This window comes from Plantactinospora sp. BB1 (assembly GCF_003030385.1).
GTDB lineage: Bacteria > Actinomycetota > Actinomycetes > Mycobacteriales > Micromonosporaceae > Plantactinospora.
The window spans coordinates 2,923,944-2,981,614 of record NZ_CP028159.1 but is presented as its reverse complement, the minus strand read 5'-3'; the positions used below and the strand labels follow the sequence as shown (position 1 = coordinate 2,981,614).

The 57,671-nt window shown below is 72.9% G+C and carries 48 protein-coding genes (2 of these 48 cut by a window edge); 22 read left to right on the top strand and 26 right to left on the bottom strand.

Going from position 1 to position 57,671, the window contains the following annotated elements; genetic code table 11:
* Positions 1-452, bottom strand: the 5' end (the start) of a protein-coding gene (locus C6W10_RS12950; protein WP_107258288.1) for an ROK family transcriptional regulator. Its footprint begins 724 nt before the window's first position; only the first 452 of its 1,176 coding nucleotides appear in the window; it begins with the start codon at positions 450-452; its stop codon lies off the left edge, out of view.
* Between the two features lie 196 nt (positions 453-648).
* Here C6W10_RS12950 and C6W10_RS12945 point away from each other — a divergent pair, with 196 nt between their 5' ends.
* Both C6W10_RS12945 and C6W10_RS12940 read left to right on the top strand, forming a co-directional pair.
* Positions 649-2,100, top strand: coding sequence for a glycoside hydrolase family 3 N-terminal domain-containing protein (locus C6W10_RS12945; protein WP_107258287.1), 1,452 nt, complete (start codon positions 649-651; stop codon positions 2,098-2,100).
* 529 nt (positions 2,101-2,629) lie between these two features.
* On the top strand, positions 2,630-3,757 hold the full coding sequence (locus C6W10_RS12940; protein WP_107258286.1) for a polysaccharide lyase family 1 protein: 1,128 nt from the start codon (positions 2,630-2,632) through the stop codon (positions 3,755-3,757).
* A gap of 31 nt (positions 3,758-3,788) precedes the next feature.
* Here C6W10_RS12940 and C6W10_RS12935 read toward each other — a convergent pair whose 3' ends face one another.
* Positions 3,789-4,469, bottom strand: a complete 681-nt coding sequence (locus C6W10_RS12935) for a GNAT family N-acetyltransferase (protein WP_107258285.1) — start codon at positions 4,467-4,469, stop codon at positions 3,789-3,791.
* A 354-nt stretch (positions 4,470-4,823) separates the two neighbouring features.
* On the opposite strand from C6W10_RS12935, the gene C6W10_RS12930 reads away from it, so the two are divergent.
* The 4 genes from C6W10_RS12930 to C6W10_RS12915 are packed head-to-tail and all read left to right on the top strand — an operon-like array spanning position 4,824 to position 8,991.
* Positions 4,824-7,523: a sensor histidine kinase gene (locus tag C6W10_RS12930; RefSeq protein ID WP_107258284.1), complete on the top strand. Its 2,700-nt coding sequence runs from the start codon at positions 4,824-4,826 to the stop codon at positions 7,521-7,523.
* A gap of 51 nt (positions 7,524-7,574) precedes the next feature.
* Entirely contained in the window at positions 7,575-7,994 is a 420-nt protein-coding gene (locus C6W10_RS12925; RefSeq protein ID WP_199853082.1) for a roadblock/LC7 domain-containing protein, read from the top strand.
* A gap of 9 nt (positions 7,995-8,003) precedes the next feature.
* The gene (locus tag C6W10_RS12920) at positions 8,004-8,390 is read left to right on the top strand and encodes a DUF742 domain-containing protein (RefSeq protein ID WP_107258282.1); all 387 of its coding nucleotides are present in this window, start codon (positions 8,004-8,006) and stop codon (positions 8,388-8,390) included.
* Positions 8,371-8,991 (top strand): ATP/GTP-binding protein, encoded by a 621-nt coding sequence (locus C6W10_RS12915; RefSeq protein ID WP_107258281.1) that lies wholly within the window; start codon positions 8,371-8,373, stop codon positions 8,989-8,991. The genes C6W10_RS12920 and C6W10_RS12915 overlap by 20 nt, the downstream gene beginning before the upstream one ends.
* 117 nt (positions 8,992-9,108) lie before the next feature.
* On the opposite strand, the gene C6W10_RS12910 is transcribed toward C6W10_RS12915, so the two are convergent.
* Positions 9,109-9,603 (bottom strand): nucleoside-diphosphate kinase, encoded by a 495-nt coding sequence (locus tag C6W10_RS12910; RefSeq protein ID WP_107258280.1) that lies wholly within the window; start codon positions 9,601-9,603, stop codon positions 9,109-9,111.
* 138 nt (positions 9,604-9,741) lie between these two features.
* Positions 9,742-11,010 (bottom strand): DUF418 domain-containing protein, encoded by a 1,269-nt coding sequence (locus tag C6W10_RS12905; protein ID WP_199853923.1) that lies wholly within the window; start codon positions 11,008-11,010, stop codon positions 9,742-9,744.
* Between the two features lie 132 nt (positions 11,011-11,142).
* Between C6W10_RS12905 and C6W10_RS12900 the strand changes: the two genes are divergently transcribed.
* Positions 11,143-11,808: a TetR/AcrR family transcriptional regulator gene (locus tag C6W10_RS12900; protein ID WP_107258278.1), complete on the top strand. Its 666-nt coding sequence runs from the start codon at positions 11,143-11,145 to the stop codon at positions 11,806-11,808.
* Here C6W10_RS12900 and C6W10_RS12895 read toward each other — a convergent pair.
* Positions 11,783-12,655 carry an LLM class F420-dependent oxidoreductase gene (locus tag C6W10_RS12895; protein WP_107258277.1) on the bottom strand — a complete coding sequence of 291 codons (873 nt, stop codon included), beginning with the start codon at positions 12,653-12,655 and terminating at the stop codon, positions 11,783-11,785. The two genes, C6W10_RS12900 and C6W10_RS12895, sit on opposite strands and share 26 nt — an antisense overlap.
* A 364-nt stretch (positions 12,656-13,019) precedes the next feature.
* A complete protein-coding gene (locus tag C6W10_RS12890) occupies positions 13,020-13,352 on the bottom strand; it encodes a putative quinol monooxygenase (RefSeq protein WP_107258276.1) in 333 nt (110 codons plus the stop codon).
* A gap of 205 nt (positions 13,353-13,557) precedes the next feature.
* On the opposite strand from C6W10_RS12890, the gene C6W10_RS12885 reads away from it, so the two are divergent.
* Positions 13,558-14,775: a PP2C family protein-serine/threonine phosphatase gene (locus C6W10_RS12885; RefSeq protein ID WP_234361731.1), complete on the top strand. Its 1,218-nt coding sequence runs from the start codon at positions 13,558-13,560 to the stop codon at positions 14,773-14,775.
* A 134-nt stretch (positions 14,776-14,909) separates the two neighbouring features.
* Here the strand turns inward: C6W10_RS12885 and C6W10_RS12880 are convergent, their stop codons facing one another.
* Positions 14,910-16,019, bottom strand: a complete 1,110-nt coding sequence (locus tag C6W10_RS12880; RefSeq protein WP_234361730.1) for an aromatic acid exporter family protein — start codon at positions 16,017-16,019, stop codon at positions 14,910-14,912.
* A 258-nt stretch (positions 16,020-16,277) separates the two neighbouring features.
* Between C6W10_RS12880 and C6W10_RS12875 the strand changes: the two genes are divergently transcribed.
* Positions 16,278-16,826: an NUDIX domain-containing protein gene (locus tag C6W10_RS12875; protein ID WP_107258274.1), complete on the top strand. Its 549-nt coding sequence runs from the start codon at positions 16,278-16,280 to the stop codon at positions 16,824-16,826.
* A 131-nt stretch (positions 16,827-16,957) separates the two neighbouring features.
* Here C6W10_RS12875 and C6W10_RS12870 read toward each other — a convergent pair whose 3' ends face one another.
* Entirely contained in the window at positions 16,958-17,551 is a 594-nt protein-coding gene (locus tag C6W10_RS12870) for a TetR/AcrR family transcriptional regulator (RefSeq protein WP_107258273.1), read from the bottom strand.
* A gap of 56 nt (positions 17,552-17,607) precedes the next feature.
* On the opposite strand from C6W10_RS12870, the gene C6W10_RS12865 reads away from it, so the two are divergent.
* The 4 genes from C6W10_RS12865 (at position 17,608) to C6W10_RS12850 (ending at position 23,129) form a co-directional block, all read left to right on the top strand.
* Positions 17,608-18,729, top strand: a complete 1,122-nt coding sequence (locus C6W10_RS12865) for an NAD(P)/FAD-dependent oxidoreductase (protein ID WP_107258272.1) — start codon at positions 17,608-17,610, stop codon at positions 18,727-18,729.
* 187 nt (positions 18,730-18,916) lie between these two features.
* Positions 18,917-20,326 (top strand): hypothetical protein, encoded by a 1,410-nt coding sequence (locus tag C6W10_RS12860; RefSeq protein WP_107263901.1) that lies wholly within the window; start codon positions 18,917-18,919, stop codon positions 20,324-20,326.
* Positions 20,327-20,397: 71 nt separating this feature from the next.
* Positions 20,398-21,876 carry a MoxR family ATPase gene (locus tag C6W10_RS12855; protein ID WP_234361729.1) on the top strand — a complete coding sequence of 493 codons (1,479 nt, stop codon included), beginning with the start codon at positions 20,398-20,400 and terminating at the stop codon, positions 21,874-21,876.
* Positions 21,873-23,129, top strand: coding sequence for a VWA-like domain-containing protein (locus C6W10_RS12850; RefSeq protein WP_107258271.1), 1,257 nt, complete (start codon positions 21,873-21,875; stop codon positions 23,127-23,129). The genes C6W10_RS12855 and C6W10_RS12850 overlap by 4 nt, the downstream gene beginning before the upstream one ends.
* A 23-nt stretch (positions 23,130-23,152) precedes the next feature.
* Here the strand turns inward: C6W10_RS12850 and C6W10_RS12845 are convergent, their stop codons facing one another.
* Complete coding sequence (locus C6W10_RS12845) at positions 23,153-23,959, bottom strand: SDR family NAD(P)-dependent oxidoreductase (RefSeq protein ID WP_199853922.1); 807 nt, start codon at positions 23,957-23,959, stop codon at positions 23,153-23,155.
* A gap of 211 nt (positions 23,960-24,170) precedes the next feature.
* Here C6W10_RS12845 and C6W10_RS12840 point away from each other — a divergent pair, with 211 nt between their 5' ends.
* From C6W10_RS12840 to C6W10_RS12820, 5 genes are all read left to right on the top strand, one after another.
* On the top strand, positions 24,171-24,611 hold the full coding sequence (locus C6W10_RS12840) for an SgcJ/EcaC family oxidoreductase (protein WP_107258269.1): 441 nt from the start codon (positions 24,171-24,173) through the stop codon (positions 24,609-24,611).
* Positions 24,542-26,002, top strand: coding sequence for an NAD(P)/FAD-dependent oxidoreductase (locus C6W10_RS12835; RefSeq protein WP_234361728.1), 1,461 nt, complete (start codon positions 24,542-24,544; stop codon positions 26,000-26,002). The genes C6W10_RS12840 and C6W10_RS12835 overlap by 70 nt, the downstream gene beginning before the upstream one ends.
* Before the next feature lie 16 nt (positions 26,003-26,018).
* Positions 26,019-27,254 (top strand): cytochrome P450, encoded by a 1,236-nt coding sequence (locus tag C6W10_RS12830; protein WP_107258267.1) that lies wholly within the window; start codon positions 26,019-26,021, stop codon positions 27,252-27,254.
* A 153-nt stretch (positions 27,255-27,407) separates the two neighbouring features.
* Positions 27,408-28,382 carry an NADP-dependent oxidoreductase gene (locus tag C6W10_RS12825; RefSeq protein ID WP_107258266.1) on the top strand — a complete coding sequence of 325 codons (975 nt, stop codon included), beginning with the start codon at positions 27,408-27,410 and terminating at the stop codon, positions 28,380-28,382.
* A 40-nt stretch (positions 28,383-28,422) separates the two neighbouring features.
* The gene (locus tag C6W10_RS12820; protein ID WP_107258265.1) at positions 28,423-29,649 is read left to right on the top strand and encodes a glycosyltransferase; all 1,227 of its coding nucleotides are present in this window, start codon (positions 28,423-28,425) and stop codon (positions 29,647-29,649) included.
* 64 nt (positions 29,650-29,713) lie between these two features.
* On the opposite strand, the gene C6W10_RS12815 is transcribed toward C6W10_RS12820, so the two are convergent.
* From C6W10_RS12815 to C6W10_RS12795, 5 genes are all read right to left on the bottom strand, one after another.
* On the bottom strand, positions 29,714-30,898 hold the full coding sequence (locus C6W10_RS12815; protein ID WP_107258264.1) for an acyl-CoA dehydrogenase: 1,185 nt from the start codon (positions 30,896-30,898) through the stop codon (positions 29,714-29,716).
* Between the two features lie 107 nt (positions 30,899-31,005).
* Positions 31,006-32,256 (bottom strand): MFS transporter, encoded by a 1,251-nt coding sequence (locus tag C6W10_RS12810; RefSeq protein WP_107258263.1) that lies wholly within the window; start codon positions 32,254-32,256, stop codon positions 31,006-31,008.
* 16 nt (positions 32,257-32,272) lie between these two features.
* A complete protein-coding gene (locus C6W10_RS12805; protein ID WP_107258262.1) occupies positions 32,273-32,974 on the bottom strand; it encodes a DUF899 domain-containing protein in 702 nt (233 codons plus the stop codon).
* 95 nt (positions 32,975-33,069) lie between these two features.
* Positions 33,070-34,542 carry an MFS transporter gene (locus C6W10_RS12800; protein WP_107258261.1) on the bottom strand — a complete coding sequence of 491 codons (1,473 nt, stop codon included), beginning with the start codon at positions 34,540-34,542 and terminating at the stop codon, positions 33,070-33,072.
* 74 nt (positions 34,543-34,616) lie between these two features.
* Positions 34,617-35,966: an NAD(P)/FAD-dependent oxidoreductase gene (locus C6W10_RS12795; protein WP_107258260.1), complete on the bottom strand. Its 1,350-nt coding sequence runs from the start codon at positions 35,964-35,966 to the stop codon at positions 34,617-34,619.
* A gap of 173 nt (positions 35,967-36,139) precedes the next feature.
* On the opposite strand from C6W10_RS12795, the gene C6W10_RS12790 reads away from it, so the two are divergent.
* Positions 36,140-36,481 (top strand): YciI family protein, encoded by a 342-nt coding sequence (locus C6W10_RS12790; protein ID WP_234359010.1) that lies wholly within the window; start codon positions 36,140-36,142, stop codon positions 36,479-36,481.
* A 75-nt stretch (positions 36,482-36,556) separates the two neighbouring features.
* Here C6W10_RS12790 and C6W10_RS12785 read toward each other — a convergent pair whose 3' ends face one another.
* Positions 36,557-37,813 (bottom strand): RNA polymerase sigma factor, encoded by a 1,257-nt coding sequence (locus tag C6W10_RS12785; protein WP_107258259.1) that lies wholly within the window; start codon positions 37,811-37,813, stop codon positions 36,557-36,559.
* Positions 37,814-38,056: 243 nt separating this feature from the next.
* Between C6W10_RS12785 and C6W10_RS12780 the strand changes: the two genes are divergently transcribed.
* Both C6W10_RS12780 and C6W10_RS12775 read left to right on the top strand, forming a co-directional pair.
* Positions 38,057-39,295, top strand: coding sequence for a cytochrome P450 (locus C6W10_RS12780; RefSeq protein ID WP_199853084.1), 1,239 nt, complete (start codon positions 38,057-38,059; stop codon positions 39,293-39,295).
* Positions 39,292-40,452, top strand: a complete 1,161-nt coding sequence (locus tag C6W10_RS12775) for an epoxide hydrolase family protein (protein ID WP_107258257.1) — start codon at positions 39,292-39,294, stop codon at positions 40,450-40,452. Before C6W10_RS12780 ends, C6W10_RS12775 begins: the two co-directional genes overlap by 4 nt.
* Positions 40,453-40,613: 161 nt before the next feature.
* On the opposite strand, the gene C6W10_RS12770 is transcribed toward C6W10_RS12775, so the two are convergent.
* The 11 genes from C6W10_RS12770 to C6W10_RS12720 form a co-directional block, all read right to left on the bottom strand.
* A complete protein-coding gene (locus C6W10_RS12770) occupies positions 40,614-41,492 on the bottom strand; it encodes a maleylpyruvate isomerase N-terminal domain-containing protein (RefSeq protein ID WP_199853921.1) in 879 nt (292 codons plus the stop codon).
* Positions 41,489-42,523 (bottom strand): NAD-dependent epimerase/dehydratase family protein, encoded by a 1,035-nt coding sequence (locus C6W10_RS12765; RefSeq protein WP_107258256.1) that lies wholly within the window; start codon positions 42,521-42,523, stop codon positions 41,489-41,491. The genes C6W10_RS12770 and C6W10_RS12765 overlap by 4 nt, the downstream gene beginning before the upstream one ends.
* Positions 42,524-42,591: 68 nt before the next feature.
* Positions 42,592-43,947 carry a cytochrome P450 gene (locus C6W10_RS12760; protein ID WP_199853920.1) on the bottom strand — a complete coding sequence of 452 codons (1,356 nt, stop codon included), beginning with the start codon at positions 43,945-43,947 and terminating at the stop codon, positions 42,592-42,594.
* On the bottom strand, positions 43,938-44,489 hold the full coding sequence (locus tag C6W10_RS12755) for a flavin reductase family protein (RefSeq protein ID WP_107258255.1): 552 nt from the start codon (positions 44,487-44,489) through the stop codon (positions 43,938-43,940). Before C6W10_RS12755 ends, C6W10_RS12760 begins: the two co-directional genes overlap by 10 nt.
* Entirely contained in the window at positions 44,486-44,929 is a 444-nt protein-coding gene (locus C6W10_RS12750; protein ID WP_107263896.1) for a thioesterase family protein, read from the bottom strand. The genes C6W10_RS12755 and C6W10_RS12750 overlap by 4 nt, the downstream gene beginning before the upstream one ends.
* A 2-nt stretch (positions 44,930-44,931) precedes the next feature.
* Positions 44,932-50,703, bottom strand: a complete 5,772-nt coding sequence (locus C6W10_RS12745; RefSeq protein ID WP_107258254.1) for a type I polyketide synthase — start codon at positions 50,701-50,703, stop codon at positions 44,932-44,934.
* Positions 50,700-51,716 carry an enediyne biosynthesis protein gene (locus tag C6W10_RS12740; RefSeq protein ID WP_107258253.1) on the bottom strand — a complete coding sequence of 339 codons (1,017 nt, stop codon included), beginning with the start codon at positions 51,714-51,716 and terminating at the stop codon, positions 50,700-50,702. Before C6W10_RS12740 ends, C6W10_RS12745 begins: the two co-directional genes overlap by 4 nt.
* A 7-nt stretch (positions 51,717-51,723) precedes the next feature.
* Positions 51,724-53,796: a CRTAC1 family protein gene (locus C6W10_RS12735; protein ID WP_107258252.1), complete on the bottom strand. Its 2,073-nt coding sequence runs from the start codon at positions 53,794-53,796 to the stop codon at positions 51,724-51,726.
* A gap of 3 nt (positions 53,797-53,799) precedes the next feature.
* Positions 53,800-54,774, bottom strand: coding sequence for a DUF1702 family protein (locus C6W10_RS12730; RefSeq protein WP_107258251.1), 975 nt, complete (start codon positions 54,772-54,774; stop codon positions 53,800-53,802).
* Between the two features lie 175 nt (positions 54,775-54,949).
* The gene (locus tag C6W10_RS12725; RefSeq protein WP_107258250.1) at positions 54,950-56,017 is read right to left on the bottom strand and encodes a carboxymuconolactone decarboxylase family protein; all 1,068 of its coding nucleotides are present in this window, start codon (positions 56,015-56,017) and stop codon (positions 54,950-54,952) included.
* Positions 56,018-56,067: 50 nt separating this feature from the next.
* The gene (locus C6W10_RS12720) at positions 56,068-57,060 is read right to left on the bottom strand and encodes a hypothetical protein (protein ID WP_199853919.1); all 993 of its coding nucleotides are present in this window, start codon (positions 57,058-57,060) and stop codon (positions 56,068-56,070) included.
* A gap of 176 nt (positions 57,061-57,236) precedes the next feature.
* Between C6W10_RS12720 and C6W10_RS12715 the strand changes: the two genes are divergently transcribed.
* Positions 57,237-57,671, top strand: partial view of a hypothetical protein gene (locus C6W10_RS12715; RefSeq protein WP_107258248.1) — the 5' portion only. The gene runs 153 nt beyond the window's last position; 435 of the gene's 588 nt are visible here — the first part of the coding sequence; the start codon lies at positions 57,237-57,239; its stop codon lies beyond the right edge, outside the window.

Below are 57,671 nucleotides of genomic sequence, written 5' to 3'. Positions count from 1 at the left end.
GGCGTGCCGAGCACCACCCGGCGTACCGTCGAGAGTTGGGCCCCGGCGTCGCTGGCCGCCTGCACCACCGCGTTGTGCACCACGCCCACCGGGTCGTCGGTGTCCCGGGTGGACTGTTCCACCCGACCGATCACCTCGCCGGTGATGTCGGCACAGGCCGCCACCACCCGGTCCTGTTCCACGTCGACCCCGACCACGTGCGCGGTGCCCGGCCGTACGGCGTAGAGCTGCGCGTTCGGGCCGCGCCCGCCGGCCTGCTCGCCGACCCGGCTGACCAGCCCGCGCTCCTCCAGGCGTTCCACCAGTTGGGACGCGGTGACCTTGGACAACCCGGTCAGCTCGCCCAACTGGGCGCGGGTGAGCGGCCCCCGCGCGAGCAGCAGCTCCAGCGCCGCCCGGTCGTTGAGCGCGCGGAGCAGGCGGGGTGTGCCAGGTAGCCGGGTGCTCGCCATGCAGTGTCCCTCTTGTTGCGCTGTACCTCTTGTTTAAGAAGCTTTCCTAATAGCTAGGCTAACCTTCGTGGGAGTAGCCGTAGCGTAATGGTCCGGTGCGGCCGGAGTGTTAAGCCGATCCGGCAGCGCTTGGCCCCGAGATGGTCCACCCCGGTGCGACACTCGGAGCCGGGAAAAGGGCCGAAGGGGGAGGAACGTGCCGACCGATCCAGGAATCCGCCGGCTGGTGCTGGGTACGCTGCTCGCCGCCTTCCCCGGAACCAGCCCGCCCGGCTGGGCCCTCGACCTGCTCGCCGAGGGGCTGGCCGGGCACACCCTGTTCGGCCGGAACATCGACCACCCCGACCAGGTCGCCGCCACCACCGCCGCGCTGCGCCAGGCCCGCCCGGACGTGCTGATCGCGATCGACGAGGAGGGCGGCGACGTCACCCGGCTCGCGCACGCCACCGGCAGCCCCTATCCGGGCAACGCCGCGCTCGGCGCGGTGCACGACGTCGGGCTCACCGAGCGGGTCTACCACGCGATCGGCAACGACCTGGTGGCGGTCGGGGTCAACCTCGACCTCGCGCCCACCGTCGACGTCAACACCGCCGACGACAACCCGATCATCGGTACCCGGGCGTTCGGCGCCGACCCGGCCCGGGTCGCCACGCACGCCGCCGCCGCGGTCACCGGGCTCCAGTCCGCCGGGGTGGCCGCCTGCGCCAAGCACTTCCCCGGGCACGGCGCCACGGTCGCCGACTCGCACCTCGAACTGCCCACCGTGGACGTACCGGTGGAACTGCTCCGGGCCCGCGACCTGCCGCCCTTCGCGGCGGTGATCGACGCGGGCAGCAGGGCGATCATGACCGCCCACATCCGGGTGCCCGCGCTCACCGGGGACGACCCGGCCACCTTCAGCCCCGCCGTGCTGGGCGACCTGCTCCGGGGCGAATACGGCTTCACCGGGGTGGTGCTGACCGACGCGCTGGAGATGAGGGGTGCGGCGGTGGCCGCCGGTGGCGTCGGTCCGGGCGCGGTCCGGGCGCTGGCCGCCGGTGCGGACCTGCTCTGCATCGGCGCCCAGGTCGACGCCGAGCTGGTCGAGCTGGTGGTCGCGGAGATCGTCGCGGCCCTGGGCGACGGGCGCCTCGACCGGGCCCGGGTCGAGCAGGCCGCCGAGCGGACCGCCGCACTCGCCGCGTGGACCCGGGCCGTCGCGCCGGTCCGGGCCGCCGGAACAGATCTCGGGTACGCCGCCGCGCGCCGCGCCGTACGGGTCGAGGGGAGCCTCGACGGGCTGACCGCACCGCTGGTGGTGCAGCTCCTCGCCGCCTCCACCATCGCCGAGGGGCGGGTGCCGTGGGGGCTCGGGCCACACCTGAACGGCACCGAACAGCTCCGGGTCGTCGCCGCCGAGACCGACGCGGCCACGCTCCGGGACCGGGCCGCCGGACGCCCGATCGTGCTGGTCGGCCGGCACCTGCACCGGCTCCCCGGCGGACCCGAACTGGTCGAGGCGCTGGCCGGCAGCCATCCGGTGACCGTGGTGGAGATGGGTTGGCCCTCCGGCTGGCGCCCCGTGGGCGTACGCGCCTTCGTCACCACGTACGGCGCCAGCCACGCCAACGGTCGGGCCGCCGCCGAGGCCCTGCGCCTCGTTCCCTAGCCATATCTTGATCCATACCAGGTCAAATCCGCCGAACGGCCAGTTCGGACGAGGCCGCCGCAGGCTTGTCCGGGCTGGCACGCATACGTAGCGTTACCGGCACCGCCAACGGCGTCACCATCGGACCTCGGCCTGGGAGAGGACGCGGACCGTGGACCCCGGCGCGGGTCCACGGTTCGCGGATGACGCCCCCGGCGTGGGTCCACGTCCGCGAATGACGCCCCCGGCGCGGGTTCACGGTTCCGCGGATGACGCCGCCGGCGCGGGTTCACGGTTCCGCGGATGACGCCCCGGGCGCTCGCGTCCGGTGGACAGCACCCGGGCGGGGCCGCTTCGATCTCATTGACGAACGTCGGTGTGCGACCTATCGTGGATCGCAGGAAAGCGCTTTCCCGCCTCCGCCCGATCCGTACCGGCCACCCGGGCGGAGGCACCCCTCTCCGCCGAGCGCACCGCGCCCGCACCGCCCGTCCCCCGCCACGCCCGCGTCGCCCGGGTGGCGACGCGTACCGAGAAACCGAGAACCCAGATGACACCTCGACACCTCGGCGCCCCGCGCCCCGGACCCGTCGCCGGACCCGCCGCCCATCGGCCCCGTACCGCCCCGTCCCGTCCCGCCACCCGTCGCAGTCCGCTCGCCCGGCACCGGGGCCGGGTCGCCGCCGGCCTGGTCGGGGTACTCGGCCTGGCCCTGCCCGGTGCCGCCGGACCGGCCCAGGCCGGGGCGTACGACCGGACCGCCACGACGGGAAACGCGACGATCCTCTGTACGGACGCCCCGATCGGGTTCGCCTCGGTCAACGCCCTCGGCCTCAACGGCACCACCGGCGGCGCGGGCGGGCCGACGGTGACCGTGACCACCGCCGCCGCGCTGGAGGACTACGCCGGGCGGGCCGGGCCCTTCGTCATCCGGATCTCCGGTCGGATCCAGCTCGACGACATGGTGACCGTGGTGGCGAACAAGAGCATCCTCGGCGTCGGCAGCACCGCCGAGATCACCGGCGGCGGCCTCCAGATGGGCTCCACCACCCGGCCGGGCAACAACGTGATCATCCGGAACATCCGGTTCACCGGCGCCGAGGACGACTCGATCAGCGTCACCAACAAGGCCCACCACGTCTGGATCGACCACAACGACCTCTCCGACGGCTACGACGGGCTGCTCGACATCAAGCGGGAGTCGGACTACGTCACGGTCTCCTGGAACCGGTTCCACCAGCACAGCAAGTCGTCGCTGGTCGGGCACTCCGACACGTACACCGCCGACGTGGGGAAGCTGCGGGTGACGTACCACCACAACTTCTTCGACGGCACGGACCAGCGGCATCCCCGGGTGAGGTTCGCGGACCCGGTGCACGTCTTCAACAACTACTACCGGAACAACGCGCTCTACGGCATCGCCTCCACCGAGAACGCCGGCCTGATGGTCGAGGGCAACTACTTCGAGAACGTGGCCCACCCGATCTACGTCGGGTACGACAAGAGCGGCCCCGGCCGGGTCGTCGAGCGCAACAACCTCTACGTCAACTCGGGCGCCCCGCAGACCGCCGGCACGGTGGTCGAGCCGCGCGGCTTCTATCCGTACACCGTGGACCCGCCGGCCAGCGTGCCGGGCACCGTGTCGGGCGGAGTCGGCGTGGGCAGGGTCTGCGGCTGAGTCGGACGGTCCGATCGAGACGGTCGCCGGGTCACGGGGACGTCGGCTGGTCCGCCCGCTCCAGCCCGTAGGCGGACCAGCCACGGTCGTCGAACCCGGCGGCCTCGGCAACCCGGGCCGAGGCGAGGTTGCCGGGATCGTGCAGATAGGTCGGCACCGCACCCTCGTCCAGCACCCGGCGGGCCGCCTGCGCCACGAGCCGACGCGCCAGCCCCCGTCCCCGACCCGCCGGCTCGGTGCCGACGGCGATCTCGTGCCCGTAGCCGTCGTGCCGCTTGATGCCCACCCCGGCGAGATAGCCGCCGTCCGAGTCCCGCACCACCAGCACCTCGCCGCCGAACGGCCGCAGCCACGGCGGCACCACCGCGTCCCCGGCGTCGACCCACTCACCGCCGTCCGGCAGCGGCGCCGGGGCGAGCGTGAAGCGGAACACCGCCCGGTAGCCCACCCAGCCGGGCAGGTCGAGCACGGTGGGGAGTTCGGCCAGCAGCGCCGCGACCGGCCGGGCACCGAGCGCGCGTACGGCGGCGACCCGGTCCGGCGGCACCGAGAGTACGACCCCGAGCGAGTTGCCGATCCCGACGACCGGATGCGGCTCGCCGTCCCAGCCCGGTTGGATCCGGCGCTCGGAGCCGACCACGTCCAGCGACCCGCCGGCCGGCCACTGGCCCAGCCAGGTCACCAGATGGTGGTGCAGCCGCTGGTCGAGCATCCACCCGCCCCCGATCGCCCTCCGGCCCGACAGGCCCGCCCGGACATCCCGATGTCGACGAAGATTATCAATGGTCACCGACCCGCTGCCGCCGAGGTGGACGACCGGGCGACCCGACCGGCCGAAGTGGAGACCGCCGGATGTGGCGATCCCCGGGGCCTTTGATCAGCAGGCCAACCGCCCGGGAGCGGCCAAAAAGGTGATCTTCGTTCAAACCGGGGGTTGAGGCATCACACCGGGCGCTGCTAGCGTGCGCCGGGTACTCAAAGATCGTGGATGCGACCCAGGGCGCCCACGACGCCAGAACCTGGCGAGTAGTCGATCAATCGCCTCCGACCGGCACGGGACGGTGTAATGGGCTTTCGTGCTTCGCGCCTGCGTACCAAGGTTGTCGCCCTGCTGCTCACCCTCACCGCGCTCTGGGCGTTCGGCGCATGGGTGACGCTGCGCGACGGGTTCAACCTGATCTGGGTGCAGACCCTGGAGGCCCAGGTGTACGCGCCGACCGAGCCGCTGATCCTGAACCTCCAGAACGAGCGGCGGCAGTCGCTGAGATATCTGGGCACGGCGCAGGCACCGGCCGGGGAGACGCTGGAGTCCGAGCGCCGCAAGGTGCGCGCGGACGTGGCGATCTTCCGGGCCGAGACCGGCAAATGGTTCACCAGGCTGGCGGCGCGGCCGGAACTCGAACGACGGGTCGACGAGGCGCTGGCCAAGCTCGACGGGCTGACCGCCGTCCGGGAGGCGGTCGACGCCCGCCGCATCGACCGGCTGGCCGCCGCGCAGGCGTTCACCGACGCGATCGCGGCGATCTTCCGGATGTACGGCTCGCTGGGCAACCTCGACGCCGGTGACATCGACCGCCGCGTCGAGAACCTGATCAGGTTCACCAGGTCGCGGGAGCTGGCCTCCCAGGTCGACGCGCTGCTGGTCGGCGCGTACGCCGCCAACCGGATCAGCCCGGCCGAGCACACCCGGGTGATCCAACTGATCGGGACCGAGCGGCTGATCGCCGACGAGGCGATGGCCGAGCTGCCCCGGGCCGACCAGGAGCGCTACCGGCAGGCGCTCCAGCAGGGGCCACTCGCCCGGCTGCGCGCGGTCGAGGACCGGATAGTCCTGAATGGACGACCGAACGGCCGCCCCGCGGTATCGGCCGACGAGTGGCGGGGCACCATCGACCCCGGGCTACAGGAACTGCTCCGGTTGCAGATCGCCGGCGGTGACGAGGTGGTCAAGGCCGCCACCCCCGGCGCGATCGGGACCATCCTGCGGATGCTGGTGATGTCCATCCTCGGCCTGGTCGCCGTGGTCATCTCGGTGAACACCGCGCGGTCGCTGGTGCGCCAGCTCGAAGGGCTCCGCCAAGCGGCGCTCAAGCTCGCCAACGAGCGGCTGCCGGACCTGGTCGGCCGGCTCGGCCGGGGCGAGACGGTCGACGTCGGCACGGACGCGCCGCCGCTGCGGGCCGGCCCGGACGAGATCGGGCAGGTGGCCCAGGCGTTCAACGTCGCCCAGGAGACCGCCGTACGCACCGCCGTGGAGCAGGCCGAGCTGCGCCGCAGCGTCCGGGACATCTTCCTCAGCCTGGCCCGGCGTACCCAGGCGCTGATCCACCGGCAGCTCACCCTGCTGGACGCGATGGAGCGCCGGGAGAACGACCCCGAGGAGTTGGAGGACCTGTTCCGGGTGGACCACCTGGCCACCCGGATGCGCCGCAACGCGGAGAACCTGATCGTGCTCTCCGGCTCGACACCGGGCCGGGCCTGGCGGCGCAACGTCCCGATGATCGACGTACTGCGGGGCGCGGTCGCCGAGGTGGAGGACTACGCCCGGGTGACCGTACTCCCGGTCGGTGCCGTGGACCTCGCCGGCCGGGCGGTCGGCGACGTGATCCACCTGATCGCGGAGCTGGTCGAGAACGCGCTCTCCTTCTCTCCCCCGCACACCGCGGTGCAGGTCAGCGGTCAACTGGTCGCCAACGGCTACGCCGTGGAGATCGAGGACCGGGGCCTCGGCATGAGCAGCGACGACCGGGCCGCCGCCAACGAGCGGATCGCCACCCAGCACGAGTTCACCCTCACCGGCGGTGCCGCCCAGCTCGGCCTGTACGTGGTCAGCCGGCTCACCGAGCGGCACGGCATACGGGTCCGGCTGAAGGAGTCGCCGTACGGCGGCACCACGGCGGTGGTACTGCTCCCGTTGAACCTGATCACCGACCGCAGCGCGGAGGGTGAGCCGACCGCCGGCGCGATGCCGGTGGAGCGGCTCGCCGCGAGCGCGATCGGCGGCAGCGTACGCCGACCCCCGGTGCGGGAACTCGACCGGTCGCCGGAGCGGGAGTCGACGGGCCCGTCCGGCTGGGAGCCGGGTCGCGAGTCGGTGCAGCGTACGGGCCGGGAGCCCGGCGCGGATCCGGCGCAGGAGTCGCGCCGGGGACCCGAGTGGCCGAGCGCCGGAGGCTCGCTCGGCACACCGGGACGGCCGGCGGGCGCCCCGCCGAAGCCGGACCTGGCACCACCGGCCCCGGACCTCGTACCCCGGAACTCCGGCCTGCCGCCCCTCGGGCTGGACCGAGGCTCCGCCCGGCCGCAGGCCGGCGCCGCGCCGGACGCCACGGCGTTCCCTGGGCCGGCCGGACCGGCGACACGGCCCGGACCCGTCTCCGGCGCCTCCGCGCACGCACCGTCCGATGTGGTCGCTCCGGGAGCCGGGCCGGTCCCCGGCGGTGCACCGGCGGCCGGTGGCGGGGCGTCCGCGCCGACCGGCTCCTCCGTGCCGCCGGCCGGGTCCGGCCGGGTGAGCGGATCGGCCTCGCTGACCCCGTCCGGGCTGCCGGTCCGGGTCCGGCAGGCGAACCTCGCCGCGCCGCTGCGCGACGGTGACGACCGGCCCGAACCGGAGCCGGCGGAGGAACAAGCCCCCCGTACTCCTGAACAGATCCGCCGGATGATGAGTTCCTATCAATCGGGCACCCGGCGCGGACGGTCCGACGCCGCGCGCCCGCTGGACGACGGTGGTGGCGCCACCGGCTCGGCTCCGCCCGAGGCGTGACCGCCAACGTCTCCGATGTGGAGAGTCACCGGTAGAGAGAGGGACCAACCCGTGCAGAAGACAGCGTCGAACCTCGACCTGACCTGGTTGCTCGACGACCTGGTCGGTCGGGTGAAACAGACCCAGCACGCCATCCTGCTCTCCGTCGACGGGCTGCTGATGGCCTCGTCGCGGGAGTTGGAGCGGGACGACGCGGAACACCTGGCCGCGGTGGCCTCCGGCGTGCAGAGCCTGGCCCGGGGTGCCGGCAAGCGGTTCGGTGGCGGGCCGGTGCAGCAGACCATCATCGAGATGCGCTCGGCGTTCCTGTTCGTGACCGCGGCCGGGCACGGCGCCTGTCTCGCCGTACTCGCGTCGGAGGACGCGGACGTCGGCCTGATCGCGTACGAGATGGCGATGCTGGTGACCCGGGCCGGTAAGTACCTCGCGTCGAGCAGCCGGGCACCTGACGCGCCGGTCCAGCGGCAGTGATCTCCGGCCATGACCGAGTACGAGGACCCGCCCGAGGTGCACTGGGTCGACGAGCACGCCGGCCCGGTGGTCCGGCCCTACGCGGTCACCCGGGGTCGGGCCCGGCCGGTGACCGGCAAGTTCGACCTGATCTCACAGGTGAGCACGGTACGGGCGGTCTCCGCCCGGGACGTCGGGCTCGGGCCGGAGCATCTGGCGATCGTCGCGCTCTGCCGTCGGCGGCTCTCGGTCGCCGAGGTGGCGGCGCACCTGGACCTGCCGCTCGGCACCATCCGGGTGCTCCTCGGTGATCTGCTCGAACGACAGCTCGTCCGGGTGTTCGAGCCGCGGCCGGCACCGGTCCTTACCGATGACAGCATCTTCGAACAGGTGATAAATGGGCTACGCGCACTCTGACGGTGCCGACCTGGCCGGGACGTCGAACGAACCGATGCCGACCGCCGTCAAGATCCTGATTGCCGGAGGCTTCGGCGTCGGCAAGACCACCATGGTCGGCGCGGTCAGCGAGACCCGTCCACTGCGGACCGAGGAACTCCTCACCGAGGAGGGCGTCAGCGTCGACGACCTCTCCGGGGTGGAGGCGAAGACCACCACCACGGTCGCAATGGACTTCGGCCGGATCAGCATCAACGACGACCTGGTGCTCTATCTCTTCGGCACGCCCGGGCAGGACCGGTTCTGGTTCGTCTGGGACGAGCTGGCGCTCGGTGCGCTCGGCGCGGTGGTACTCGCCGACACCCGGCGGCTGGCCGACTGCTTCCCGTCGGTCGACTACTTCGAGAAGCACGGCACGCCGTTCATCGTGGCGGTCAACTGCTTCGAGGGTGCCCGGCAGTACCAGCTCGACGAGGTGACCCAGGCGTTGAGCCTCGACCCGGGCGTACCGGTGATGCTATGCGACGCCCGGCGACGGGAGTCCGGCAAGGAGGTGCTGATCGCGGTGCTCGAACACGCGATGCGCAGCCACCGGGCGATGTCGGCGGCCAACGCCGGCTGAGCCACCGCCCGGGGGTCCGCGGTGCTGCGCTGCCCGGGCCCGAATCTGCCCCGCCGGCCGGAGCGTGCCGGCCGGCGGGAGCGACCGTCCCGGGTCGTCAGGTCGTGACCGGGGCGGTCAGAAGACGTACCGCTCGGCGAGGCCCTGGTAGTCGAACTGCTCGTCGGCGCCGAACCAGAGCTCGGACTCGTACTTCGCCTCGTCGACGCTGCCGGAGGCGTGCACCAGGTTGGCGATGGCCTTGCCGGTCGACTCGGCGTACGCCTTCGACATGTGCGCGAAGTCGCCCCGGATGGTGCCCGGCGCCGCCTGTCCCGGGAAGGTCGGGCCGATCATGCGGCGGACGTTCGCCACCGCCTCGACGCCCTCCAGCAGCAGCGCCACCACCGGCCCCTGCTGCATGTAGCTGGCGGTGGCGTCGTAGACGCCCTTGCCGTACCGCTCCTCCAGGTCGAAGTAGTGCCGGCGGGTGAAGTCGGCGTCCATCTGCTTCATCTTGATGCCGACGATCTTCAGTCCGGCGTCCTCGAAGCGCTGCACCAGGCGTCCGGTCAGCCCGCGCGCGACCGCGTCGGGCTTGAGCAGGACAAGAGTACGTTCTATGGCCGCCACCGCGTGGCCCCTTCCTCGATCATCTGGTCGGGCCCCACGAGCTGGACGGCTGGCAGCCCGACACCTCGTCGGGCGCCCGTTCCAGCGACAGGCCGCTGGGATCACGATAGTAGTCGGCCCGGTTCGCCCGACTCGGCGCTACCGCCCGGTCGCCGGCCCGGTCTGGCCGGCGGCGGCCAGCGGGGTCTGCCGATAGCTGAGCCGGCGGAGCAGCACCTCGGCCGGGCCGCGCCGCCCGGCCCGGCGCATCAGTTCGGCGAGCAGCACGGTGCCGAGCCAGACGCCGAGGGCCACCGCCGAGGCGCCGGCGTCGCCGAGCCGCCCGCCGAGGCCGGCGGCCCAGGGCGAGAAGAGCGCCACGAACGCCACCGACTGGAGCAGGTAGCAGGTCAGCGAGCGCTGCCCGCAGGCGGCGAGCGCGGTGGCGATCCGGCCGGGCACGGCACGTACGGCCGCGATCCGGTGCGCGACCAGGCCGGCCAGCGCGGCGTAGCCGAGGCCGGCGCCGATGCCGGTCACGCTGTGCAGCACGTACGCCGGTACGGCGGTGGCGGCGCTCCAGTCCGTCCAGATCCGGCTGTCGATCAGCGCCAGCGGGGTACCGCCGAGGACCGCGAGGCCGATCCCGCCGAGCGCGACCCGGGTCAGCAGTCGCCGGTGCCGGCCGGGCTCGTCGAGCAGCCGGCGCCGGGCGGCCCAGATGCCGAGCAGCAGCGGGGTGACCACGTCCAGCGCCAGCATCGGGGCGAGCACCGCCCAGGTGCCGACCCGGGGACCGATCGCGGCGAGCGGGGACTCGGCGTCGGTCGGCAGTGGCGTCGAACCGTTCTCGATGATTCCGAGCGGCGGGATGACGGCGACGGCGACGAAGACCAGCGTCCAGAGGCCGGCGACCCAGAGCAGGGTACGGTCCCGGGCCCGGAGCATGCCGACCAGCACCAGCCCGAGCAGGCCGTAGGTGGCGAGGATGTCGCCGAAGAAGAGCAGCAGCGCGTGGACGAAGCCGAAGGCGATCAGCCAGCGGCTGCGTCGCCGCAGCAGGCCGCGTACCTGCGGCCAGTCGGCGCCGGACGCGGCGCGCCGGTCGGCCAGCCGGACCATGCCGTAGCCGAAGAGCGCGGCGAACATCGGCAGCGCGCGGCCGTCCACCAGCAGTACCTGGAGGCCGGCGACCACCCGGTCGAGGGTGCCGCCGTCGGTGCTGTAGCCGCGGAACAGGGTCTCGTGGCCGTAGAGGTACATGTGGGCGTGGGCCAGCGCGATGAGCAGCAGCATCGTCCCCCGGGCGAGGTCGGGGGCGAGGGAGCGGGCGGCCGGTGACCCGGGCGGGTGGGGTGGGGCGGCGAGGTCGGTGGAGCCGGAGAGGCTGGACATTACTTTCCCCCGATGGTCCAGGAATGTGGGCACGGCAGCTCGCGACCATCGGAGATCGCCCGGTGGGCGGCAGAATCATCCGGGTCGACTGCGATGATTAGCTACGCACCCGTATCTAACATTGTGAAGGTAAGATACGCAAGCGTTTCTTAGTTGAGAGGCAGCATGCGCGAGAAGGAAGCCGGCCCGGAGCCGGAGCGGCGTACCCGGCGACGCGGCGACGAGCTGATCCGGGCCATCCACGCCGCCGTCCTCCGCCAGGTGACCGAGGTCGGCGTCGGCGGACTGACCATGGAGGGGATCGCCAAGGAGGCCGCCACCGCCAAGACCTCGCTCTACCGGCGCTGGTCGTCCCCGCGCGAACTGCTGCTCGACGCGCTGCACGAGGCACACCCGCAGGAGGTGCCGTCCCCCGGCGCCGACGACCTACGCGGCGACCTGATCCGGGCGCTGCGCCAACTCGTCGCCTGGATGGTCACCCCGGCCGCCACCGCCGTGGTGGCGATCCTGATGGAGCGGCACCGCCATCCCGACCTGGTGGCGTCGCTGTACACCCGGGTCTTCGACGCCCGGGGCGGCACCTTCACCAGTACGGTGCTGCGGCACTACGCCAGGCAGGGTCAGCTCGATCCCGCGCTGCTCACCCCGGTGGTGATGGACATCGGCGAGGCGCTGGTGCTCAAGTACGGCACCGACAACGACCACCTGCCCGGCGACGAGGTGCTCGCCGCCATCGTCGACCAGGCGATCCTGCCCGCCGTCGGCATCGGCCCGGCCGGTCACCGGCCCGATCCGGCGGGCGGGGTCAGAACTGCCGTACCACCGGGATGACGTCGGTGCCGAACCGTTCCAGTACGTCCAGCCGGGGCAGTTGCGGCGCCGCCCCGATCGCCACGTCGAAGCCGAGGTCGTGCAGCCGGCGCAACTCGTCGAGGAGTTGGGTGGTCTTCTCGCCGTTCTCCCCGACGTCCATGAACTGGTAGACGGTCTTGGTGATCTCGGCGTAGTCCCGACCTTCGCGCTCGCAGTGCTCCCGCAGGACGGCCAGTTTGTGCTCCAGTTCCGGGGTGTTGAACAGGTTGCACGCCTGGGCGTACCTGGCGACCAGCCGCAGGGTCTTCTTCTCCCCGCCACCGCCGATCATGATCGGCGGGTGGGGCCGGGTCAGCGGCTGCGGCGAGTTCAGCAGCCGCTCGGCCCGGACGTGCCTGCCGTGGAACGGCCCGTCGCCGTCGGACCACATCTGGAGCACGTACCGCAGGGTCTCTTCGAGCAACTCGAAGCGCTCGGCGAGCGGCGGGAACGGAATGCCGAGCCCCCGGGACTCCTCGGCGTTCCAACCGGCGCCGATGCCGAGCATCGCCCGCCCGCCGGAGAGGACGTCCAGGGTCGTCACGATCTTGGCGAGCAGTCCCGGCTGCCGGTGGTGCACCCCGGTGATCAGGGTGAGCAGGGTGGCCCGCTCGGTGTGCGCGGCCAGGAAGCCCAGCGTGGTGTACGCCTCCAGCATCTCCGCCTCGGGCGGGCCGACCGTCTCGATCTGGAAGAAGTGATCCATCAGGGCCAGGTACTCGAACCCGGCCTGGTCGGCCGTACGCGCCACGGCGGCCAGGTCGGCGCCGAGCCCGGCCGGCCCGTTCGGCCAGGTCATGTTGGGGATCTGTAGGCCAAGCCGCATGGCGCCGGTCGTCTCCTCTCGATATGTCACACCTGGTCGGATTCGACATATCCACCGCCACCCTAACCGCGCAGCACCCACCGGCGGACCGGTTCCCGGCCGGCGCGCCCGGCACGTCGCGGCCGGTCGCCGCCGAACCGCCGCCGTCCGGCGGCGACTCCTCGTCGGTCGGGAACCGCCATCCGGGCGGCTCCTCGTCAGGCGGGAACCGCCGCCGGCCACGGCACCGTCCATCCTGGTCGGCCCGTCGGTCGAGCACCGGGAAGTGCCCGGGAACCGAGCGGGACGGCGGGTGGGCGGATCTTGACTGGCCGGCCCGGGGCGGGACGGTGTGACCGGCACCCCGGTCCGGGCCGGCCGGGGCTCAGCTCCGCTCGGGGACGGTCATCTCGCCGAGAATCGACCAGTCGTCCTGCGGAATCGTGGTGTTGACGATCTTCGGCGTCTCGGCGAGGTACGTCGGCAGGCTCTGCTGCGCCTGCCGGAAGTGCTCGGACCGCACGTGCACGGCGCCCGCCTCGCCGTCCCGGAACGCCTCGACCAGCACGTACTCGTTCGGGTCGTCGAGGCTGCGCGACCACTCGAACCAGAGGCAGCCCGGCTCGGCCCGGGTCGCCCGGGTGAAGTCGCCCGACACCTCGGCCCACCTGTCGGCATAGTCCGGCAGCACTCGGAACTTCGCGGTGATAAAGATCATCTGGACCTCCTCGTACGCTGGTCTGGCCCTGCGACCGGCCTCGCGCCCGCAGATCCTAGTGCCCCCGGCGCCGTACGCCCACTTGTTGCCGATCGCGGCCTTCCTCCGGATATAACCGGCATCCCGCCGACCCCTCGACGAAGCCGCGCCGAACCACCCGCCGACCAGGGTCCCGCCGGAGGCGGCACGGGCTAGGCTTTCCCGCGTGATCGAGGTGGACGACTCCGGAGCCGACGAACGGCTGCGCCGAATCGAGGCGGTGACCGATTCCGCGCTGTCCCGACTCGGCGTGGAGGACCTGCTCGACGAACTGCTCGCCCGGGTCTGCGGCCTGCTCCAGGTCGACACGGCCGCGATCCTGCTGCTCGACCAGCACGCCCAGCAGCTCGTCGCCACCGCCGCGAAGGGGTTGGAGGAGGAGGTCCAGCAGGGTTTCCGGATCGCCGTCGGCCGGGGATTCGCCGGCCGGGTCGCCCAGGACCGGCAGCCGGTCGTGCTCCCACAGGTCACCCCGGCCGAGGTGGTCAACCCGATCCTGCACCGCAAGGGCATCCGGTCGATGCTCGGCGTACCCATGTTCGCCGGCTCGGAACTGGTCGGCGTCATACACGTCGGCACCCTCACCCCGCGTCAGTTCAGTGCCGACGACGTCCGGCTGCTGCAACTCGTCGCCGACCGGGCGAGCCTGGCCAGCCAGGCCCGGATGGGCAACATCGACCGGACCGCCGCGCTCGCCCTGCAACGCAGCCTGCTGCCGACCCGCTTACCGGAGGCGACCGGCGTCGACATGGCCGCCCGGTACGTCCCCGGTCACCACACCGGCGTCGGCGGCGACTGGTACGACGTCTTCACCCTCCCCTCCGGCTGGCTCGGCATCGTGGTCGGCGACGTCTCCGGGCACGGCCTCGCGGCGGCCGTGGTGATGGGACGGCTACGCAGCGCCCTGCGGGCCTACGCACTGGAGTGCGACGACCCCGCCGACGCGCTGACCCGACTCGACCTCAAGATCCAGCACTTCGAGGCGGGAAAACTGGCCACCGTGCTCTACACGCTGGTCAGCCCCGACCGGACGCACTTCCGCGTCTCGCTCGCCGGACACCTGGCGCCGATGATGGCCCGGCCCGGGCACGAGGTCCACACGGTGGCCGTCCCCGTCGACCTGCCGCTCGGTACCGGCCGCCCCACCCCCCGCCGCAGCACCGCCGTGGAGCTTCCGGCGGGCGCCCTGCTGGTCTGCTACACCGACGGGCTCGTCGAACGCCGGAACGAACTCATCGACGTCGGGCTGGACCGGCTGCGCGCCGCGATCGAGCCCGGACCCGCCGAGACGGTCTGCGCGACGATCATGGCCGCCCTCGGCGTCGAACAGCCGGCCGACGACGTGGCGCTGCTGGCAATGCGCCGCGCCCCGCTCGCCGGATAGCCCCGGCCGACCCCGCCCCGGCCCACCGACCGGCCCAGCCGGGAGCCACCGGCCGGGACGCGGACCTGCCCAGCCGGGATCCACCGGCCGGGACGCGGACCGGTCACCGCAGCGCGCGCAGCCGTCGCAGCCGCTCAGAGCGGCGGCAGGCCGAGGGCCTCGTCGACCCGGCCCAGCACGGCGACATCGTCCGCGTTCACACCCCGGAGCAGGTCGATCGCGGTCGCCCGGATCTGGCCCACGATCATGATGATCGGCAGCGGAGGATTCCGGGTGAGCAGCCGCCCGGCGGTGCGTACCGCGTCCAGGGCGGCGGCGTCGGTCCGTTCGGCGTACCGGTCGGCCGCCTCGTCCTGCCCGCTCAGGTCGGCGGCGAACGCCTCACCGGCACAGCGCATCGCCTCGGCCAGCAACCGCAGCGCCTCGGCCAGTTCCGGCGGGCTGGCCACCGGCAGCCGGGTCAGCGCCACCCCGGCTCGGGCCAGTACCCGCAGGTTGCGTACCGCGTAGTCGACCTGCCGGCTGGACGCGTCGAGCGCGTGTACCCGCCCGATGTGCCGGCGCCGCCGTACGTGCAGCCGCAGCGCCTCCCCGGCGGCCAGTACCGCCGTCTGGAGCCGATCCACGGCGGCGTCCAGCCGGCGGGCCCGGTGCAGCGCGGCGAGCGCGGCCGGCTCGTCGCGGCGGTCGAGCGCCTCGCTGATCTCGGTGAGCAGCTCCGCCAGCGCGACGAAGGTCTGGCGCGACTCGGCCAGCAGCGGGGCGAGCGGCTGCCGGGCGCTGGCCAGCTGGCTCGCCACCAGGGCCACCACCCCGCCGATCAGCGCGTCGACGAACCGGAACGGCACCAGCGCGTCGGTCGTCGGCGGCACCGTCACCAGATAGAGGGCGGAGACCGTGGCCTGCACCACGGAGACGTTGCTCGCGCCGATCGCCGTGGCGAGCGCGACGGTCAGCAGTACGACGGTGAGGACCGTCCAGGTGGTCCGGCCGAGGGCCTGCACCACGAGGTCGGCGACGAGTACCCCGGCGGCGACCCCGAGCACCACCTCCACGGCCCGGCGCATCCGCTGGCCCCGAGCCTGGCCCAGCACGATCAGCGCGGCCGCCGGGGCGAAGAAGGGCTGCGGGTGGCCGAGCACCGCCGCCGCGATCGCCCAGGAGACGGTGGCGGCCAGCGTCGCCTCGACCATCGGCAGCCAGCCCTGGCGCAGCCGGGCGGCGGCCGGCCGGAGCCATCCCACCGGAGAACACCTCGTCCCTCGCTCTTCGACGACAACGGCGCGCAGCTGCGATCGTTCCCCGCACGATATCCGCTGACCGGGTCGCCTCCGATGCTGGTGCCCGCCGTCGCCGACCATCCGAGCTGACCGGGTCGCCTCCGGTGCTGGTGCCCGCCGTCGCCGGCCATCCGGTCGGTCCGACGGACTGCGCGGGCGGCGCGGGCGGCGCGGCGGGCCGGGGGCCGGGGACGGTGTCCGGGGCGGGTAGCGTCCTCCGGTGTGACCGGTGTCCCGCACTCGCACTGCTCGTACTGCGGCACCGCCTATTCGGTGCTCACCTGGCCCCGGGTCTGCGCGCACTGCGGCCAGACCACCTGGCGCAACCCGTCCCCGGTGGCGCTGGCGATCCTGCCGGTGCTGACCGCCGACGGCATCGGCGTGGTGGTGCAGCGCCGCGACATCGAACCGGGCCGGGGGCGGCTGGCGCTGCCGGGCGGGTTCATCGACTACGGCGAGGACTGGCGCGACGCGCTGGTCCGGGAACTCCGCGAGGAGACCGGCCTGGTCGCCGACGCCCGGACGGCGGAACTCTACGCGGTGCACAGCGCACCGGCGGGTGGCACGATCCTGATCTTCGGCGTACTGCCGGCCCGGCCGGCCGACTCGCTGCCGCCCTCGGCACCGACCGAGGAGGCCACCGAGTGGCTGGTGCTCACCGAGCCGGCGGAGCTGGCCTTCGCCACCCACACCCAGGTGCTGGCCGAGTTCCTGGCCGCCAACCGGCCGTCCGGACCGGCCGACCCGCTCCCGCCGCTGGCCGGCGACTGAGCCCCGACCGGCCAGCGGCTGAGCCCGTGCCGGCCAGCGGCTGAGCCCGTGCCGGCCAGCGACCGAGCCCCGAGCCGTCCAGCGACTAAGCCCTGGCCGTCCGGCGGCTGAGTCCGGTGGCCGGCGCGGGTTCAGCCGTCGTCGAGCGCGGCCCGGACGATGGCAGCCGCCAACTCCCGGGTCGCCTCGGGGGTGATCTCGCCCGGCGCGCTGCTGACCAGGGTGAAGAGCGCTCCGCCGTAGAGCGCGACGAGGGTCGGCACGGCTTCCGGCGGGATCGCCAGGTCGAGGTCGGCGTGGTGCCCGGCGGTGACCGAGACGGAGCGCTGAAGCAGTCCGCGCAGCGCGTCGGCGAGGACCGGCCGGCGCAGGCTCTCCAGCCGGAGTTCGAAGATCGCCAGGTAGCGGTCCCGGTGCACGGTGGCGGCGGTGAGCAGCGACCCGGCGATCAGCTCCACCGCGCGCTCGCGGGTCTCCGTCGAGGGGGTCGGCCGGTACGCCGCCCCGGCCGCGTCCATGTCGGCGTAGTGCAGCTCGCCGACCCGGTCCGCCGCCGCGACCAGCAGCGCCTCCCGGCTGCGGAAGTAGTTGGAGGCCGTACCCGGGGGCAGGCCGGCCCGTTTCTCGACCGCGCGGTGGGTGACCCCGTGCACCCCGGTCTCGGCCAGCAGGGCGATGGCGGCGTCGGCGAGTTCGGCCCGGCGACGTTGGTTGGGTGGTGGCACCTCCCGATCGTATGCCAATATGCGTAGTACAACGATCGTAGTGAACGGGGTGTGTCATGCACGTGATCATCGTCGGCGCCGGCATCGGCGGACTCGCCCTGGCGAACGGCCTGCTGGCCGACGGCCACCGGGTCCGGGTCCTCGAACGGGCACCCGGGCCGCGTACCGACGGCGCGGCGGTGACAGTCTTCGGCAACGGCGCGGCGGCGGCCGCCCAGCTCGGCGTACCCCTGGAGGGGCTCGGCGGCGAGGTCGAGACGCTGGAGTTCTGCACCCCGGACGGGCGACCCTTCGCCCGCGCGGACCTGCGAGGCGCCCGCCGGCACACCGGCTTCGGGGTGGCCACCGTGCCACGCGCCGCCATCCTCGAACGGTTCGCCGCAGCGCTGCCGCCGGAGACAGTCCGGTACGGCCACGACGTTTCCGACCTCCGGGTCGGACCCGACGGCGTGACCGTCGCCGGGGAGTCCGCGGACGTACTGGTCGGTGCCGACGGCTACCGCTCCGTGGTCCGTCGGACCGTGCTGGACTCCGAACCCGCGACCCGGAACGGCTGGGTGAGCTGGCAGGGACTGACCAGGGCGCTACCCGAGCTGGCCGGTGACGTGCACGCCCGCTGCCTGGTCGGTCCGGCCGGACTCTGCGGGCTGATGCCGGCCGGCGCCGGCCTGCTCCAGTGGTGGTTCGACGTGCCCGAACCGGCACCGGACGACCGCCCCGTACTGGAGTGGCTGCGGGCCCGGTTCGCCTCCTACGCCGAGCCGGTCGGCGAGTTGCTGGCCGGGCTCACCGGGTCGGACGTGCAGGCGTACCCGCACGTGCTGCACCGGGTGCCGGCACGCTGGGGAACCGGCCCGTCGACCCTGCTCGGCGACGCGGCGCACGCGTTCCCGCCGTCCCAGGCCCAGGGCGCCAACCAGGCGCTGGAGGACGCCTGGCTGCTCCGCCGCGCACTGGGGACGCCGGGCGACCCGGCCGCCGCGCTGCGCCGGTACGAGCGGATCCGCAGCCGCCGGGTACGCCGGATCTCCCGGCTGGCGGCGAGCGAGGTCACCAACCGGCCGCCCGGAGCGCTGACCCGGCTCGCCGGCCGGCTGCTCACCCCCGCGCTGACCGGACGGCTGCACCTGGCGTCGATCCGACGGTGCAGCAGCGTCCTGAACGACGACCGCCTCTGATCCGCGCCGCCGACCGGCTGCCCCGGCCGGCGGAGCATCACCCGACGCGGCGACGCGCTGGTCGCGCCGGAGCGCCTCCTCGACCGGGACGCCTCTCTGGCCCGCCGGGGCGGGAGGCGCTATTCTGCTCCGCGATGAATACCTCTCTGTGCAGATTGGGGGTCCAGTCCACGCAAGGTGAGTGCTGATGCACCCATCGACTGTGGACAGAGACTCCCGGCAATCCTTCTGGCTGCGCGTGCGCGAGTTCGCCGTGCCGCCCCCCATGATCGAGTTGGCGACCGCCCGCCGTGCCGTCGGCGACTGGGCCGGAGCCTGCGCCGCCGCACGCGTCGACGTGGATCTGCGACTGCGTGTCGTGGCGCGCACCTACGGTCGTGACCTGGCCGCCCGGCTCCGGGCCGACCTCTGCCATCTCGCTCCTGACCTGCTCCGCTGGCACCTGCCCCGGGTCGCGCCGGACGGGTTGCTGCGACCGGGCCTGACCATCTCGCTGGCCCGGTACCCCGGGACGGTGGCCGGCACCCCGCACCTGGTGGTCCGGACCCCACCGGCCTGGGCGGACGCCGGGCAGCGGATCAGCCTGGCGCTGTGGGACCCGGCGCGGTCCGGGTCGTCCGGGCCGCACCCGCATCCCCGTCCGGACCGACGGTTCCGGCTCGACCTGCACCGTCACCTCTGGGACGTACGCCGGTCCGGCGAGCTGCGGGTGCGCTCCGGGGCGGATCAGCGACCCGACGCCGGCCCGCCCGACCCGGAAGGCGGGGTACCGCCCGACTTCGACTGCGCCGTGCCGCGCTGGGCCGCCGAGGCGCGGTTGCTGCTCGACGCGGACGAGGAGGGCGGGAGCAGGGTCACCGTCCGGCTCGGCTCCCGGCACCGGCTGCTGCTGGAGCTGGCGCCGGACCCGGCCGGCGGCCCCACCCGGTCACGGATCCGGCCGCTGCCGGCCCGGAGCCGCACCGACGCGCTACCGGTACTGCCGGACGCGGCGACCTGGGTCCTGCCCGACCTGGCCCTGCTCCGGGCCGGGCTGATCCGCGCCGACGAGCTGCATCCGCTGGTCGCCTCGGCACTCGTACCGGACCGGCCGGTCGCCGGGACCCGGCCGCCCCCGGGCGACGGGGCGGCACCGCGCCTCGTGGAGTGTCGGGGCGCCCGGCACCGGATCGGCCTGGTGGACGGCGTACTCGTCGCACTGGACCACGATCCCGCCGAGCTCCGCCGCGAGGAGTTGCTGGCCGCGCTGACCGGTACCCCGTTGCCCTGCCTGCGGGCGATCGACGGGGCACACCGCCAGCCGGAGAACCTCGGCGACATCCGGGCCCGCCTGGACCACGGCGACACCGAGGGCGCCGTCGCCGCCGTCGAGAACCTGCTCGGAGCGGAGGCACTGCTCCGGGCCGGTGCCCTGCGGGAGGAGCTGGAAACGGCGGCGCTCCGCCGGGTCTCGCACGGGCTGTACCGCGCCGGGCTGGATGCTTGTGCGCCACACCCGGCCAGCGGGCTGCACGGGCGCCGCCGTGACCTGGCTCGACTGGCCGCGCGGTCCCGGCGTACCTCCCGGGAACGGCCGAGGCACGCCACCAACCGCTGACCCGCGCGCACCGTCCTGCTCCGCTTCCGCACCGGCCTGTCCGGACCCGACCGACCCCAAGGTGATCTCACATGCGCATCTCCGTGCCGTCCGCCCCCGCCACCGTCGCACCCGACTCCCCCGTCCGCTTCGCCCTTCCGTCCCGCACTCCGGCTCCGTCCTCGACCCCGGCCGCGAGCACACCGGCTCCGGCTCCGTCCCCGGCTGCGAGCACACCGGCTCCGGCTCCGTCCCCGGCTGCGAGCACACCGGCTCCCGGCGCTCCGGCCGATCCAGCCGATCCGGGCGCTCCGGCCGATCCGGGCGCTCCGGGAGCTGGCGGGTCGGCGGGACCGTCCCGGCGGGGTCAGCTCGACGTCGCGGGCGACCTGCTCGCCCTGCTCGGCGACACCGCGACCGAGCCGCGCCCCGACCCGCAACTGGAGGCCCTGACCCTGGCCGTCGCCGCCGACCTGCCGGTGCTGCTCTGGGGAGAGCCGGGGATCGGCAAGACGGCCGTGCTGAACCAGCTCGCCTCGGCCCTCGACCTGCCGCTGACCACGGTGATCGCCAGCGTGCACGAGCCGTCCGACTTCGCCGGCCTGCCCGTGCTCGGCGACGACCCCGCGGTGCAGGGCGTGCCGATGGCCCCGCCGGACTGGGCCGTACGCCTGGTGCGGGCCGGCCGGGGACTGCTCTTCCTGGACGAACTCTCCACCGCGCCCCCGGCCGTGCAGGCCGCCCTGCTCCGGGTGGTGCTGGAACGGCGGATCGGCGCACTGCGGCTTCCGCCCGGCGTCCGGATCGTGGCCGCCGCCAACCCCCGCTCCTCGGCCGCCGACGGCTGGGAGCTGAGCCCACCGCTGGCCAACCGCTTCGTCCACCTACAGTGGACACACGACCCCCAGGTCGTGGTGCGGGGGCTCGGCGGGACCTGGCCCAGGGCCGCACTCCCCCGACTCGCACCGGAGCGGCTGCCCGAGGCGGTGACGTTCGCCCGACGCGCGGTCTGCGGATTCCTGACCGCCCGCCCCGGGCTCGTGCACCGGCTGCCGGAGAACGAGGCCCGCCGGGGCGGCGCGTGGCCGTCACCGCGCAGTTGGGACATGACGCTGCGGCTGGTCGCCTTCGCCACCGCGGCCGACGCCTCCCGGGAGGTGCTCTCCATGCTGGTCAGGGGCACCGTCGGCGACGGACCGGGGCTGGAGCTGCTGGCCAGCCTGGACCGGCTGGACCTGCCGGACCCCGAACTGCTGCTCGCCGACCCGGCCCGGGCCGACCTGCCCGAGCGGGGTGACCTGCGGCAGGCCGTACTCGACGGGGTGGTCGACGCGGTCCGGAAGCGCCCCGACCGGTCCCGCTGGGACGCGGCCTGGAAACTGCTGGTCCGGGCGCTGGAGACCGGCGCCCCGGACCTGGTGGTGGTACCCGCGACCACGCTCGCCGCGCTCCGCCAGCCCGACTGGGACGTTCCGGCGGCGATCGACCGGCTCGCCGGGGTGGTCTCGCTGACCAGGCGGGCGGACGAGGTCGCGACCCGGGTCGCCGTCACCGCCGGGGTCGGCCGGTGAACGGCCCGGCCGGTGCCCTCGACACCGCGAAGCTATTCACCGCCCGGCTGCACGCGGCCCGGGTCCGGCCCTACCTGGCGACGGCGCTCTTCGCGCTGCACACCGTCGAGTCCCGGCGGGTGCCGACGATGGCCGTGGACCGACACTGGCGCTGCTACGTCTCCCCCGCCTTCGTGGACCGGACGCCGGTCGAGGAGCTGGCCGGGGTCTGGGTGCACGAGGTCTCGCACCTGCTGCGCGACCACCACGGCCGAGGTGACCGGGTCGCCCAGCGGCGCGGGCTCGTCGGGCCGGGCGAACGGCTGCGGATGAACATCGCGGCGGACTGCGAGATCAACGACGACGTGTACGGGGACGGGCTCGCCCGGCCCGAGGGTGCGGTCGAGCCGGCGCTGCTGGGCCTCACCCCGGGAGAGCTGATGGAGGACTACCTGCGGCAGTTCCGGCTCGGGCCGCACACCCAGGACTTCGTCTGGCTGGACTGCGGCAGTGGCGCCGACGGGCTGGACCGGGAGTGGGACCTCGGACCGGACGGCGCGCACGGGCTCACCGCCCAGGAGCGGGACGCCGTACGGTTCCGGGTGGCGCAGGGCATCGCCGCCCGGCCGGGTACCGCCCCGAGGGGGTGGGAGCGCTGGGCCGAGGAGGCGTTCCATCCGCCGCAGCCGTGGCTGGCCCTGTTGGGGGCGGCGGTCCGCTCGGCCGCCAGCAGCGCTGGTGCGGGCGACGACTACACGTACGGTCGCCCGGCCCGCCGCTCCGCCAGCCTGCCCGGGGTGATCCTGCCGAGCCTGCGGCGCCGGCCGCCCCGGGTCTGCGTCGTCGTCGACACCTCCGGGTCGGTCAGCGACACCGAGCTGGGCAGCGCGCTGGTCGAGATCGCCGCGATCGGTCGGGCGGTGGGCGGCCGACGCGAGCTGGTCAGCGTGCTGCCCTGCGACGCGGCGGCCCGGATGGTGCACCCGCTCTGCCGGGCCGGGCAGATCCCGCTGCTCGGCGGCGGCGGGACGGACCTGCGCACGGGCTTCGCGAGGGCGCTGCGGACGAAACCGGCCCCGGACGTCGTGGTGGTGCTCACCGACGGGCAGACGCCGTGGCCGGCGGCGCGGCCGGCGTGCCGGACGGTGGTGGGCCTCTTCCCCAGGCCGACGGCGAACCGGTCCTGGCGGGAGGACGATCCCGACTACGTGCCGGACGCGCCGCCGGCCTGGGCCCGGGTGGTCGAGATCGGTGGCGGGCCGGTGGCGGGCTAGCTCGGTGGCGGGCCGGCGGCGGGCTAGATCGGGACCCTGCCGGCGCTCAGCATGTCGATCATCGCCGGTCCGGTGTCGTAGGCGGTCACCCCGCCGTCCACGGTCAGGCAGGCGCCGGTGACCATCCGGGAGGCGTCGCTGGCCAGGTAGACCGCCGCGCCGACGAGGTCGTCCGGCTCGCCCCACCGGCCCATCGGCACGCTCTGGATCAAGCCGTCGGCCAGCTCCGGGTTACCGGCGAAGCTGCGGGTCAACCGGGTACGCGTCCAGCCCGGCGCGATCACGTTGACCCGTACTCCACTGGCCGCCCACTCCACCGCCAGGGTACGGCTCAACGAGATGACCCCGGCCTTCGCCACCGCGTACGGCGAAAGCATCGGAACTCCGTTGTAACCGCCCACCGAGGCCACGTTGATAACCGATCCCCGACCCACAGTGGTCAAATATCCGCCGACCGCCCGGCACATGTGCGCGACCGAATCCAGATTGGTGCGCAGAATTTGCGTCCAGTCCGCCGGTGTCATCTCCAGAAACGGTCCGACGTGGCTGAAACCGCCGGCGTTGTTGACCACGACGTCGATACCGCCGAACTCGTCCCGGGCCGCCGCCACCGCCTGGTCGATCTCGTCGGGCCGGTCGATGTCGCAGGTGAGCACGAGCGCTCTGCGCCCGGACGCCTCGATCTCCTTCGCCACCTCGGCCAGCGCCGACGTGCCACGGGCCAGTACCGCCACGTTCGCACCGGCCCTGGCCAGGCCGAGCGCGACCGCCCGGCCGATGCCCCGGGACGCACCGGTGACCACGGCGCTCTTACCGTCCAAACCAAACACTTCGGGCCCTCCCTCGGGCGGTGCTGACCATTCCGTCGACCGATTGTCGCCAGCCGTGGCCGGTGTCGCGTCTTCGTGGATGCGCAGCAACCGCACACCAGGAGATGCGTCGCCGTTCGGCCCTACACGACGATTTTGGGGTACCGGCGGCATATCAGCGGCCTCCGGTGCGGCACCACCTTTCGCGTCCATCCCAGGAAGGGAAAACGCAATGAGCAACGCCGTCTCTCCGGTCCGTCCCGAAGACGAGAAAGCGGTACGCGACATCGTCGCGCGCATAACCGGAGCGTGGAACGAGAACGACGCCGACGAACTGTCCACGGTCTACAGCGAGGACGCCTCGATCGTGCTCCCCGGCGCCCACCTGAAGGGGCGTCCGGCGATCCGCGACTGGATGGCGGAGGCCTTCGACGGCAAGTGGAAGGGGACCCACGTGCTCGGGGCACCGCTGGAGCTGCGGTACATCCGGGACGACGTGATGCTGCTCCTCTCCCAGGGCGGCGCGTACCCTCCGGGTGCCACCGAGGTCCCGGTCGAGCACGCGATCCGCGGCATCTGGGTCTTCGTCAAGCAGGACGGCGAGTGGACCATCACCGGGTACGGGAACACGCCGGTCCGCGCCCCGATCCCGCTGCCGGACGGGGCGAGGTGACCCAGCCGGCGAACGGCGTACCCCTCGGTGAGCGCGCGGTGGTCCTCGGCGGCAGCATCGCCGGCCTCTTCGCCGGTCACGTCCTCGCCGAGGCGTACCGGGAGATCGTCGTCGTGGACCGGGACCGCCTGCTCGGCGTGACCGGAACCCGGCACGCCACCCCGCAGGCGTTCCACGCGCACGCGCTGCTCGCCCGGGGGCAGCGCGCCATCGAGGAGCTGTTCCCCGGCATCACCGCGCAGTCCCGGGCGGCCGGGGTGCCGACCGGCGACGTGGGGGCCGACCTGCGCTGGGTGATCAACGGCCGGCGGCTGCCGAAGGTACGCAGCGGTCTGGTCTGCCTCGCCATCCCCCGGACCGCGCTGGAGCAGACCGTCCGCGAGCGGGTCCGGGCCCTGCCCAACGTGACCTTCCGGGAGGGGCACGACGTCCGGGAGCTGGTCACCACCCCGGACCGCCGCCGGGTGACCGGGGTGCGGATCCTGCACCGGCGCGACGGGCGGTCGGAGCTGCTCCCGGCCGATCTCGTCGTGGACGCGACCGGCCGGGGCTCGCGGCTGCCGGTCTGGCTGGCGGAGCTGGGTTACCAGCCTCCGGCGGAGGAGCGAATCAAGATCAGGCTGAGCTACACCACCCGGCACTACCGGCTGCCGCTGGGGCTGCTCGGCACGGACCTGGCGTACATCGTCGCGCAGACGCCGAGTCACCCGCGCGGTGCCGTCTTCGCCCGGGAGCGGGCGCTGCCGGACGGGGGTGAACGGTACGTCCTGTCGCTCAACGCGCACCTCGGCGACCAGGCCCCGACCGAGCCGGAGGGCTTCCTCGGGTACGCGCGGACGGTCCCGGTGCCGGAGATCCACGACGCGCTGCGGGTCGCCGAACCGCTGGACGAGATCCGGGCGTACCAGTTCCCGACGAGCCTGTGGCGGCACTACGAGCGGCTGAGCAGGTTCCCCGACGGGCTGTTGGTGCTCGGGGACGCGATGGCCAGTCCCAACCCGGTCTACGCGCAGGGCAACACGATCACCGCCGTCGAGGCGCTGGTGCTCCGCGACCACCTGCGTCGTGGTGCCGAACCCCGACCCGTCGAGTTCTTCGCCGCCGTCGCCCCGACCATCCGGGCCGCCTGGGAGATCAACGTCCTCGGCGACCTGGCGTACCCGGGGGTCGTCGGTGCCCGGAGCCCGAGAGTCCGGTTGGCCGGCGCGTACCTGGCCCGGGTGCACCGCGCGGTAACCGAGGACCCGGTGGTGGCGGAGTCCTTCCTGCGGGTGGCCGGCCTGATCGACGGGCCGCAGGCACTGCTGCGGCCCGGGATGCTGGCCCGGGTGCTCGGCCGGCGGCACCCAGCGCCGAGACCGGCGGCGGCTGCCGCCACGGTCCCCTCTTGACCCCGGGAGACGAGCCATGCAGGACGACCGCTGTCCCTACGTCATCGACCGCACCGGGAGCGACATCCTGGCCGAGGCGGCCCGGCTGCGCGAGCTGGGGCCGGCGGTCCGGGTCGAGCTGCCCGGCGGGGTGCCGGCCTGGTCGATCACCAGTTACGCGCTGGCCAGGCGGCTCTTCGCCGATCCGCGGGTGGTCAAGGATCCACGCCGGTACTGGCCGGCGTTCATCAACGGCGAGATCGGTGACGACTGGCCGCTGATCAGTTGGGTCAAGATGGACAGCATGACCCTGGTCGACGGGGAGGACCACCGTCGGCTGCGCGGACTGGTGGCACCGGACTTCGGGCCGCGCCGGATCGAGGCGCAGCGTCCGCTGGTCGAGCGGATCGTCGCCGACCTGCTGGACCGGCTCGCCGAACATCCGGCGGACCGGCCGGTCGACCTTCGGGCGAACTTCGCCGCGCCGCTGCCGGCGCAGATGATCTGCGAGCTGTTCGGAGTGCCGGAGGAGGCCCGGCCGGAGGTGCTGCGCGGCCTCGAACTCGCCGTCGACACCACGCTGCCGCCGGAGGAGGCCGCAGCCAACGTGGCGCACTGGCAGGTGGCGCTGCGGGAGCTGACGGCCGCCAAGCGGGCGGCCCCGGCCGACGACATGACCAGCCGGCTGGTCCAGGCGCACGACCGGCAGGGGCTGCTCAGCGAGTCCGAGCTGGTCGGTTCGCTGTTCAACGTGCTCGGCGCGGGTTCGGAGACGGTGATGAACCTGCTGACCAAGGCCGTCGTGGCCCTGCTCAGCCACCCGGACCAGCGGGAGCTGGTGGCGACGGGCCGGGCCTCCTGGTCGGACGTGATCGAGGAGACGTTGCGGGCGGAGGCGCCGATCGCCCAGCTCCCGCTGCGCTTCGCGGCCGAGGACATCGAGGTGGAGGGCGTCACCATCGACAGGGGGAGCCCGATCCTGATCTGCCTCGCCGCCGCCGGTCGCGACCCGGCCCGGTACGGCGCGAGCGCGGAGACGTTCGACCTCACCCGGCCGGACAAGGACCACCTGTCGTTCGGCTACGGGGCACACTTCTGCGTCGGCGCCGCGCTGGCCCGGCTGGAGGCGTCGGTGGCGCTGCCGGCGCTCTTCGAGCGGTTTCCCGCGCTCGCCCTCGCGGTCTCGCCGGCCGAGTTGGCGCCGCCCGGCACCTTCATCATGAACGGGCTCCGCGCACTGCCGGTGTATCTGGCCGGACGGCCGACCGGTTGAGGGGCGCGGGTCGGGAAAGCCACCAGGGCGCAACTGCGCTCTTTGGAAGTTGGTCAGATCCGCTCCGTCGATATTCTCATTTCCGTGAGTGTTCGCGGCGCCGCGCCGTGGCGGTGCGCGAGGGTGCCCTGTCTTTCGAGGGAAGAGCCGACCATGACCACAAGTCGTGAGATTCACCTGATCACCCGCCCCCCTGACGACCTGCCGGTCCCCGGCGAGGTGGCCATGGTCGAGGTGCCGGTGCCGGCGCCGGAACCCGGCCAAGCCGTGGTCCGGAACATGTACATGGCGATCGACCCCGGTCTACTCCAGCGAATGCGCGACCTGAGTGATCTTCACGTACCCCATTTCGATCTGGGCGGGCCGATGTGGGGGCACGCCATCGGCGAGGTGGTGGAGTCGGCCACCCCGGAACTCCAGGTCGGCGACGTCGTACTGCACCACATGGCGTGGCGGGAGTACGCGGTCGGTGACGTCAAGGAGTTCACCGTCCTCGACACCACGCTCTACCCGTCGATCTCGCACCATCTCAGTTCGGCGATCGTGGCCTACTGCGGCGTACACCGGATCGGCATCGAGCAGGGCGACACCGTGGTGGTCTCCAGCGCGGCCGGCGCGGTCGGCAGCGTGGTGGGGCAACTGGCGCGGCTGCGCGGGGCGACCCGGGTGGTCGGCAGCGTCGGCTCCGCCGAGAAGGCCCGGTTCGTCACCGAGAAGCTCGGCTTCGACGAGGCGTTCGACTACCACGACGGGTGGCCGGCGGATCTCCAGGGCGTCGACGTCTACTACGACAACGTCGGCGGCTGGCAGCTCGACAGTGCCTTCAACGCCATGCGCCCACACGGCCGGATCCTGCTCTGCGGGAGTTCGGAGGAGCACCGCAACGGGCGGCCGCACCCGCACCGCACCATGCAGATGGTGATCGGCAAGCGGCTGAACCTGATCGGCTTCACCACCAACGACCACCTGGACCTACAGCCCGAGTTCGAACGCGAGTTCCCGCCGCTGGTCCGGGAGGGCAAGGTGGTGCTGCACGAGACCTTCGTCGACGGTCTCGACCAGTTGATCCCCGCCATCAAGTCCCTGCTCGACGGGGCGTACCTGGGCAAGGTCCTGCTCAGGTTCTGACCGTCTGGCCGTGCTGGCACCAACCGGAGGGAATCCTGCCGTGACGTCACCCGGAACCGACCCGCTGGTCTCGATCGTCATCCCCACCTACAACCGGCGCGAGCACCTGCACGCCAGCCTGCTCCAGCTGACCAGGCAGCGGCCGGGCACGCCGGAGTTCGAGGTCGTGGTCTCCGACGACGGGTCGTCGGACGACTCGGTCTCGGTGGTGCGGTCCTTTTCGGACCGGCTGCGCCTGAAATACCACTTCCAGGCCGACGAGGACAACCGGGTGTCGCTGGCCCGGAACGAGGGGGCCCGGCTCGCCTCCGCGCCGATCCTGGTCTTCCTCGACACCGGGGCACTGCCCGGGCCGGACTTCGTGCAGCGGCACTTCCTGGCCCACCGGGACGAGACGGCACGCTGCGCCCTGCTCGGGTACGCCTACGGCTACAACCCGGAGGCTCCGATGTGGGAGGTGGCGGACATCGTCCGGCAGCACACCCCGGAGGAGGCGGTACGTCGCTACGGCCAGGTGCCGGAGTTCCTCGACCTCCGGGAGAAGCTGCTGGCGGAGTGCGACGACGACCTGGAGCGGCGCAGCATCCCGTGGCAGGTCTTCTGGACGATCAACTGCTCGATGCGTACCGACGACTTCTGGGCGGTCGGCGGCTTCGACGAGGGTCACCGGGGCTGGGCCGGGGAGGACCTGGAACTCGGGTACCTGCTGCACCGCCGGGGCCTGCCGATGCGGCTCGACCGGGCGGCCTGGGTGATCGAGGCGTTGCAGGAGCGCAAGCGGCGCGAGCAGCTCGACGAGTTCAAGCGGAACATGCTCCGCTTCGCCTCCCGGCATCCGGAGCCGGTCAACGAGATCGGCTGGGCGCTGGTGGACGACGACCTCTTCTGGCCCTGGGAGGACGAGTACAACGCCCTGCTCCGGCACACCCGCGAGGTACGCGAGCTGGACGTGGCGGCCGAAATCGAGCAGGCGCTGCGGGGCAGCTCGCCGACGGACACGGTGGCGGTGGTCGGCGCGGGCGGGCACGTCCCCGACGCACTGCGGCCGGCGACGCTGCTGGACTTCGACCGGGAGCTGGTGGAGCGGGCCGTACGCGGCGGGTGGCACGTCGGCCACCACGCGCTCGGCCTGCGTACCCCGCTGGCCGACCGCTCCGTCGACGTCGTGGTCATCACCTCCCGGCTCGCCGGTCTCTGGGACCGTTGGAAGGACCGGTTCCTCGCCGAGGCGCACCGGATCGGCCGGGACGTGCGCTGCTTCTCCTGAGCCAGCGACGACGACGGGGGGCCGGCGCGAGCGCCGGCCCCCCGTTTCGGCATCTGCCTCGCGGTCAGAGATACATCGTGTTCGGCGCCAGCCCGCAGAGGATCCGCCCGTACAGCTCCGCGTTGGTGTTCGGGTGCATCAGCGCGTGCATGTTGAGGGTCTGGATGTCCCGGTCGATGCGCTGGATCGGCACGTCGTCGTAGATGGACGTACCGCCGCTGCCGGTCTTCAGCACCCCGACCGCCTCCTTGGTCAACTGGAAGACGCGGCCCAGGTCGGCCCGGGCCCGGACCCGGTCGACGAGCTGCCACGCCTCACCGGTGGCGTACTTCCCGTCCAGCAGCTCGACCAGCCGCTGGGCGTGGAACTCGGCCTCGTCGGTCTTCATCGCCGCCTCGGCGACCTGGAAGTGGGTGATCGGCGCCTCGCGCTGGCTGGTGTACTCGGTGTAGGTGATCTTCCGGTCACCGAGCCGGTCGAGGAACGCGTCCAGCGCGGCTCTGGCCAGCCCGACCGCGGTCGCGGCGAAGGTGGCGCAGCCGGTCGGGACCAGCGGCTGGCGGAACAGCGGTGAACCGGCGTTCGCCTTCGAGGCGTACTGCTCGGCCAGGATCGCCACCATCGGCAGTACCCGGTGCTGCGGGACGAAGACCTGCTTCGCCACCGTACTGACGCTGCCGGTGCCCCGCAGGCCGGCGGTGTGCCAGTCGTCGACGATCTCCAGGTCGGAGATCGGCACCAGCGCCATCAGCGGCCACTGGGAGCCGTCCGGCGCCGGCCCCATCGCGAGGATCGCCTGCCACTGGCTGTGCAGGGCGCCGCTGATGAACCGCCACCGCCCGTTGACCACGACACCGCCGTTGGTCGGCTCGGCGCTGGCGGTCGGACTCAGCACCCCGCAGACCCGCACGTCGGGCTCGGCGAAGACCTCGTCCTGGGCCTCGTCCGGGAAGAGGCCGGCGATCCAGTTGCTGATCGACCAGACGGCCGTGTTCCAGCCGGCCGAGCCGTCGCTGCCGCTGATCCGGCTGATCACCTCGCGGACGGTGCCGGCGTCGCTCTCGTACCCGCCGTAGCGCGCGGGCACCCGCATCCGGAAGATCCCGGCGGCCGACATCGCCTCGACGACCTCGTCGTGCAGCCGCCGGTGCTGGTCCGTCCATGCCGCGTGCGACCGCAACAGGGGTACCAGTTCCTCCGCCCGCCGGACCAGTTCCACCCGCTGCGGAACGTCGGTTTTCAACACCATGACTCCTCCAGACCTGCGTGAGAAGCGGACCGGCCGGCCTGGCCGCCCACCTCTGACCGTGACATTTCGGTATCAACCACGCACCTTCGGGAATGCGCAATGACGGCTCAGCCCGTTGCCGGTGCCCGCCGGTCGCGGTCGGCGAAGGCGATCAACCGGGCGTTGAGCACCACGCCGACCAGCAGCGGTACGAGCCCGGCCAGGGTCCAGCCCAGGCCGACCAGCTCGGCGGACCAGCCGACCAGCGCCGGGCCGATCAGGATGCCGGCGTAGGTGAAGGTGCTGAACCGGGAGAGGAACGTCGCCGCACCCGGCCCGTCACCCCCGGCGTGCCCGACCGCGCTGAAGACCAGCGGCAGCAGCACCGACCCGCCGAGGCCGAGCAGCCCGAACCCGGCGATGGCGGCCGTCGGCGACGGGACCAGCAGGACGACCGCGAGGCCGCAGACGGCCAGTACGCCACCGGCCCGGAAGAGCGCCGGGGCACCGTAGCGCACGTGCAGCCGGTCGCCGACGAGCCGGCCGGCCGTCTGGCAGGCGGTGAACGCGGTGAGGCCCAGCGGGGCCAGCGCCAGCGTCGCGTCGTGGTAGTCGTGCAGGAAGACGCCGCTCCAGCTGATCACCGTGGCCTCGGCGACCATCGTGACGAATCCCATCGCGCCGAAGAGCAGCAGCGTCCGGGTCCAGCCGGCCCGCCAGCCCGGCCGTACCCGCTTGCGGTCCGGCGAGCGTGGCACGTGGTCGGCGGAGGGCGGCAGCAGCCACGCGGTGATCAGCAGACCGGCGACCAGGCAGACCGCGCCGACCGCCAGGAAGTGCCCGGTCGGCGAGACACCGGCCCGGGTGAACCCGGCGGCCACCAGCGAACCGGTCGCCGCGCTGAGGCTCCAGGCCGCGTGGCAGCCGTTCATGATGGGACGGCCGCGTACCCGCTCCACCGCGACGGCGTGGGCGTTCATGGAGACGTCCAGGACGCCGATCACCGTACCCAGCACCAGCACCGCCAGCCCGAGCTGGACGGCGCCGCCGGCCAACCCCACCCCGACCAGCGCCACCGGAAGCCCGACCAGGGTCAGCCGGATGACCCGGACGCTGCCGAACCGGGCCACGAAGACCCCGACGAGTTGCATCGTGAGGACCGCGGCCACGCCGTAGACGGTCAGGACGAGGCCGAGTTCGCCGTCGCTGAGCCGGTGCTCGGTCTTCAGCCCCGGCAGCCGGGCGATGTAGCTGGTCATCAGCAGCCCGTTGACGAAGAAGACCGCCGTCACGGCCCAGCGGGCCCGGGCCGCCACGGCGGCGCTGATCGGCTGCCGCTCGCCGGCCGTCTCCGCCGCTTCGAGAGTGTGCTCAGTCATGCGTTGTCCCGCACCCTCAGTAGCGGTCGTGGTGCCGCAGCCAGCCGGCCTTGTCCTGGATCAACGGCCGGCCCTGCGGGGTGAGTTCCAGGTAGTTGTCGATGCCGTGCAGCAGCGCGGCGCCCTCCCCGTAGGTGGAGTAGGTGTGATAGATGTCGCCGCCGCCCTGGACGAAGACGCTGAGGCCGCCCGCCTCGCCCGAGGTCTGCCCGCCGGTCCGCTCCAGCGTGGCCCTGTCCCGGTAGTTGTATTCCACCGGAGCCACCGCCTCGTCCAGGGTGACGTGGAAGTCGTAGTTGAAGTCGCTGCCGTGCGAGGAATACCACGGCAGGCTCCAGCCCATCCGGGCCTTGAACGACTCGATCTTCGCCAGCGGTGCCCGGGACACCAGCACCAGCGTGGTGTCCCGGGCGTACAGGTGCGACAGGTGGCCGATGTTGTCGACCAGATAGGAGCAGAACTTGCAGCCGTGATCCCAGGCCGGGTCGAACATGAAGTGATAGACGATCAACTGGCGGCGCCCGGCGAAGAGGTCGAGCAGCGTGACCTTGCCCTCCGGGCCGTCGAAGACGTACTCCTTCTCCAGCTTCACCGCCGGCAGTGCCCGCCGCTGCGCACCCACCTCGGCCAGCCGGCGGGCGGCCTCCTCCTCACTGGCCAGCAACCGCTTACGGGCGGCCAGCCAGTCCTGCCTCGACGCCACCTGTACGTCGCTCATCTCGTTCTCCTCTTCCGCCTCGACGGGGCTCTCATAGGTAGGTCGGAGCAGAGGGGCCGGAGGACGACAGCCGGCCGAGGGTTCCGGTGGAAGACCTACGGCCGGGCGGCCGGCGCGGGCCGGACCTGCTCGTCCGGGGCGGCGACGGCGGCCCGACGGCGGCCGGGGAGCGCCACCGCGAAGGCGAGCGCGACCACCGCGAACGCCACGCAGGCGACGAAGCCGGCCCGGAATCCGTTGGTGAGCGCACTGGGCTGGTCGGGCCCGGTGGAGAAGGAGACCGCCACGGTCGAGACGATGGCGATGCCGAACCCGCCGCCGACCTGGAAGGCGGCGTGCACCAGCCCGGACGCCAGACCGGACTCCGACTCCGCGACCCCGGTCAGCGCGACGATCGAGGCGGTGGTGTGCGCGATGCCCAGACCGAGACCGAAGATCACGAAGGGGAAGAAGAGGTCGCCGAGGTAGTCGCCCCGGACACTGATCATGATCAGCATCGCGCACGCGACGCCGAGCATCAGCACCCCCGGCACGGCGGCCGGGCGGAACCCGCGCCGGGTGACGACCGCCTGCCCGACGTACGCGCCGAGCACCGCCATCACCGGCATGATCGAGCCCAGGAAGCCGTACTCGATGGCCGAGTACCCCAGCACCTGCTGCCCGTAGAGAGAGGAGAGGAAGGAGAGCGAGAAGACCAGCATCGCGACGACGACCATCAGCAGATTGCCGGTGGCGACGGTACGCATCCGCAGGGTACGCAGCGGCACCAGCGGCGCGCTGGACCGGGCCTCGATCCCGACGAAGACGACCCCGAGGACGACCACCAGGGCGAGCAGGCCGGTGGTCTGCACGCTCGACCAGCCCGCGGCAGGCGCCTCGGAGATCGCGTACACCAGCGCGACGAGCGCCGCCGTACTGGTCAGCGCCCCGGCCAGGTCGAAGGTCCGCCGCCGCCCGTGGTCCCGGCTCTCCCGCAGCACCATCGGACTGACCAGCAGCAGCACCAGCACCACCGGTACGTTCACCAGGAAGACCGACTCCCAGCCGAGATTGCTGGTGAGCCAGCCGCCGACCAGCATCGCCGCGGTGGCGCCGATGCCGCCGACCGCCGACCAGGCGGCGATGGCCTTGTTGCGCTCGGCCCCCTCCTCGAAGGTGCTCATCAGGATCGACAGCGCGCTCGGCACCATCATCGCCGACGAGACCCCGTGCACGGCCCGGGCCGCGATCATGACCTCGGCGTTCCAGGCGAACCCGGAGAGCAGCGAGGTGAGCAGGAAGCCGATCAGGCCGGCCATGAAGATCCGGCGCCGGCCCAGCAGGTCCGCCGAGCGGCCGCCGAGCAGCAGCAGACCTCCGAAGGTGAGCAGGTTGGCGGTCAGGATCCACTGCGCCGCGCTGGCGTCGAGGGCCAGCGCCGACTGGATCGCCGGCATGCCGACGATGACGATCTGCGAGTCGAGAATCACCATGAAGCTGGCGCAGCAGAGCACGACCAGCGCGGTCCAGCGACGTGGATCGCGCTCGCCGTGCGCGGTGGATGTTGCGGTTACCCCGGCTGGTTCCATCTCCGCTCCTCCTCGTTCCACCGATCGGCACGACGGCCCGCGCGGCGACGGTGCCGGCGGGCCGTCGGGCCGGGTCAACCTCCGTTCGACCGGCGCAGGGTCGGAAACAACACCCGCGAGACCATCGCCGGACGCATCAGGGTCTCCGGCCGGTCGACAAGACCGGCCACCCGCATGAAGGCGCGGGAGACGACCGGGTCCCGGGTCGCCGCGGTCTGCAACCTCGGCATGTAGGCGTTCCCCAGCCGTACCTTGAGGCCGCGCCGGCCGGCGACCCCGGGGAAACCGAGGTCGCCGCCGGCCGACATGTCCCAGGGCGGGTCGATCGCCCGCGCCAGGTCGCGGAAGTACCGCTGCGCGCCCCGCCCGCCGTCCGCCAGGTACTGACGCAGCACGACCGCCCCGATCGCCGCCACCGTCATCCCCTGGGCGTAGATCGGGTTGAACACGCAGGCCGCGTCACCAAGCACGAGCAGCCCCTCCGGCAGCCGCGCCAGCCGCTCGTACCGGCGCCGGATGCTGCTGGGAAAGTGGAACGAGACCGGGGTGGTCAACGGCTCCGCCCGGCGGACCGACTCGAAGATCTGCGGCACCGGCAGCGAGCGGACGTACTCCAGGAAGCCGTCCGGGTCGGTCGGCGGCCGGTCGCCGAGAATTCCGTTCAGCGAGACCGAGTAGCGGTCGGGCAGCCGGGCGAAGGTCGCCCCGCGCGGGTTGCCGGGGGTGGCGACCGAGATGATCGCGATGTCGTCGCCGATCGGGTCGGTGGCCAGCGGTGCCTGGAAGTCGCAGGTGGTGTAGGTGAGGTCCATCCTGACCTCCTCCTCGCCGACCCGGGGATAGCCCAGCTCCGTCAGCCAGCGCGGGGTGCGGGATCCGCGTCCCGTGGCGTCGACGACCAGGTCCGCCGGCAGCGACCGCCGGCCGCCGGGCCCGCCGTCGTCCCGCCGGTGCACCGCGACACCGGTGATCCGGCTGCCGTCCGGGCTCGCTTCGAGCCCGACGACGTCCGTCCGGTCCAGAAAGTCGACATTGGACAGCTCGCCGACCCTGGCCCGCATCCGCTCCTCCAGCAGCCAGCGACCGGGCGAGATGCAGACCAGGTCGGTCTCCACCTTGCGGATCATCCGACCGTTGAAGTGCCAGCCCAGGCTGGTACCGAAGTCGCGGGTCGGCACCCCACCGGCGGCCATCTCCTTGGTGAAGCCCGGAAACAGCTCCTCGATGATCTGCTGGCCGCGGGCGAGCAGGCCGTGGATGTGACGTCCCTGCGGAACGGCCCGGCGCGGACCGGTCGCGCCGACCAACTGGTCGCGGTCCACCACGGTCACACCGCGGTAGAAGTCCGCGAGGACCCGGGCGGCGAAGAGGCCGGCCACACTCCCGCCCAGCACCACCGCCCGGTCACCGACATGTTCGTTCAAGGGGACCTCCCGGGCTCCACCGCCGTCACCGCGACTGTCACACCGCGGCCGGAGGTCGCGCATCTTCCCCGTTGCTGTCACGCGGCCGACCCGGCACCGTGTCCGCCCTCGTGTCCCGGCCGGAAGCTGATAGCCTCCCGACGGTGACCTGACCCTCACGAAAGGTGGCGACGGTGAAGTACCTGTTGATGGTCTGCGTCGACGAGTCCGTCCAGTTGAGTCCGGAGGAGTCCGCGGCCGAGGTCAAGGCCGCGACCGCGTGGGCTCAGCAGATGCAGGCGCGCGGCGTACGGGTGCTCGGCGACCGCCTCCGGCCCACCACCGAGGCCACCACGGTGCGGTTGCGCGACGGCGAGCTGCTGGTCTCGGACGGCCCGTTCGCCGAGACGAAGGAGCAGCTGGCCGGCTTCGACGTCATCGAGTGCGCCAGTCTCGACGAGGCGATCGAGGTCGCCTCCGCCCATCCCGGCGCCCAGATCGGCACCGTGGAGCTGCGGCCCTTCTGGCAGGAGTGACCGGCACTCGTCCGCCGGTTCCGCCCACCGCGCCTGCCCGCCGGTTCGGCTTACCGGCCTGCCCGCCGGTTCCGCCTACCGCGCCTGCCCGCGCACCAGGCGGGCCGCCCGGTCCTCCAGGTAGCGCCGCTCCAGCAGGCTCGCCGTGCGGCGCGCGGCGAGCCGGTAGCACGAGTGCGCGGCCATGTGGTCGCCCGCCATCTCCAGCAGGTGCGCGCGGGTGGCCTCCAACCGGTGCTGCCCGGCGAGCCGGCCGTCGGCGGCGAGCCCGCCGAGCAGGTTGAGGGCCGCCTGCGGGCCGTGCACCATCGCCACCGCCACGGTGCGGTTCAGCGCCACCACCGGGCTGGGCGAGACCTGTTGCAGCAAATCGTAGAGGCCGAGGATCTGCGCCCAGTCGGTCTCCTCGGCCCGCGCCGCCTCCGCGTGCACGGCGGCGATCGCGGCCTGGAGCTGGTACGGCCCGGCCGGTCCCCTCGGCAGGGTACTGGTCAGCAGCGATATCCCTTCCCGGATGGCGTCCCGGTCCCAGCGGTCGCGGTCCTGCTCGCTCAACGGGATCAGCGTGCCGTCGGCCCGGGTACGCGCCGCGCGCCGGGCGTCGGTGAGCAGCATCAGCGCCAGCAGCCCGGCGACCTCGCCGGCGGCCGGCCACCGACGGTGCAGCTCCCGGGTCAGCCGGATGGCCTCCCCGGTCAACTCGCCGCGCTGCAACTGCGGCCCGGACGTCGCCGTGTAACCCTCGTTGAAGATCAGATAGAGCACGTGCAGTACGACCCGGAGCCGGTCGGGCAGCTCCCACTCGGGTGGCAGCCGGAACGGGATGCCGCTGGCCCTGATCCGCTGCTTGGCCCGGCGGATCCGCTGCGCCATCGTCGACTCGCTGGTCAGGAACGCGTTGGCGATCTGCTCCGTGGTCAGGCCGCCGACCGCGCGCAGCGTCAGCGCGGCCTGGACGGGCGGGGAGAGCGACGGATGGCAGCAGAGGAACAGCAGCCGCAGGGTGTCGTCCCGGTCCTCCGGGCGCTCGACGTCCGGGCCGGGTACCCACTGCTCGTCCGCCGGCAGCCGCGCCGCCGTACTCACCTCCCGGCGCCGTCGGGCGAGTTCGCTGCGGTACTGGTCGGCGAGCCGGCGCGCCGCCACCGTGGTCAGCCAGCCACGGGGGCTCTCCGGCACACCCTCGGCGGGCCACTGCGTCGCGGCCGCCACCAGCGCCTCCTGGACCGCGTCCTCGCAGGCGTCGAAGGTGCCGTGCCGGCGCACCAGCGTGGCGAGCACCTGGGGCGCCAACCGGCGCAACAGGTCGACGACCTCGCCGTCAATCTCCATGGCTCCATCATGCAACGAGCGGCCTGAGCACGGACCCCGGTCGGTCGGTGCGGCGGCACGCAAGCCAGCAAGTTGGAAGAATTCTCGCCACTGACCAGCGTCTATGGTGATGACGTGATCGAGGGATCCGGGCATCCGGGCAGCGATCGAGCGGCGCAGCAGCGACCACGACAATTCTGATTCCCGGTGCCCGCCTGCCCACATCCGGTTGATTTCGCGGATTAGCCAATGGAGGTACCGACCGTGGAAAAGGCTGTCTGCCCATTCGTCCTCGACCCCGAGGGCCGGGACACCCACGCGGAAACCGATCGGCTGCGCGAGCAGGGCCCCATTGCCCGGGTGGAACTCCCGGGCGGCGTCCTCGCCTGGTCGGTGCACAGCTACGAGTTGGCCAAGCAGATCCTGATCGACGAGCGGTTCTCCAAGAATCCGCGCCGGAACTGGCCGGCGTTCATCAACGGGGAGATTCCGCCGGACTGGCCGCTGATCACCTGGGCGGTGATGGACAACATGGCCACCCACGACGGTACCGACCACACCCGGCTGCGCGGGCTGCTCCTCAAGGCGTTCACCACGCGTCGGGTCGAGGCCATGGCACCCCAGCTGGAGACGACGGCGAAGGAGCTGCTCGACGAGTTGGCCACCGCCGCCCCCGACGAGGTCGTGGACCTGAAGACCCGGTACTGCCAGGCGCTGCCGGCCCGGATGATGTGCGACCTCTTCGGCGTGCCGGACGAGTCCCGCGCGGACGTACTGCGCGGTGGGCACGTCAACGTGGACACCAGGATCACCCCCGAGGAGGCGGCCGCCAACGTCGACCAGTGGACCAAGGCGATCGCCGATCTCGTGGTGTACAAGCGGGAGCACCCCGGCGACGACCTGACCACCGCCCTGATCGCGGCCCGGGACGAGGACGGTTCCCGACTGACCGACGACGAGCTGATTGGGACGCTGCACCTGATGCTCGGAGCCGGCTCGGAGACGATGGTCAACTCGCTGAGCCACGCCATCATCGCGGTACTCGACGACCCGGCGCTGCGGGCCAAGGTGATGTCCGGTGAGGTCTCCTGGAACGACGTGATGGAGGAGACCCTGCGGGTGGAGTCCCCCGTCGCGCACCTGCCGTTCCGGTTCGCCACCGAGCGGTTCGAGATCGGCGGGGTGACGATCGAGCAGGGCGACCCGGTGATGATCGATTACGCCGGCCTCGGCCGGGACCCGGAGCTGCACGGCGAGACCGCCTGCGTCTTCGACGCCACCCGGAAGGACAAGACCCACCTCTCCTTCGGGCACGGCGTGCACTACTGCCTCGGCGCGCGGCTGGCCAAGCTGGCGACCCTGATCATGCTGCCGGCGCTCTTCGACCGCTTCCCGCACCTCGAACTCGCGACGCCGAAGGACCAGCTCGCCCCGCAGGGCACCTTCATCATGAACGGCCGGCGCGACGTCCCGGTCTACCTCTGGGGCCGGGTGAGCGTATGAAGCCGTTCCGGATCGAGATCCCGCAGGCCGACCTGGACGACCTGGACCGGCGGCTGGCGAACACCCGCTGGCCGACCGAGATGCCCGACCGCGGCTGGGAGCGGGGCGTACCGCTGGACTACCTCAGGGAGCTGGTCGAGTACTGGCGCACCAGCTACGACTGGCGGGCGGCGGAGGCGAAGCTGAACTCGTACCCGCAGTTCAGCACCGAGATCGACGGCGCGAACGTGCACTTCCTGCACGTCCGGTCACCGGAACCGACGGCGGTGCCGCTGCTGATCACCCACGGCTGGCCCGGCTCCTTCGTCGAGTTCCTGGACGTCATCGGCCCGCTCACCGACCCCCGGGCGCACGGCGGGGATCCGGCCGACGCCTTCCACCTGGTCGTACCCACCCTGCCGGGCTTCGGCTTCTCCGGCCCGACCAGCGAGCCGGGCTGGAACGTCCCCCGGATCGCCGCCGCCTGGGCGGAGCTGATGCGCCGCCTCGGCTACCAGCGGTACGTGCCGCAGGGCGGCGACGTCGGGGCGTGGATCACCCTCACCCTCGCCGGACTCGACGCGGAGCACGTGCTCGGCGCGCACGTGAACTTCCTCTTCACCGCTCCCCCGCCGGACCCGGCGGCGCTGGCCGGCCTCGACGCCGGGGACCGGGAACGACTGGAACTGCTGGCGAAGTTCCTCGCCGACGGCTCCGGGTACATGCTGCTCCAGGCCACCCGTCCGCAGACCCTGGCGTACGCCCTCACCGACTCGCCGGTCGGGCAGCTCGCCTGGATCGTCGAGAAGTTCCGGGAGTGGAGCGACTCGGCGAAGGTCCCCGAGGACGCGATCGACCGGGACCGGATCCTCACCAACGTCATGCTCTACTGGCTCACCGCGACCGCCGGCTCCTCGGCCCAGTTCTACTTCGAAACCGCCGACCAGCTCCCGACCGCGCCGACCCCGCCGGCCGCGCCGCCGCCGCTGCCGGTACCGCTCGGCGTGGCCGTCTTCCCCCGTGACTCGGCCCGGCCGGTCCGGCGCTTCGCCGAGCCGGCGTTCCCGAACATCGTGCAGTGGCACGAGTTCGACCGGGGTGGCCACTTCGCCGCCCTGGAGGAGCCCGACCTCTTCGTCGACGACCTTCGCGCGTTCGCCCGGGTGCTGAACCGGTAACCGCGATTCCCCGAGACGACGCCGTGGCGCGCGCGCATCACGGTCGTCCGGCCGGCGCGGCCGCCGTCGTGGGCACAACCCCTCGGCGGCGGTCGCGCCGTCCGTCCGCCCGTCCACTGGGGACGTCCGTGCGCGTCGGCGACCGTCCGGACGGCGGGGCGTCAGTTGTCCGGCATGTGCACGGTACGCAGGAAGACCGGCAGCAGCCACGGGCGCCGGCCGCGTACGACGAGCCGGCCGGTCAGCGCGCCCCGCAGCCGGGACATCCGGCCGAAGAGCACCAGGTTCAGCGTCGGCGGGTCGAACCAGAGCCGTACATCGTCACCGCGCTCCGGCTCGGCGACCGTCACCCGGCCACGGTTCCCGTCGTACCGGCCGGTGCCGTCCAGGACGATCGTCAGCGGGCGGGTGTGCCGCGACCGGAACTGCACGGCGATCCGCCGCCGTGGCGGTGGTGCCGTGCTGTCGAGCAGCGCGCCGTAGCCGTACGAGGTCACTCCGACCAGGAACAGCTCGATGAAGAGGCCGGCGTCCCGGGCCGGGATCTCCCACCGGAGCGAGCCGGCCCGGGCGATGTCCCAGCCGTGGATCAGCAGCTCGTTGGTGAGGTGGGCCAGCAACCCTCCGAGCGGGAGCCGGGACCCGCCCAGCCAGTCGACCGCCTCGGTGGGATCGCGCCCGTCGGTGGCCCGCAGTATCGACCGGACGTGCTCGCGCAGCCGGTCCTGGAGCGGCGGCAGACCGCGCTCCACGATGTACTGCCGCAGCAGCAGGTCGTTGAGGTCCCGGACGGTGTCGACCTGGGTCTTGCGGAGCTGGGTGTCCAGCCGGGCGTCCCGGCCGCTGTCGCTGCCGGGCTCGACGATGGTCTCGCAGGCCCAGGCGAGCGACACCATGTGCGCCGCCGTCTGCTCGACCGACCAGGACCTCGTCGCCCGGGCCGCCGGGTCCGGCACCGCGGGCAGCAGGTCGGCGAAGCGGTCGCCGGCCCGGCGCAGCGCGTCGCGGGTCTCCGCCCACTGTCCGTCGGAAATGATCACGTCGCCTCCATGACGGCCGCCGCGCCGGCGAGCCGGTCCGGGATGTGTCCGGCACGGTGCAGCCAGCGCACCGTGTCGCGCATCGTGGTCTCGAAGGTGGTGCCGGCGGGACCCAGGAGCCGGTCGGTGGCGCCGGTGTCGACGGCGCGGCCGACCAGGCAGGTGTAGATGGCGCCGTACTCGGCCGGGATGTGCACCGGCACCAGCCGCTGGACCAGGCTGGCCAGCACGCCGACCGGCAGCATGGCGGGGGCCGGGAGGTGGACGGCGGGCAGCCTCCGGCCGGTGACCCGGCGCAGCACCCGGACGAACTCGCGGGTGTCGACGTACCGGCCCTGGGCGAGGAACCGGCGGGGTCCCCGGCCCGGACTCAGCACGGCGGCGTGCAGCCGGGCGACGTCCCGGACGTCGCCTACCGGGAAGCCGCCCGACGGCCAGATCGGCATGAGGCCGCGCAGCGCGTTGCGGACCCGGCCGGCCTGGTCGCCGAGCTTCGGGTCGTGCGGGCCGAGGGTGGCCAGTGGATAGCTGATGACCACCGGGGCACCGGCCAGCTGGGCCCGCCGGGCGACCGCCTCCGCGCCGGCCTTCGTCGCCATGTACGTCTCGCGCGGCGCGCCGACCGGGGACCCGGGGTGCAGCGGTTCCCGGTCGGCGGGGAGCAGGGCGGCGAAGCTCGACACGTACACGATCGGGTCGGCACCGGCCGCCCGGGCGGCGTCGAGCACCAGTTCGGTGCCCCGGACGTTGACCGCGCGCATCGCGGCACCGGCCCGGCTGTCGAAGCTGTACACCGAGGCGGCGTGCAGCACGGCGTCGCAGCCGCGTACCGCCCCGGCGACCGCGTCCGGGTCGGTGACGTCGCCCCGGCACAGTTCGAGGCCGTCCAGGTCGACGCCGAGCGGCCCGAGCGCGGGGGCGACGCCGGCCGGGTCGCGGACCAGCAGGCGTACCCGGTGCCCCGCGCGCAGGATCTCCGCCACCGAGTGGGAGCCCAGGAAGCCGGTGCCTCCGGTTACCAAAACCAGCACGTCGCCATCGTCCAGTCCCGGCCGGGTCGGCCGCTAGGGTCGAGATTCCTCGATATCGGGTACCTCGGTCAGGCGGCGTGCACGGTCATCGGCAGGCCGCCACGGATCCGCAGCGAGAGCATCGGCTCGGGCACCACCCGGTGGCCGGGCGCCACTCTCAGCCGCAGCTCGCGGGCGACCATGGCGACGACGAAGACCGCCTCCATCATCCCGAGGTGGTTGCCGACGCAGAACCTCGGCCCGGCCCCGAACGGGATGTACGCGTACCGCGGCCGGTGCCCGGTCTGGGCGCGGGCCGGGTCGAACCGCTCCGGGTCGAAGCGCTCCGGATCGTCCCAGAACCCCGGGTGCCGGTGCAGGGTGTACGGGCAGATCAGCACGTCGGCGCCGGCCGGTATCCGGTAGCCGCCCACCTCGTCGGCCTGCTGGGCGATCCGGGAGAGCATCCAGACCGGCGGGTAGAGCCGCATCACCTCCTCGACCACCATCGTGGTGTACCGGAGTTCGCGCAGGTCCTCGTACTCCGGCAGCCGGTCCCCGAGTACGTCCCGGGCCTCGGCGCGTACCCGCTGCCAGACCTGCGGGTGCCGGTCGAGCAGGTGGAAGGTCCAGCCGAGCGTGCTGGCCGTGGTCTCGTGGCCGGCGAGCAGCAGGGTGACCAGTTCGTCGCGCATCCGCCGCCGGCCGACGGCCGGGTCGGCCTCCTCCGAGGTGGAGGTGATCAGCCGGGAGAGCGCGTCGTCGCCGCTCGGGTCCCGGGTCCGGTCCCGGACCAGTTCGTCGACGATGCGTTGCAGCTCGGCGCGGGCCCGCCGGAACCGGAGCTGGTGCGGCAGCGGCACCCACATCGGCACGGCGCTCTGCGAGACCATCTCGAACATCGCCTGGTCCTGCATCGCCTCGAAGGCCTGCCCGAGCGACCCGAAGGCGCCCAGGTCGGCGTCGAGCAGGGTGCGGCCGAGCACGCCGAGGGTGAGTCCGGTCATCTCGCGCACCACGTCGACGGGCTCCCCGTCCCGGTGGGCGCGGAGCCGGACCATCAGCTCCGCCGCCTCCTCCGCGATCACCCCGGCCTGCCGGGCGATCCGCCGGTGCTGGAAGACCGGCTGGATCACGCTGCGCTGCTTGCGCCACAGCTCGCCCTCGCTGGTCAGCAGGCCGTCGCCGAGGGCCCGTCTGGCCTGGGCCAGCCCGAGTCCCTTGTGGTAGTTGCCCGGGTTGTCCGCCAGCACGTACTTGGCGTGGTCGGGGTGGTTGAAGAAGTAGAGCACCTTCGGACCCATGGCGATCCGGACGGCGTCGCCGTACGCCCCGGCCGCCGAGGACATCAGCCCCAGCCGGTCCCGGACGAGTTTCCACAGTAGACGGGGCGCGGACCGGGCCGGTGGACCCGGCGGGACCCGGACGGAGGCGGTCAGGGACACGTCGTGGTCACCTCGCTCACGTCGTTGGTGCGGGCGGCCGGACCGGTCCGGTCGAAGCGGCCGCGCAGGAAGACCAGCGCGTCGGCCGCGTCCGGCTGTTCGGCGGAGAGCACGGTGCCGAGGAAGATGGTGTGGTCGCCGCCGTCGTAGCTGCGCCAGACGTCGCACTCGAAGTGCGCGAGCGCGCCGGAGATCAGCGGCGCCCCGGTCACCGGCCCGGGACGCCAGTCGACGGAGTCGAACTGGGCCGCGCCCAGCGGCCGCCGCCGGTCGGCGAAGTACCGGGCGACGGCCTCCTGGCGGGCGGCGAGCACGGAGATCCCGAACGACCTGGTGCCGTCGAGGCAGCCGTGCATGATCGCCTTCCGGTCGATGCAGACCAGCAGCAGCGGCGGGTCCAGCGACACCGAGGCGAACGAGTTGGCCGTCATGCCGTGTGGCACCCCGCCGCCGACAGTCACCACCGTGACGCCGGTGGCGAACGCCCCACACGCCCGGCGCAACGACTGGGCGTCGACGGTTCTGCGCGCCTCCAGTGTCATGGCTGGCTCCCCGCCGGCAGGTACGCGTCGAGCGCCCGGGCCAGCGCCTCCGGCACCCGGGCCGGCGCGGTGGCGCCGTTCGGCCCGCGCATGCAGGCCACCCGCTGCCGGCCCCGGGCGACCAGGGTCTCCCCGCCGCCCGGGTCCAGCCGGAGATAGTCGAAGCCGAACTCCAGCTGGGTGTGCGCCAGGTCCACCAGCCGCATCCGGACGGCGAGTTCGTCGAAGGCGGTTATCTCGGCGAAGAACTCGCAGTCGACCTTCAGGGTGAACAGCTTCAGGTCGGCCTGGAGGTCGGCCAGGACGTCCGGGGCCCGCTCCTTGAGGAACATCTCCCGGCACCGGCCCTGCCAGCGCAGGTAGTTGACGTAGTAGACGTTCCCGACGAGGTTCGTCTCCTCGAACCCCACGGTGTGCAGGTACTCGTAGTACTTGTCCATGATCATGACCACCCGTCGGTCAGTACCGCGACCACCACCGGCGCGGTGACGCCGTGCAGCCGGGTCGCGAGCGTGGCGATCCGCAGCGTGCCGGAGGCGAGGACCAGCCACCCGTCCCGGCGCACCGGGCCCAGGGTGAGCGGGACCTGCGCCGGCAGGCCCGCCTTGGCCAGGCATTCCAACGCCGTCCAGATCCGGGTGGCGGCGGTGTGCGGGTCCTCACCCAGTTCGGTGGCGGCCAGCCCGGCCAGCCCGGCGTGCTGGCCGAGCAACGCCCGCCAGTCCGCCTCGTCCCGTTCCGCGACCGGTTCGACGTCGCAGCCGAGCGTGCCGGCGGCGGCGACGCAGAGCGTCACCCCGGCGCCGTGCGAGACCGAGATCGTCCGGTCGCCGTCGACCTCGGGCCGACCGTCCGGCCGGTACCGGACCTGCGTCGCCGCGCCGAGCGCCCGGCCGGCGGCCACCGCGGTGTGCCGGCGGTCCCGCGCCGTCTGGTCCGCCGGTACCGGCTCGACCGCGACCCCGATCCGGGCGCCGACGACGTCCTCCAGGGCCCGTTCCAGGTACGGGCCGAGCAGCGGTGCCACCCACGGACCCCGGCCGTCCTTCTTCCGTACGGCGCGCAGGCGCAGCCCGTCCCACCGCTCGACGACCGCGCCGTCCGGGGTACGCACCGCGATGTCGTAGACGTACGTGTCGCCGTCGCGGCTGCGTTCCGTGGCGCAGAAGCGCACCTCGTCGACGTCGTCCAGCGCCCGCCCGGCCGGGTGGACCCGCTCGACGCCGGCCGGCAGCAGCGTGGCGTGCGGCACGCAGACCTGGTTTCCGTGCATCAGGGCGTCCCGCATCCCGGGGTCGGCGAGCAGCCGCTCGCCCGGGAGGAACGGCGCGATCCAGTCGACCGTCGGGTCGACCGCCAGGTCGGCGTCGACGTGCCGGGCGGCGGCCCGGTGGTACTGCCGCAGCCGGTGGAACCGCTTGCCCTGGAACAGCGTGTCGCCGTAGAGGTCCCGGGCCGGCTCCAGCGGCACCGGCGGCAGCCCGGCACCGACCTGCTCCGGCGGGCCGTCCGCGACGGCGGCGTCGGTGAAGCGCAGCCGGGCCAGGAAGTGGTCGACGACGAAGTCGGTCTCCGCGCTGCGGATCGCCACCGCCACGGTGTCGTCGTCGACCACGGTCGCGGCGATCCGGATCGTCGTGCTGCCGTCCGGCGGCACCACGATCGGGCGCGGGAACTCGACCTCCTCCAGCACCGGTACGCTGTCCCGCCCGGTGACCGCGACCGCCGCCTGCGTCATCGCCTCCATCCCGAACACCGCCGGGAAGAGGAGGTTGCCGTCGAGCAGGTGGTCGCCGAGGTAGCGGTCGGTGCCGGCGTTCAGCTCCACCTCGCAGACCAGCTCGACGCCGTGGTAGCGGACGAGTGGGCGGTCGACGAAGCGCAGCAGCGGCAGCTCGGGCGTCTCCCGGCGTACCGTGTCGATCCCGTCGGTACGGCCACTGACCACCACCGCGGCCGGCGCCTCCGGGTCGGCGAGCAGCCGCCGCAGCAGGCGTACGCCGTCGTCGGGGGTGATCGGGGTGATGCCGTCCCGGTAGAGACCCTCCACGACGGAGAGCCGCTCCCCCATTCCCACCCCGGACCAGACCGACCACTCCAGGCAGAGCGCCCGGCAGCCGGGGTGCCGGGCGGCGACCTCGGCGGTGAGGTCGGCGAGCCACTCGTTGGCGGTGGCGTAGTGCGCCTCGCCGCGCAGCCCGGCCCGGCCGATGATGCTGCCGAAGCTGACCAGCAGCCGCAGCCGGTCCGGGTCGACCGCGTCGAGCACCGCGCGCAGACCGTCGATCTTCGGCGCGAAGGTGCGGCGGAACGCGTCGGCGTCGAGGTTGGCCAGCGCGGCCGGCTCGTTGCGCCCGGCGCCGTGCAGTACGGCGGTGACCGGTCCGAGCGCGGTGGTCAGCTCCGCCACGGCCTGCCGTACCTGGGCCGGGTCGGTGACGTCGGCGCGGGCGTAGTGCAGCCGTACCCCGGCCGCCGCCATCCGGCTCAGGTTCGCCGCGAGTTCCGGGTCGTCGGCCGGGTCGGACCGGCCGAGTACCGCCATCTTCGCGCCGGTGTCGGTGGCCAGCGCCAGCGCGCACTCGGCCGTGATCCCCTTACCGCCGCCGGTGACCAGCAGCACGTCCCCGTCGTCCAGCGGCTGGACGACCCGGGTCGGCCGCACCGGCATCGGGCGCAGCGTCGGCACCCGGCGAACCCCGGCGGCGTCGTAGTACGCCTCGGCGAACCGGGTCGTGCCGCGCACCTCGGCCACCACGTGACCGACGGCGGCCGGCGTCGGCGGTACCTGCACGATCGTGGTACGCACCTGCGGCGCCTCCAGCCGGAGCGTCTTCGCCAGCCCCGCCGCGCCCCGGCCGTGTTGCACCAGCACGAACCGGGTACCGGCGGCGCCGGTGGCGGCCGCCTTGGCGCCGAGCAGGGCCAGTTCGAGGTGCTGCTCGGTGCAGTCCGGCGGCAGGCAGACCAGGATCCCGGCGCCGAGGTCGGCCCGTTCCAGGGCGTGCCGCAGCGGCTCGGCGACCGGGCTGTCGGCGGGCGCGTACACCCGCCACCGGCCGCTGGCCTCGGGCTCGCCGCGCGGGGGCGGTCCGGCCTCGTCGAGGTCGACCCGGAACGCCCGGGACCAGGCCGCGGCCCCGGCGACCACCGCGGACGGCCCGGCGTCGCCGGCCGGTGCGTTCTCGGCCAGCTCCGCCAGCGCGTCGGCCAGCTCGCGTACCGTCGCGGTGGCGAAGTTCGTCGGCCCCTGCGGGGCGCCGGCGGCGATCTGCTGGGCCACCTGGTTGACGAGCTGCCCGACGGTGATCGAACTCAGGTGCAGGTCGTCGAGGAGCCGACTCTCCTCGCGGACCAGCTCCAGCGGCAGCTCCGCGCGCTCGGCCGCCAGCCGGCGAAGGGTGTCCACTATCGACTCGCCGGGATGCTCCGTCCGGTCGGCCGGGGCGGGCGCCTCGGCGGGTGTGTTCCGGCGGACCGCACCGCGCAGGCTGATCGGCGGCGCCGCCTCGCAGGGACTTTCGAAGAAGGTGAACTCGGCCCCGACCTGGAGCGGGCGGACGAGCCGGCCGTGGAAGAGCCCGGCGTGCACCGGGGCCGCGCCGACGACGTACGCGGCGCCCACCACGGCGAGCAGCCCGGCGAGTGACTCGTCGTCGGTGTCCAGCGGTACGGCCGGCACGTCGGTGGCCGCCGCCGCCAGCCCACTGAGCACCCGGCCCGGACCCACCTCCACGAAGAGGTCGATGTCCTTCGCCACCAGCGTCACCGCCTGGGTGAAGAGCACCGGGTCGGTGATCTGGCGGCGCAGCAGCGCCGGCACGTCGGTCTCCGGCGCCAGCGGCTCACCGGTGACCGTGGAGACGATCCGCCGCCCGACCGGGCCGACCGGCTCCTCGGTGAGCCGTCCCGCGAAGACCTCGGCGGCGGGCGCCACCAGCGGCGAGTGGAACGCGTGCGACACCGGCAGCCGGCGCCAGCCGATCCCGGCCGCGTCGGCGCGGCGTCCCAGGTCCTCCAGCGCCGCCACCGTACCGGCGACCACCGTCTGCTGTGGACCGTTGTAGGCGGCGATCACCACCGGTAGGCCGGTCAGCAGCGGCTGTACCACCTCCGGGGACTCGTTGATCCCGACCATGCTGCCCGAGGCGCTGTGCTCGGCCATCGTCCGGCCCCGGACCGAGGCGATCCGCAGCAGGGTCTCCTCGTCGAGCGCGCCGGCCCAGTGCAGGGCCGAGATCTCGCCGAGGCTGTGCCCGACGGCGGCGGCGGCCTCGACCCCGAGCATCGACAGCGCGCGCAGGCCCGCCGCCGAGCCGGTGACGATCCGGGGCTGGGCGACGGCCGTCGCCACCATGTCGCCGCCGGTGGGCAGGGCCGCCGAGGCGTACACCTCGGCCACCTCGGCGAAGCGGCGGCGCAGCGCACCGCCGCTGGTGCCCCGGCCGGAGCCCTGGCCGGGGAAGAGGAAGGCGATCCGGCCCGGCCCGCTGGCGTGGCCGAGGAAGCCCCGCCCGTCAGCCGTGAAGAGCGTGGTCTCGCCCGCGTCGAGCGCCTCGCAGAGGGCGCGGAGTCGCCGCTGCGCGTCGTCCGGCGAGGAGACCACCACGGCGGCCCGGTACGGCCCGCCGCGCAGCTCCCGGTGCAGGGTGGCGGCCAGGTCGGCGAGCTGGGCGTACGACAGGGTCGGCACGAAGTCGAGGACCAGTTCCAGCCGGGTACGCAGTTCCGCCGGGGTGACGCCGTCGACGACCAGCAGTTCCACGTCCTGCACCGAGGCGGCCAGCGCGCGGGTCCGGGTGTCGAACGGCACCCGGCGGGCCGGGTCGGTCTGGTCGAGCACGATGTGCGTGTTGATCCCGCCGAAGCCCATCGCGGTGACACCGGCCCGCACGGCGGTACCGGTCGGCCACGGCTCGGCCTGGCGCAGTACCCGCAGTGCCGCCGCCTCCTCGTCGAGCAGTTCGTGCGGCTCGACGCAGCCGACGGCCGGCGGGAGCACCTGGTGGTGCACGGCCATCGCCGCCTTGATCAGGCCGGCCACCCCGGCCGCCGCCTTGGTGTGCCCGATCATCCCCTTGATCGAGCTGATCACGGCCGGCGGCGCCTCGGCGTCCGCCGCGCGGCGGGCCAGGGAGAGCGCCTTGAGTTCGGTCGCGTCACCCACCTCGGTGCCGGTGCCGTGCCCCTCGAACAGCCCGATGGTCTCGATGCCGAAGCCGGCCCGCTCGTACGCCCGGCGCAGCGCGAGCTGGTAGCCGCTCACCTCGGGCCGGGTGATGCCGCCCTTGCCGTCCGAGGAGATGCCCCAGCCGGCGATGGTGGCGTACACCCGGTGCCCGGCCTGCCGCGCCTCCTTCTCGCGCATCAGCACGACCATTCCGCAGCCCTCGCCCGGCCAGAAGCCGTTGGACCTGCGGTCGTAGACCCGCATCTCGTGCCGGGCCAGCGCGCCGGTCTTGGCGAACCCGACGATCTCGAACGGGTCGATCGAGAGGTCGACCCCACCGGCGACCGCGACGTCGACCTCCCCGTCGACCAGCGTCTTGCAGGCGGTGGCGACCGACAGCAGCGAGGAGGAGCAGGCGCCGTCGACGGTGTAGCCGCCGCCCTTGAGGTCGAAGTGGTTGCAGATCCGCCCGGCGATGGTGTTGGAGAGCCCACCGGCGAGGGTGTCCTCGTCGATGGCCGGGAACGGGCTCTTGAAGGTCTCCTCGAAGTCGTCCAGGAACGTCGCGAGCTGGTCGTCGTCCCAGTCCTGGTCCTTCAGCGCGGCGGCGACCATCCGGCGGACGTAGGGCCAGCGCAGCCGCAGTTGGTTGGCCCGGGAGAACTCGCCGGTCAACGTGTTGCCGACGACCACGCCGGTACGCTCGCGCGGCAGTCCCTCGGCCATCGGGAAGCCCGCGTCGGCGAGCGCCCGGGCGGCGGTGTCCAACGCCAGCCAGTGGGTCAGGTCGGTGGAGCGGTACGTGCTGCCGGCGATCTTGTAGGCGATCCGGTCGAACCGGTACCCCTCGATCACCGCCGCCGTCCGGGCGTAGAAGCGGTCCGGTGTGGTCGGGTCGGCGTCCCAGTAGTCCTCCAGTCGCATCCGCTGGTCGGGCAGGCGCCGGAACGCCCGCCGGCCGGCCAGCGCGTTCTCCCACAGTTCCTTCGGCGAGGTGGCGTCCGGGTACTGGCACGCCATCCCCACCACGGCGATCCGGGTCATGCGGTCACCACCTCCTTGCCGGCGGACTCCCGGTCTGCCGGTTCGTGGCCGTTCGGCGAGGCGACCAGGGCGGGGGCGACCGCGGCGGCCGCGGCTGCGGTGGCCGCGGCCTCACGTTGCTCGCGGGCCTGGTTGACGAAGTGCACCGACCAGAGGAAGCCGCCCCGGATCAGGCAGACGATCGCGGTGGCGAAGAAGATCCCGTACGCGATGCCGGCGCCGGTGACGATGCCGTAGACGACGGCCACGCCGGCCCCGAACGCGACCTGGGAGGCCGGGCGGGACGGGCTGGTACCGGGGTCGGTGACCATGTAGTTGGTGAAGAGCACGAAGGCGACCCCGGTCATCATCGCCAGCGCGGCCGGGATCGAGGTGTCCAGCACGATCCCCCGGAAGACCGCCTGTAGGACGAAGGCACCGAGCCAGCCCATGATCAGCCACATCCGACCGGTGAGCATTCCGTTGATCATCGTGCCGCCGAAGATGATGACCGCCGGGATGATCCAGTCCACGACCCCGCCGACGTACTCGGTGAAGTGGTACGGCGGCGCGACGCTGGCCCACGGGAAGAGCAGCAGGATCATTGTGATGCCGAAGTTCGACGGGTTCATGTAGTGCCGCAGCCGGCCGCGTACCGGCGCCCGCAGCACCCACTTGGCGCCGATCGCGACGGCGATGCCGAACATCATCGGCAACACCCGGTCGTTGACGTAGATCAGCATGTTCAGCGCGAGGCTGGTGATGTGCGCCGGGTAGAGGAACTCGACCATGCCGCGTACCCCGCCGCCGAGGAACCGTGGCGACCGTCCCTCGACCCGGGCGCCGATGACCTCCAGGACGATCTCCAGCGTGTATCCGGTCGCCAGTGCGATGAACGGCCAGGTCCACGCCTGCTCGAAGCCGAAGAGCGTGTAACCGAGGATGTTGAACACGGTGATCGAGATGGCGAAGTTCCGCAGCGCCTTGATCACCTTTGGGTCGTGCCGGGGTGGGTTCTTGGTCTTCTCGGCCATCTCCGCCTCACATCTCCCGCGCTTGCGTACCGAGCTCGAGCGCGTGCCAGCCCGGGTCCAGTCGAAGGTCCTGTTGGTGTACCTGTCCGGTGCGGTCCCGCCACCGCAGGTTGACCTGCACCGGTCCGCTGACGTCGTGGCCCAGCCCGATGTGCACCTCGTGGCTGCGCTTGCCGGAGTGCCCGCTGCCGCCGTCCACCCGGCCGAGCAGCTTCCGCCCGTCCTCCGTGGTGACCGTCACCTGCGCACCCACCACCGGGGAGCAGAACATCGGTGCCGCCTGTGCCGTACCCCCTGGCGGGGCCGGTTCGGCCGCCACCGGGGCGGCCGGGGTGTCCGCCGTACCCGAGCCCGTCGGCGCCGTGCCGGTGCCCGGCGGCGTGCCGGCGGCGTCGGCGGCCGGCGTCGCCGGGTGGGTGAGCCGCAGCCCCAGGAAGGCACCCGGCGACGGGCTCTGGTTGTGGTAGAAGACCGGCGCGTCCCACTGCCGGGCGACCGCGAAGTCGAGCCGGCCGTCGCCGTCCGCGTCACCGGTCGCGATGCCCCGGGTCGGCACCGGAACCGCGAGGCCGAGCTGCCCGGCCAGGTCGGTGTAGCGCCCGTCGGGATTCTTGACAAAGAAGTGCAGCCGCTGGGCGCCACCGATGTCGTCGCCCGCCTCCAGCCTCGGCCACGCCCCCGGGTGCTCCAGCAGGCCGTCGTTGGTCATCGCCAGCTCCTGGAGCTGCGGCCAGCGGTTCACCTCGCCCTTGAGGAAGCCGGTGGTCTGGGCCACCTGCAACTCGCCGCTGTTGTCGAAGTCGGCCAGCTTCACGTCCCAGCCCCAGCCGGACCAGGCGAGCCCGAGCGGCGCGCTGCGGTCCTCGAAGGGCGCCCTGCCGTCACCGAACCGCGCACGCAGCTCGTCGACGTTCTTCGCGGTGTTCACGAACGCGAAGTGGCTCTCCTCCAGCCCGAACGTGGTGGTGATGTTGCTGACGAACATGTCGTACAGGCCGTCGCCGTCGAGGTCGCCGAAGTCGACGCCCATGCCCTTGAAGGAGTCCGCCCCGACCCGCTTGGAGTTGGGCACGAACGCCTGCCGGGCGGACTTGACGGCCGAGAACTTGAACCGCCCCGGCGTGGACTGGTTGTAGAGCAGCCGGTCCGGGCCGAAGTCGTGCGCGAGGTAGAGCTCCGGCAGGTTGTCGCCGTCGAAGTCGTTGGCACCGGAGGCGAGCGCCCAACCCTTCGAGACCTCTCTGGGCAGGGCGTTCGCGACCATCTCGTACGTCGCCGTCGGCTGCTCCCCCGAGGTGGCGCCGGTCCACCGGAACAGGTAGTCCTCGCCGCCGTTGAAGGCGTGCGACATCGACCGGTTCATCGCCACCCCACCGGACTTGGTGTCGTCCAGCACCGGGCCGTGCGGGAAGTAGTTGCCGATGTAGATGTCGAGGTGGCCGTCGCCGTCGAAGTCGTCGACCGCGGCCGTGTTGGTGTTCCAGAGCGGCCCGTTGTACGCCGCGCCGCTCGCCCCGCGTACCAGCTCGACGGCCTGGTACGACGCCCGGTCGAGCGAGGTGGCCCCCGACCGTGCCAGGTAGAGGATCGGGGTACGCCCCCACAGGTAGACGAGCAGGTCCATCCGCCCGTCCTCGTTGAAGTCGCCCGGTACGCAACCCATCGGGGCCATCGCCCGCTGCGCCGGCAACGCCGCGAGGTCCACCGCGAACGGCCGGTACCGGTCCGCCCGCGCCCCCGGTACCGGCGTCACCACCACCTGGTCGATGCGCGGGTCGGTGATGCAGAGGTCGTTGGCCAACCCGTCACCGTCGAGGTCGTTCATGGCGATGCCGGCGCCCACCGAGGAGATCCAGGCGTCGATGTGCCGGTAGTCCTTGTTCACCTTGCGGATCGTCTGCTGCGGGAAGCCGCCCGGCATCGCGACCGAGTAGGGCGTGAACCCGAACCGGCCCGCCAGACCGTCCAGCTCGGCGGAGGAGGCGGTGGGTAGCCGGGCCGCCTGGAAGAACGCGGCCATCAGGACCACCGCGACGATCCCGGGCAGCTGCCTGCGCAGCCAGCCAGCTTTCTGAGCCATGTGCTAGCACCTTCCGATAGAGACGAACTCGTTGGCGATGCGTCGGCGCCACACCTCGTAGGCGGGCTCGGTCCCGTGCACCGGGGCGTCCGGGCGGCTCCCCTCGCTCAGCCGCGCGGCCTCGGCGGCGGACATCCCGCAGAAGACCCGGGTGGCCAGCTCGTTGTGCGGGACGACCAGGCCGGCGCGCAGCCGGGCGGCGGCGCCGAACGCCGCGCCCTGGGCGAGCTGTGGCCGGCACTCCCCGGCCGCGTCCCACAGGGTGCGCAGTTCGGACTCGTCCGCTCCGCCCGCGTAGGTGGCGGCCAGGCCGGCGCCGGAGTACAGGTCCGGCCACCGGTGCCGGGGGAACGTCTCGATGGTCTCGACCACGAGCGCCGGGGCGGTGCCGCAGACGAACCAGAGGGCCCGGCCGACGCCCTGGTCCAGCACCCGGTTCGCGTACCACCGCGGCCCCTCCACCGGCCACGGGAACCGGTCGTGCTGGTACCGCTCGTGCACGTACCGCTTCGTGTGGAAGTACGCCTGGTGGAAGCCGTACCCGTCGAGCGCGAGCCAGCGCAGCACCGGATCGGCCGGTGCGATCCGCGACCAGCGCGCCCGGGGCAGCCGGGCCATCGCCCAGCCGACGCCGACATAGGCCATGTAGACGTGCGCCTGTCCCGCCCCGGCGAGGAAGCGCGAAACATTGTCGCCCCGACTCAACGGCAACGCGTCACGAATGGCGAACCCCATCGCGGCACCCTCGTAAGCGAATCCGCGAAAGCGCACCGGGACCCGTTCGAGTTCGGTTTCCGCCTCGTCGGCGGTACGCGCCTGCGCGGCGTACGAGAAGCCGGCCAGAAACGTACTCCCAATCGTCTCCAGCAATTCCTTGGAGGCCGCGTCCTTCTCGTGGAAGCCGCGTACGTCCAGCCTGGTCGCGGAGGTGCTGGGGGTCAGAATGCGCCGCCGCAGCCCTCGCCAAACACTAGTCAACTCTCCCCCAAGGCATTCGATGGCTGTTTGCCGGTGGTTTGCGACTAAGCTTCGCAGAGCGACCGGACCGAGTCTTCTTCCGCGTTGCTGCGGTTTTCTTCCAACATGCCCTCGTCATTGCCGTCGACACGACGAAACCCCGGCAACTAATGCCGGGGGAATTAACGTACGCGAATCAGAAAACGCGATCTGCCACGTGGAGTGCGCCGATCCGCCGCGCCGCCGCGTAGCTCGCCCACGCGGTCGCCTCGACCAGCGCGGAGTCCCGAGGCTCGGTCAGCCGGAACTCCCGTACGGTGTCCTCGTCCACCTGGTGGGAGGCGAACGCGGTCAGCAGTGCCAGCCGGCCGGCCGCCCGGTCGGCCTCCGGGAGTTCGGCGACGAGCCGCTCGCACCACTGCCGGCTCAGTCCCGCCTCCTCGCCCCGCCAGCCGCGCAGCCGGTCGTCCACGAGTTGCCGCACCGCCGGTGACAGGGCCCGCTCGCCGGCGCGGTCGAACGCGGCGAAGGAGCGGGCCACCGCCTCGGCGATCTCCGGTTGCCCGGCCGCCCAGGCGGCGTCCGGCGGCAGCGGGGCCTCGGGCAGCAGCCGGAGCGAGCGGCCAGCCGGCTGCACCTCCCGCAGCGAGGCGCTGAGCATCAGGCTGATCCCGTGCTTGACCCGGCGCCGGGCCCGTGGGCCCAGCCGTGGCGGGAGGAGGAAGTTCGCCAGGAAGACGTTGACCATCCGGCCGAGGTAGTGGAAGCCCACGACCACACCCACCAGCTCGGCGCGTTCGGCGGACGAGAACGCCGGCCGGGGCAGCACCGCCTCGTCCGGCTGGTGCGCCGTCCTGCCCCACGCCGCCAGATCCCGGATCCGGGGGTCGGCGATCTCGTCCACCCGGTCCCCCGCGACGGCCTCGGCGTCCTCCTCGGTGGCGAGGTCGTAGATGCCGATGCTGTGCATGTCGACGCAGTACGGGCAGATGTTCGCCACCGAGACGGCCGCGGCGACCGCCTCCTTCCCGAGCCGGTCGACCGCGCCGCCGGCCAGCAGCGGCTCCCGCATCAACATCCAGTACCCGGCCAGGGCCTCCGGCGCGGGCGAGTGCAGCAGTACCGGCGGCACCACCAGGCGCATCTCCTCGGTGACCTGCCGGTAGACCGCCGCGACCAGCCCGTCGGCCCTCCCGGGCGGGACGGTACGGACGTACTTCACCTGCCGCTGGACCACCGACGAGATGACGCGACCGGCAACCATGTCTCCTCCTGCGTCCTCGACGACCTACCGCCGGCCCACCATCGCCGCCGCTATGACCACGGCGCGGTCGGGTACCACGGGATGATCTCGCGGCGGGCCAGCAGCCGGACGTCCCAGTAGAGGAACGTGAAGACGCCGGCCACCAGGAGCGCGACCGCGGTGATCGTCGCGACCCGGCTCGGCCTCGCGGCGAGCCAGCCGCGCAGCCGGGGCCCGCTGACCAGCGCCACCACCGCGAAGAGCAGCGCCATCACCAGGATGTTGCCGATCGACTGCAACGTGAAGGCCAGCGCGCCGTAGAGCGGGTTGCCGCTCTCCGCCGCGTCCCGGAACATCTGCCGGAACAGTGCGAACGGGCGTCCGATCAGGAATCCGCCGACCAGCGCCCCCAGCACGACCATCGGCGCGTTCGGGAACCTCCGCGAGACGCGCGCGAACGGGTCGGGCACGATGCCGAGGGCGGCCAGCCCGAGATAGGTCATGGCGAGCCCGATGACGCCGAAGACCACCAGCGACTGGACGCTGCGGGCCGAGAGACTGCCCGCGCTGTTCGCGGCCGTCGAGAACTGCGGCATCGCGGTGCCGACCAGCCCGACGACCGCGCCGTACGTCGCGGAGACCGCGATCATCCCCACCGCGAGCCACCCCAGCGGGGCGAACATGTGCCGCAGCCGGCTCCATCGCCCACCGGTGCCGAGCATCGGCGCCATCGCACCGAACGCGGCGATGTTGCAGGCCGTGAAGGTGCCGGCGAGACCGGAGACGAACGCGAACGCCACCCCGGCGCCGATCCCGGCGATCGGGGTCTCCTTGGCGTCGTGCCCGAGCAGCGTGTCCGCCACGCTGTCGCCGATCGTGCTGTCGACGAACTCCGCCGACCAGACGACGGTGAGCAGGAAGCCACCCAGGACGCTGAGCCCGAGGACCAGCCACCGCCGCCGGGGGAAGTGGCCGTTGACCAGCATGGAGGTGGCCCGTGGCGGCGCGGCGGTGCCAGCCGTCGTCTCCGGCGGTCCGATCTCGGTGCTCATCCGGCGTGCCATCGCGCCTCCCCTGCGGTACCCGACTCTCCGTAAAGCATGCGGCGACGGGGCGCGACGGTGTTCTCCCAAGATGCGCTCCGGCCCGCAGAAAGTGAGCACGCTGAGAGAACGGGCTCACGCCGGGTGACGACTACGGTCGGCCGGGACCGGTAGTCCACCACGGGAGGGAGACACCCATGGTCAACGGTTCGGCGGTCGCTCCGCCAGCTGGTCCGATCGCCCGGCTGAACCGGAACCACCACAGGACGGCGTTGAACCTCTACCTCTTCATCGTCGTCGCGCACTGGGCCGAACACCTGGTGCAGGCGTACCAGATCTGGGTGCTCGGCATGCCGCGGCCGGAGGCACGCGGCGTGCTCGGCTGGTACTACCCCTGGCTGGTCAGCTCCGAGTGGCTGCACTACGGATACGCCCTCGTCATGCTGGTCGGCCTCTTCCTGCTGCGGCCCGGCTTCGTCGGGCGGGCGCGGACATGGTGGACGGTGGCACTGGCCATCCAGTTCTGGCACCACATCGAGCACCTGCTGCTGCTGGTCCAGGTGCAGGCCGGCGTCAACTTCTTCGGCGCGGCGCAGCCGACCAGCATCGCCCAGCTCGTGCTCGCCCGGGTC

Coding starts and splice junctions, on each gene's coding strand:
- C6W10_RS12855 (WP_234361729.1), top strand. CDS start 20,398: ATGCGCATCTCCGTGCCGTCCGCCCCCGCCACCGTCGCACCCGACTCC.
- C6W10_RS12825 (WP_107258266.1), top strand. CDS start 27,408: ATGACCACAAGTCGTGAGATTCACCTGATCACCCGCCCCCCTGACGAC.
- C6W10_RS12915 (WP_107258281.1), top strand. CDS start 8,371: ATGGGCTACGCGCACTCTGACGGTGCCGACCTGGCCGGGACGTCGAAC.
- C6W10_RS12740 (WP_107258253.1), bottom strand. CDS start 51,716: ATGGCCGAGAAGACCAAGAACCCACCCCGGCACGACCCAAAGGTGATC.
- C6W10_RS12900 (WP_107258278.1), top strand. CDS start 11,143: ATGCGCGAGAAGGAAGCCGGCCCGGAGCCGGAGCGGCGTACCCGGCGA.
- C6W10_RS12895 (WP_107258277.1), bottom strand. CDS start 12,655: ATGCGGCTTGGCCTACAGATCCCCAACATGACCTGGCCGAACGGGCCG.
- C6W10_RS12815 (WP_107258264.1), bottom strand. CDS start 30,898: ATGGTGTTGAAAACCGACGTTCCGCAGCGGGTGGAACTGGTCCGGCGG.
- C6W10_RS12785 (WP_107258259.1), bottom strand. CDS start 37,813: ATGGAGATTGACGGCGAGGTCGTCGACCTGTTGCGCCGGTTGGCGCCC.
- C6W10_RS12940 (WP_107258286.1), top strand. CDS start 2,630: ATGACACCTCGACACCTCGGCGCCCCGCGCCCCGGACCCGTCGCCGGA.
- C6W10_RS12750 (WP_107263896.1), bottom strand. CDS start 44,929: ATGGACAAGTACTACGAGTACCTGCACACCGTGGGGTTCGAGGAGACG.
- C6W10_RS12890 (WP_107258276.1), bottom strand. CDS start 13,352: ATGATCTTTATCACCGCGAAGTTCCGAGTGCTGCCGGACTATGCCGAC.
- C6W10_RS12800 (WP_107258261.1), bottom strand. CDS start 34,542: ATGGAACCAGCCGGGGTAACCGCAACATCCACCGCGCACGGCGAGCGC.
- C6W10_RS12935 (WP_107258285.1), bottom strand. CDS start 4,469: ATGCTCGACCAGCGGCTGCACCACCATCTGGTGACCTGGCTGGGCCAG.
- C6W10_RS12725 (WP_107258250.1), bottom strand. CDS start 56,017: ATGGTTGCCGGTCGCGTCATCTCGTCGGTGGTCCAGCGGCAGGTGAAG.
- C6W10_RS12775 (WP_107258257.1), top strand. CDS start 39,292: ATGAAGCCGTTCCGGATCGAGATCCCGCAGGCCGACCTGGACGACCTG.
- C6W10_RS12810 (WP_107258263.1), bottom strand. CDS start 32,256: ATGACTGAGCACACTCTCGAAGCGGCGGAGACGGCCGGCGAGCGGCAG.
- C6W10_RS12830 (WP_107258267.1), top strand. CDS start 26,019: ATGCAGGACGACCGCTGTCCCTACGTCATCGACCGCACCGGGAGCGAC.
- C6W10_RS12805 (WP_107258262.1), bottom strand. CDS start 32,974: ATGAGCGACGTACAGGTGGCGTCGAGGCAGGACTGGCTGGCCGCCCGT.
- C6W10_RS12920 (WP_107258282.1), top strand. CDS start 8,004: ATGACCGAGTACGAGGACCCGCCCGAGGTGCACTGGGTCGACGAGCAC.
- C6W10_RS12840 (WP_107258269.1), top strand. CDS start 24,171: ATGAGCAACGCCGTCTCTCCGGTCCGTCCCGAAGACGAGAAAGCGGTA.
- C6W10_RS12930 (WP_107258284.1), top strand. CDS start 4,824: ATGGGCTTTCGTGCTTCGCGCCTGCGTACCAAGGTTGTCGCCCTGCTG.
- C6W10_RS12755 (WP_107258255.1), bottom strand. CDS start 44,489: ATGACACTGGAGGCGCGCAGAACCGTCGACGCCCAGTCGTTGCGCCGG.
- C6W10_RS12865 (WP_107258272.1), top strand. CDS start 17,608: ATGCACGTGATCATCGTCGGCGCCGGCATCGGCGGACTCGCCCTGGCG.
- C6W10_RS12860 (WP_107263901.1), top strand. CDS start 18,917: ATGCACCCATCGACTGTGGACAGAGACTCCCGGCAATCCTTCTGGCTG.
- C6W10_RS12735 (WP_107258252.1), bottom strand. CDS start 53,796: ATGGCTCAGAAAGCTGGCTGGCTGCGCAGGCAGCTGCCCGGGATCGTC.
- C6W10_RS12745 (WP_107258254.1), bottom strand. CDS start 50,703: ATGACCCGGATCGCCGTGGTGGGGATGGCGTGCCAGTACCCGGACGCC.
- C6W10_RS12720 (WP_199853919.1), bottom strand. CDS start 57,060: ATGGCACGCCGGATGAGCACCGAGATCGGACCGCCGGAGACGACGGCT.